This window comes from Romboutsia sp. (assembly GCF_051659545.1).
In the GTDB taxonomy this organism is placed as follows: domain Bacteria; phylum Bacillota; class Clostridia; order Peptostreptococcales; family Peptostreptococcaceae; genus JBOFOR01.
Genome location: NZ_JBOFOR010000234.1, coordinates 1 through 57,671 on the forward strand (window position 1 = coordinate 1; position 57,671 = coordinate 57,671).

The 57,671-nt window shown below is 28.2% G+C and carries 58 protein-coding genes and 1 riboswitch (1 of these 59 running past the window's edge); of the genes, 5 read left to right on the plus strand and 53 right to left on the minus strand.

Features of this window, described 5'->3' with window-relative positions; translation table 11 throughout:
• The 14 genes from nrdF to ACRC03_RS12870 all read right to left on the minus strand — a co-directional run.
• A partial coding sequence (gene nrdF / locus ACRC03_RS12805; protein WP_438652966.1) for a class 1b ribonucleoside-diphosphate reductase subunit beta occupies positions 1-824 on the minus strand: 824 nt, incomplete at its 3' end.
• A 12-nt stretch (positions 825-836) separates the two neighbouring features.
• Positions 837-2,936: a class 1b ribonucleoside-diphosphate reductase subunit alpha gene (gene nrdE, locus ACRC03_RS12810; protein ID WP_438652967.1), complete on the minus strand. Its 2,100-nt coding sequence runs from the start codon at positions 2,934-2,936 to the stop codon at positions 837-839.
• 227 nt (positions 2,937-3,163) lie between these two features.
• Complete coding sequence (locus ACRC03_RS12815) at positions 3,164-4,573, minus strand: vWA domain-containing protein (protein ID WP_438652968.1); 1,410 nt, start codon at positions 4,571-4,573, stop codon at positions 3,164-3,166.
• Between the two features lie 3 nt (positions 4,574-4,576).
• Positions 4,577-5,707, minus strand: a complete 1,131-nt coding sequence (locus ACRC03_RS12820; protein ID WP_438652969.1) for an ATP-binding protein — start codon at positions 5,705-5,707, stop codon at positions 4,577-4,579.
• 12 nt (positions 5,708-5,719) lie between these two features.
• Positions 5,720-6,523, minus strand: a complete 804-nt coding sequence (locus tag ACRC03_RS12825) for a hypothetical protein (protein WP_438652970.1) — start codon at positions 6,521-6,523, stop codon at positions 5,720-5,722.
• A 213-nt stretch (positions 6,524-6,736) separates the two neighbouring features.
• On the minus strand, positions 6,737-7,924 hold the full coding sequence (locus tag ACRC03_RS12830; RefSeq protein ID WP_438652971.1) for a MalY/PatB family protein: 1,188 nt from the start codon (positions 7,922-7,924) through the stop codon (positions 6,737-6,739).
• Positions 7,925-7,928: 4 nt separating this feature from the next.
• A complete protein-coding gene (locus ACRC03_RS12835; RefSeq protein WP_438652972.1) occupies positions 7,929-8,999 on the minus strand; it encodes an aminopeptidase P family protein in 1,071 nt (356 codons plus the stop codon).
• A 12-nt stretch (positions 9,000-9,011) separates the two neighbouring features.
• Entirely contained in the window at positions 9,012-10,343 is a 1,332-nt protein-coding gene (locus ACRC03_RS12840) for a PTS sugar transporter subunit IIC (protein WP_438652973.1), read from the minus strand.
• Positions 10,344-10,387: 44 nt separating this feature from the next.
• Positions 10,388-10,726, minus strand: a complete 339-nt coding sequence (locus ACRC03_RS12845; RefSeq protein WP_438652974.1) for a PTS sugar transporter subunit IIB — start codon at positions 10,724-10,726, stop codon at positions 10,388-10,390.
• A gap of 38 nt (positions 10,727-10,764) precedes the next feature.
• Entirely contained in the window at positions 10,765-11,082 is a 318-nt protein-coding gene (locus ACRC03_RS12850; protein WP_438652975.1) for a PTS lactose/cellobiose transporter subunit IIA, read from the minus strand.
• A gap of 12 nt (positions 11,083-11,094) precedes the next feature.
• Complete coding sequence (gene ypdE, locus ACRC03_RS12855; RefSeq protein ID WP_438652976.1) at positions 11,095-12,138, minus strand: aminopeptidase; 1,044 nt, start codon at positions 12,136-12,138, stop codon at positions 11,095-11,097.
• Between the two features lie 3 nt (positions 12,139-12,141).
• Positions 12,142-14,046, minus strand: coding sequence for a BglG family transcription antiterminator (locus ACRC03_RS12860; RefSeq protein WP_438652977.1), 1,905 nt, complete (start codon positions 14,044-14,046; stop codon positions 12,142-12,144).
• Between the two features lie 362 nt (positions 14,047-14,408).
• Positions 14,409-15,290, minus strand: a complete 882-nt coding sequence (gene gatY, locus ACRC03_RS12865) for a tagatose-bisphosphate aldolase subunit GatY (RefSeq protein ID WP_438652978.1) — start codon at positions 15,288-15,290, stop codon at positions 14,409-14,411.
• Positions 15,291-15,343: 53 nt separating this feature from the next.
• Positions 15,344-16,510 (minus strand): SIS domain-containing protein, encoded by a 1,167-nt coding sequence (locus ACRC03_RS12870; RefSeq protein ID WP_438652979.1) that lies wholly within the window; start codon positions 16,508-16,510, stop codon positions 15,344-15,346.
• A 345-nt stretch (positions 16,511-16,855) separates the two neighbouring features.
• Between ACRC03_RS12870 and ACRC03_RS12875 the strand changes: the two genes are divergently transcribed.
• Entirely contained in the window at positions 16,856-17,773 is a 918-nt protein-coding gene (locus ACRC03_RS12875; RefSeq protein ID WP_438652980.1) for a Gfo/Idh/MocA family protein, read from the plus strand.
• Positions 17,774-17,839: 66 nt separating this feature from the next.
• Here the strand turns inward: ACRC03_RS12875 and pfkB are convergent, their stop codons facing one another.
• The gene (pfkB, locus tag ACRC03_RS12880) at positions 17,840-18,769 is read right to left on the minus strand and encodes a 1-phosphofructokinase (RefSeq protein ID WP_438652981.1); all 930 of its coding nucleotides are present in this window, start codon (positions 18,767-18,769) and stop codon (positions 17,840-17,842) included.
• Positions 18,770-19,034: 265 nt separating this feature from the next.
• Here pfkB and ACRC03_RS12885 point away from each other — a divergent pair, with 265 nt between their 5' ends.
• A complete protein-coding gene (locus ACRC03_RS12885) occupies positions 19,035-19,760 on the plus strand; it encodes a GntR family transcriptional regulator (protein WP_438652982.1) in 726 nt (241 codons plus the stop codon).
• 74 nt (positions 19,761-19,834) lie between these two features.
• Here the strand turns inward: ACRC03_RS12885 and ACRC03_RS12890 are convergent, their stop codons facing one another.
• From ACRC03_RS12890 to ACRC03_RS12990, 21 genes are all read right to left on the minus strand, one after another.
• Positions 19,835-20,665: an ABC transporter substrate-binding protein gene (locus ACRC03_RS12890; protein WP_438652983.1), complete on the minus strand. Its 831-nt coding sequence runs from the start codon at positions 20,663-20,665 to the stop codon at positions 19,835-19,837.
• Between the two features lie 23 nt (positions 20,666-20,688).
• On the minus strand, positions 20,689-21,618 hold the full coding sequence (locus ACRC03_RS12895) for a prenyltransferase (protein WP_438652984.1): 930 nt from the start codon (positions 21,616-21,618) through the stop codon (positions 20,689-20,691).
• Positions 21,618-22,454, minus strand: a complete 837-nt coding sequence (locus ACRC03_RS12900) for a carbohydrate ABC transporter permease (RefSeq protein WP_438652985.1) — start codon at positions 22,452-22,454, stop codon at positions 21,618-21,620. Before ACRC03_RS12900 ends, ACRC03_RS12895 begins: the two co-directional genes overlap by 1 nt.
• The gene (locus tag ACRC03_RS12905) at positions 22,438-23,250 is read right to left on the minus strand and encodes a carbohydrate ABC transporter permease (protein ID WP_438652986.1); all 813 of its coding nucleotides are present in this window, start codon (positions 23,248-23,250) and stop codon (positions 22,438-22,440) included. The genes ACRC03_RS12900 and ACRC03_RS12905 overlap by 17 nt, the downstream gene beginning before the upstream one ends.
• A 61-nt stretch (positions 23,251-23,311) precedes the next feature.
• On the minus strand, positions 23,312-24,583 hold the full coding sequence (locus ACRC03_RS12910; protein ID WP_438652987.1) for an ABC transporter substrate-binding protein: 1,272 nt from the start codon (positions 24,581-24,583) through the stop codon (positions 23,312-23,314).
• Between the two features lie 3 nt (positions 24,584-24,586).
• Positions 24,587-25,681, minus strand: coding sequence for an ABC transporter ATP-binding protein (locus tag ACRC03_RS12915; RefSeq protein ID WP_438652988.1), 1,095 nt, complete (start codon positions 25,679-25,681; stop codon positions 24,587-24,589).
• A gap of 282 nt (positions 25,682-25,963) precedes the next feature.
• Complete coding sequence (locus tag ACRC03_RS12920) at positions 25,964-26,806, minus strand: PTS system mannose/fructose/sorbose family transporter subunit IID (protein ID WP_438652989.1); 843 nt, start codon at positions 26,804-26,806, stop codon at positions 25,964-25,966.
• Positions 26,790-27,548 carry a PTS mannose/fructose/sorbose/N-acetylgalactosamine transporter subunit IIC gene (locus ACRC03_RS12925; protein ID WP_438652990.1) on the minus strand — a complete coding sequence of 253 codons (759 nt, stop codon included), beginning with the start codon at positions 27,546-27,548 and terminating at the stop codon, positions 26,790-26,792. The genes ACRC03_RS12920 and ACRC03_RS12925 overlap by 17 nt, the downstream gene beginning before the upstream one ends.
• A gap of 23 nt (positions 27,549-27,571) precedes the next feature.
• Positions 27,572-28,042, minus strand: a complete 471-nt coding sequence (locus ACRC03_RS12930; protein ID WP_438652991.1) for a PTS sugar transporter subunit IIB — start codon at positions 28,040-28,042, stop codon at positions 27,572-27,574.
• Positions 28,042-28,785, minus strand: a complete 744-nt coding sequence (locus tag ACRC03_RS12935) for a BtpA/SgcQ family protein (protein ID WP_438652992.1) — start codon at positions 28,783-28,785, stop codon at positions 28,042-28,044. Before ACRC03_RS12935 ends, ACRC03_RS12930 begins: the two co-directional genes overlap by 1 nt.
• A gap of 3 nt (positions 28,786-28,788) precedes the next feature.
• Complete coding sequence (locus tag ACRC03_RS12940) at positions 28,789-29,202, minus strand: PTS sugar transporter subunit IIA (RefSeq protein WP_438652993.1); 414 nt, start codon at positions 29,200-29,202, stop codon at positions 28,789-28,791.
• Between the two features lie 24 nt (positions 29,203-29,226).
• Positions 29,227-29,979 carry a GntR family transcriptional regulator gene (locus ACRC03_RS12945; protein WP_438652994.1) on the minus strand — a complete coding sequence of 251 codons (753 nt, stop codon included), beginning with the start codon at positions 29,977-29,979 and terminating at the stop codon, positions 29,227-29,229.
• 201 nt (positions 29,980-30,180) lie between these two features.
• Positions 30,181-31,368, minus strand: a complete 1,188-nt coding sequence (locus ACRC03_RS12950) for a M20 family metallopeptidase (protein WP_438652995.1) — start codon at positions 31,366-31,368, stop codon at positions 30,181-30,183.
• Positions 31,369-31,408: 40 nt separating this feature from the next.
• Positions 31,409-32,827, minus strand: a complete 1,419-nt coding sequence (locus ACRC03_RS12955; protein WP_438652996.1) for a YfcC family protein — start codon at positions 32,825-32,827, stop codon at positions 31,409-31,411.
• 14 nt (positions 32,828-32,841) lie between these two features.
• A complete protein-coding gene (locus ACRC03_RS12960) occupies positions 32,842-33,978 on the minus strand; it encodes an amidohydrolase (RefSeq protein WP_438652997.1) in 1,137 nt (378 codons plus the stop codon).
• 130 nt (positions 33,979-34,108) lie between these two features.
• A riboswitch (Lysine riboswitch) is annotated at positions 34,109-34,283 on the minus strand.
• A 136-nt stretch (positions 34,284-34,419) separates the two neighbouring features.
• Positions 34,420-34,932 carry a CarD family transcriptional regulator gene (locus ACRC03_RS12965; RefSeq protein ID WP_438652998.1) on the minus strand — a complete coding sequence of 171 codons (513 nt, stop codon included), beginning with the start codon at positions 34,930-34,932 and terminating at the stop codon, positions 34,420-34,422.
• A 155-nt stretch (positions 34,933-35,087) separates the two neighbouring features.
• The gene (locus tag ACRC03_RS12970; RefSeq protein WP_438652999.1) at positions 35,088-35,288 is read right to left on the minus strand and encodes a cold-shock protein; all 201 of its coding nucleotides are present in this window, start codon (positions 35,286-35,288) and stop codon (positions 35,088-35,090) included.
• 289 nt (positions 35,289-35,577) lie between these two features.
• The gene (locus tag ACRC03_RS12975) at positions 35,578-36,795 is read right to left on the minus strand and encodes an EAL and HDOD domain-containing protein (RefSeq protein ID WP_438653000.1); all 1,218 of its coding nucleotides are present in this window, start codon (positions 36,793-36,795) and stop codon (positions 35,578-35,580) included.
• 107 nt (positions 36,796-36,902) lie between these two features.
• Positions 36,903-37,343: a threonine/serine exporter family protein gene (locus tag ACRC03_RS12980; protein WP_438653001.1), complete on the minus strand. Its 441-nt coding sequence runs from the start codon at positions 37,341-37,343 to the stop codon at positions 36,903-36,905.
• Entirely contained in the window at positions 37,343-38,107 is a 765-nt protein-coding gene (locus ACRC03_RS12985) for a threonine/serine exporter family protein (protein ID WP_438653002.1), read from the minus strand. Before ACRC03_RS12985 ends, ACRC03_RS12980 begins: the two co-directional genes overlap by 1 nt.
• 201 nt (positions 38,108-38,308) lie before the next feature.
• Positions 38,309-38,680, minus strand: coding sequence for a hypothetical protein (locus ACRC03_RS12990; RefSeq protein ID WP_438653003.1), 372 nt, complete (start codon positions 38,678-38,680; stop codon positions 38,309-38,311).
• Between the two features lie 304 nt (positions 38,681-38,984).
• Between ACRC03_RS12990 and ACRC03_RS12995 the strand changes: the two genes are divergently transcribed.
• Positions 38,985-39,611 (plus strand): hypothetical protein, encoded by a 627-nt coding sequence (locus ACRC03_RS12995; RefSeq protein WP_438653004.1) that lies wholly within the window; start codon positions 38,985-38,987, stop codon positions 39,609-39,611.
• Between the two features lie 69 nt (positions 39,612-39,680).
• Here ACRC03_RS12995 and ACRC03_RS13000 read toward each other — a convergent pair whose 3' ends face one another.
• The 9 genes from ACRC03_RS13000 to ACRC03_RS13040 form a co-directional block, all read right to left on the minus strand.
• Positions 39,681-40,907, minus strand: a complete 1,227-nt coding sequence (locus ACRC03_RS13000; RefSeq protein ID WP_438653005.1) for a sensor histidine kinase — start codon at positions 40,905-40,907, stop codon at positions 39,681-39,683.
• 2 nt (positions 40,908-40,909) lie between these two features.
• Complete coding sequence (locus ACRC03_RS13005; protein ID WP_438653006.1) at positions 40,910-41,602, minus strand: response regulator transcription factor; 693 nt, start codon at positions 41,600-41,602, stop codon at positions 40,910-40,912.
• Positions 41,603-41,622: 20 nt separating this feature from the next.
• A complete protein-coding gene (locus ACRC03_RS13010; protein ID WP_438653007.1) occupies positions 41,623-44,049 on the minus strand; it encodes an ABC transporter permease in 2,427 nt (808 codons plus the stop codon).
• A gap of 21 nt (positions 44,050-44,070) precedes the next feature.
• On the minus strand, positions 44,071-44,754 hold the full coding sequence (locus tag ACRC03_RS13015) for an ABC transporter ATP-binding protein (RefSeq protein ID WP_438653008.1): 684 nt from the start codon (positions 44,752-44,754) through the stop codon (positions 44,071-44,073).
• A 15-nt stretch (positions 44,755-44,769) separates the two neighbouring features.
• Entirely contained in the window at positions 44,770-45,486 is a 717-nt protein-coding gene (locus ACRC03_RS13020) for a lipoprotein BA_5634 family protein (RefSeq protein WP_438653009.1), read from the minus strand.
• 257 nt (positions 45,487-45,743) lie between these two features.
• Positions 45,744-45,983 (minus strand): hypothetical protein, encoded by a 240-nt coding sequence (locus tag ACRC03_RS13025; protein ID WP_438653010.1) that lies wholly within the window; start codon positions 45,981-45,983, stop codon positions 45,744-45,746.
• Between the two features lie 85 nt (positions 45,984-46,068).
• Entirely contained in the window at positions 46,069-46,257 is a 189-nt protein-coding gene (locus ACRC03_RS13030) for a hypothetical protein (protein ID WP_438653011.1), read from the minus strand.
• A gap of 170 nt (positions 46,258-46,427) precedes the next feature.
• The gene (locus tag ACRC03_RS13035; RefSeq protein WP_438653012.1) at positions 46,428-46,838 is read right to left on the minus strand and encodes a peptide deformylase; all 411 of its coding nucleotides are present in this window, start codon (positions 46,836-46,838) and stop codon (positions 46,428-46,430) included.
• A 77-nt stretch (positions 46,839-46,915) separates the two neighbouring features.
• Positions 46,916-47,725 (minus strand): NADH:flavin oxidoreductase, encoded by an 810-nt coding sequence (locus ACRC03_RS13040; protein WP_438653013.1) that lies wholly within the window; start codon positions 47,723-47,725, stop codon positions 46,916-46,918.
• 192 nt (positions 47,726-47,917) lie between these two features.
• On the opposite strand from ACRC03_RS13040, the gene ACRC03_RS13045 reads away from it, so the two are divergent.
• Complete coding sequence (locus tag ACRC03_RS13045; RefSeq protein WP_438653014.1) at positions 47,918-48,235, plus strand: winged helix-turn-helix transcriptional regulator; 318 nt, start codon at positions 47,918-47,920, stop codon at positions 48,233-48,235.
• Positions 48,236-48,281: 46 nt separating this feature from the next.
• On the opposite strand, the gene ACRC03_RS13050 is transcribed toward ACRC03_RS13045, so the two are convergent.
• From ACRC03_RS13050 to ACRC03_RS13085, 8 genes are all read right to left on the minus strand, one after another.
• Positions 48,282-49,721 carry a 6-phospho-beta-glucosidase gene (locus ACRC03_RS13050; RefSeq protein ID WP_438653015.1) on the minus strand — a complete coding sequence of 480 codons (1,440 nt, stop codon included), beginning with the start codon at positions 49,719-49,721 and terminating at the stop codon, positions 48,282-48,284.
• 16 nt (positions 49,722-49,737) lie between these two features.
• A complete protein-coding gene (locus ACRC03_RS13055) occupies positions 49,738-51,666 on the minus strand; it encodes a beta-glucoside-specific PTS transporter subunit IIABC (RefSeq protein ID WP_438653016.1) in 1,929 nt (642 codons plus the stop codon).
• A gap of 135 nt (positions 51,667-51,801) precedes the next feature.
• The gene (gene licT / locus ACRC03_RS13060; RefSeq protein ID WP_438653017.1) at positions 51,802-52,641 is read right to left on the minus strand and encodes a BglG family transcription antiterminator LicT; all 840 of its coding nucleotides are present in this window, start codon (positions 52,639-52,641) and stop codon (positions 51,802-51,804) included.
• Between the two features lie 267 nt (positions 52,642-52,908).
• Positions 52,909-53,292: a hypothetical protein gene (locus tag ACRC03_RS13065; RefSeq protein WP_438653018.1), complete on the minus strand. Its 384-nt coding sequence runs from the start codon at positions 53,290-53,292 to the stop codon at positions 52,909-52,911.
• A 30-nt stretch (positions 53,293-53,322) separates the two neighbouring features.
• A complete protein-coding gene (locus tag ACRC03_RS13070) occupies positions 53,323-54,018 on the minus strand; it encodes an ABC transporter ATP-binding protein (protein ID WP_438653019.1) in 696 nt (231 codons plus the stop codon).
• A 4-nt stretch (positions 54,019-54,022) separates the two neighbouring features.
• Positions 54,023-55,417 carry an ABC transporter permease gene (locus ACRC03_RS13075; RefSeq protein WP_438653020.1) on the minus strand — a complete coding sequence of 465 codons (1,395 nt, stop codon included), beginning with the start codon at positions 55,415-55,417 and terminating at the stop codon, positions 54,023-54,025.
• A 98-nt stretch (positions 55,418-55,515) separates the two neighbouring features.
• Positions 55,516-56,667 (minus strand): sensor histidine kinase, encoded by a 1,152-nt coding sequence (locus tag ACRC03_RS13080; RefSeq protein WP_438653021.1) that lies wholly within the window; start codon positions 56,665-56,667, stop codon positions 55,516-55,518.
• On the minus strand, positions 56,655-57,326 hold the full coding sequence (locus tag ACRC03_RS13085; protein ID WP_438653022.1) for a response regulator transcription factor: 672 nt from the start codon (positions 57,324-57,326) through the stop codon (positions 56,655-56,657). Before ACRC03_RS13085 ends, ACRC03_RS13080 begins: the two co-directional genes overlap by 13 nt.
• A gap of 331 nt (positions 57,327-57,657) precedes the next feature.
• Here ACRC03_RS13085 and ACRC03_RS13090 point away from each other — a divergent pair, with 331 nt between their 5' ends.
• Positions 57,658-57,671, plus strand: partial view of a TDT family transporter gene (locus tag ACRC03_RS13090; RefSeq protein WP_438653023.1) — the start only. Its footprint extends 943 nt past the window's final position; 14 of the gene's 957 nt are visible here — the first part of the coding sequence; the start codon lies at positions 57,658-57,660; its stop codon lies off the right edge, out of view.

Here is a 57,671-nt window from a genome sequence, read left to right on the forward strand (position 1 = left end):
TCAAATCCTAGATTTTCTAATGCACTATTTGCATTGTATTGTAAATAGTTTATAACTTCCTCTTCTAGTCCACTCTCTTTGTATATACATCTAGTATAGTTTATTTCATTTTCCATAAGACTAGCTAAAATCTGGTACATACTATCCTTTAATTTTAATTGTTCTTTTTTATTAAAAGAATTATATATTTCTTGTGCTAAAAGTCCTATATATTTTCCGTGTAAGGATTCATCTCTAAGTATAAGAGATATTATCTCTCCACTTGCTACCATCTTTCCTTGTCCTGCTAAGTATAGAGGATAGAAAAACCCTGAGTAAAATAAAAAGCTTTCTAAAAATACACTAGTAACCATAGATAAATATAAGCTTCTCGTATCTTCAGTATTTTCATACTGAGCTAAAACTAATTCAGCTTTTCTTTGTAAAGTAGGTTCTGTTTCTATCCATTTAAATAATTCATCTATTTCTTCATTTGATAATAGTGTCATAAATATAGAAGAATAACTTTTAGCATGAATTTCTTCCATAGTTCCCATAAAAGATAATACTGCTTTCCTTTGGAAATTATCTGTTAAAGACATCATGGATGGTATTCCTTCATTACCTTGTTTAGTATCTAATAAAGTTAATCCTGCCAATACTTTTTTGTATAGATCTTTTTCTTTCATACCTAATTCATTCCATACCTTAATATCTTTTGAAACTGATATCTCCTCTGGTAGCCAAAATTGTTTTACATTCTGCTCCCAAAATGCCTGTGTAAAATTATCATCTTCTTTATTCCAATTTACAGCCTTGTGTATTTTATCTAATTTAAATGTCATCTCTCCATCCTCCTATACTGAACACACTAAACATTCATTATCTTCTCTTGTAAGTTTTGTTCTCGTGTAATATAAACTCTTTAATCCTTTTTTGTACGCATATATATAAAGCTTGGCTATATCTCTAGTTGTTTTTTCATCCGTTACAAACAGTGTTGTAGATATACCTTGGTCAATATGTTGTTGAACCGTTGCCACTATATCTATAACTTTTCTCATATCCATTCTGTAAGCTGACTGATAATATAACATATTTTCATTAGTTAAAAATGGCATTGGATAAATTGTAGTTGAATCACCATAAGTTCTCACTTCTACTACTTCTGTAATTGGCATTATACTTGAAGTTGCATTTTGAACATAACTAATACTTTGTGTTGGTGCTATTGCAGTTAAGTATGCATTGTATATACCCTTTTCTTTTACTTCATCTAGTAAGCTTGTCCAGTCATCAATTGTAGGTATATAAATTCCATCAAATAAAGCTTTAACTTTATCTAATTTTGGTAAATATGAATTTGTATAATATCTAGAAAGTATGCTACTATCCTTGCATTTTGTATATTCAGATTTTTCAAAGCCTTCAAATGCTTTATTTTTTTCTATTGCTATTTTCATAGATGATTTGATTGCATAGTATCTAATCATAGCAAAAAATACATTACAAAAATCTATAGCTTCTTCTGATGTATATAAAATATCCTCTCTTACTAAATAACCATGTAAATTCATAGCCCCTAGACCTATTGAATGAGATTTTTCATTTCCGTTTTTTACTGTTGGTACTTTTTCAATATCTGTATTATCTGATACAAAAGTCAGCGCTTTAATTGCTGTGTCTACTGTACCTTCAATATCCTTATTATCCATAACATTTGCTATGTTTAGTGAACCTAGGTTGCAACTTATATCTTGTCCCCAATTATTCACACCAGCATAACCTTCTATTTGTGATGGTATTTGGTACTGTAATATTTCACAACATAAGTTTGACATCTTTATATTTCCAATATCTTTTAACATATGTTCTTTGTTGGCTCTATCTATAAATAAAACATAAGGATATCCACTTTCTTGTTGCATTTGTGCTATTTTTGTTAATAACTTTCTTGGATTTATTTCTTTCTTTTTGATGTCTACATCTTGTGCTAACTTAGCATACCACTCATCCATGCTTATTTCATCTAAGTGAACTCCATATTTTTTATATACTGACTGTGGATAAAAAGCATATCCTACTTCATTCTTTTCTGCTATTTCCATAAATTTATCAGGTATTATCGCACCTAATGCTAATGAGGATAATCTTACTTTTTCATCTGCATTTATCTTTTTAGTATCTAAGAAATTTTCAAATTCAGGATGTAAAACAGATAAATATACTGCACCTGCCCCTTGTCTTGCTCCCATTTGATTAAAATAACTAAATGACTGTTCTAACATTTTTGCTACACCAATTACACCACCAGCTACTCCTTCAATACCTTTAATGGCTTCACCTGAGGCTCTAAGTTTAGTTAAATTTAATGCAACTCCTCCACCTATTTTAGATAAGTAGTTTGCGGAAGATACTGCATAAGATATCCCTTCTGTACTATCTTCAACTGACATTAAAAAACAAGATACCATTTCTCCAGCTCTTTCTCTTCCTGCATTTAAAAATGTAGGTGTTGCTGGTTGGAATTCTTGTTTAACTAATTTTTTAGCTAAGTTAAGTGTTAATTCTTCATTTCCATCTCCTAATGCTAATGATACTATTAAAACTTTGTCGTTGTAGGTTTCTAATATTTCTTTTCCGTCATCGCTTTTTAGTGCATAGTTTTGGTAAAACTTATTTGCACTCATATATGATTGAAACTTAAAATCATAGTTCTTTATATCTTCGTATAGTTTCTTTATAAAATCTAAACTGTATTTATCTATTATTTCTTTAGAGTAATATTTATTAACTACTAGATACTCTAATTTTTCTTCTATGCTATTAAATACTCTTAATCTAGGAGTTATGTATTCTTTTATATAACTTTCTAGAGCGAGTTTGTCCTTTTCTAGTTGGTATTTTCCTTCTTTATTTTTTATAATTACTTGATTATTTAGTTCTACCCAATTCATAAGTTCCCACCTTTAGCTTTATAATAAATACTGTATATAGTCCTTTTCATTTTTTTAAATACTATATATTGTATATACACTAATTTATCTAGTTTTAAACTTATTATTAACATAGTATTTTTTTAATCTTAGTAAACCTACATTATTACTTATCTACAGACTAAAGTTTTATAAATAAAAATATACTAACTTGTAAGCTAGTATATTTTTATTCCAATATTAGATTTTTATAAAATTGGTGCTTGGTTGTTCATTGAATATCCATCATCCCTAATATCATTCATGTCTACTATCTCGTCTTTTGCTTTAACCTTACTAAGTTTTTTAACTGCCCCATAAGGTTCTCTTAGCGAAAGTTTGTCTCCTCTTCCAGAAATAACCCATAAGATTTTGTAGCCTCTAGGTACTACTTGCAGTTTATCTTCACCTTTTCCATCAGTAAAATATACTAATAAGTTAGTTTTTTTATTATTAGCGTATTCAAATACTGGAGAAAATTTAGTTCCACCTCTTACATTAGGTCTCTCTTTTATATCTTTTATAGACTTTGCTTTATATACACGCTTGATTTCATTATCACATTCTATAATAGTTATTTCATGATTGTAGTTTTTTACTATATTAAGAACTTCCTTAATAGCTTGTTTGAATTCCTCATCACTAATACTTCCACTTGTATCAATTGCAACAGCTATTTCTGCTTTATGTCCTCTAAGCTCTCCTCTTAAATCTAATCTATTTGGTTGTCTTCTATTTCTTCTCGTTATGGTTTTTTTCTTATTACTTTCAATAGTTCCCATTAGCTTTTTAAGGTATAAATTCCAAGGCAATTCTCCCTTACTATTTTTTAGAGATGAAATTAAAGTTCCCACATAGTCTGGAATTGTTCCTTTTTGAGAAAGCTCGCTAACTTTTTCAGTAAATTCTCTAAGAGTTTTTTCATCTATATCGCTAGAATCTTCCCATATATCATGAGTGTTTTCTGGGTTAAACTTAGTTTCTATATCCTCATTTATATTACTATCATCTTCTTCGCCTTCTTCATCATACTCTTGTAAATCTAGTTCAGTTTGAATCTTTCTTAAATAGTATTCAAACGTTTCATAGTGCTCTAACTTTAAATTATAGTGTGAGTTTACATATTCTAATGTAATTGCATAAGGTGGTAAATAATCTAAATAATTGTTTACTACTATATCCATAGCCATATTTATGGCTAATGTACTATATCTTCCCTTTAATGCTTTTGCTCTTATTAAATGCATAGACAGTACATGAAGAATTTCATGCTTAATTGTACTTTCCATTTGTTTTATATTAAGATTCAAGAATATTAACGGATTAAAATATATAACATACTTTGCTCCTTTAAAATTTACAGAGGTAGGGCTACTTATATCAAATCTAATATCTCTTCCCATTTGGAATAAAAAATAACCATAAAAATTATCTTTATCTTCCATAAGACTTAGATTAACTTTGTCTACAAGTCTAAAAAACTCATTTTTAAAATCTTGCGGTATATCTACCTCAAACTCTTTTCCTTTATGATTTGCTTTTAATGTAGCATAAACATTAACTATTTCTTCCGCCTTCTCAGAAAGGACTCTTACTTGTTTATTAAAATTACCTTCCATGGCTTATCCCCTTATTAAGCTATATGATTCAAAATAAGCCTCTACAAAATCTTCATTTTCTATGGCTATTTTATAAACTTCAGTATAGCTATTTTTAATGTCCTTCATGATTCCAACCATTAAGTCTACTGGATATGCTTTTAAAAACTCTACTAGCCTATTAATATAGTAACTTGACTCATTATCATAGTTTTTAATATTATTCTCTAAGTTTTTTAGTATGTTTATTGCTGATAAATAAAGTCTTGTATGGCTTTCATTTTGTATTTTTTCTATAATTTCTTCATTTAAAGTTTCTTCTATAAAAACATCTTCAAAAGATATTAGTGGACTACAATCACTTTCTACAAAGCTTATAAATTCTTCTGCTATAACCTTTCCTACATTTCCTTTTATAACATTTAAAAACACCGCTCTAGGTATTGAATCCTTTTGTTCTTTATAAATCTTATAGCTTTTTGAAACTCTTTCATAACTTCTCGGAGTAGCCCTTACATCTTCTTCATTTATTTTGTGTAAATACTCTGGGAAAGTAGAAATAAATTCTATAACTTTTTGTTCAATATCCGCTCCCATTGCCCAGTTTAACCACTGTTTATGATCTGGTTCCATATTTAACCACACAAATCTATTTTCTTGGGCTGCATCCATATCTACAACTTGATAATCAAAATCTGAGCCATATTTGCTTGATGGGTTCATAGCAGCTAAAATTTTCACATTCTCATTTAAGCTATATCCGTTAATTTCTCTATTTAATATTAAGTTCATAAGTTCTTGCTGTACTGTATGTTCACAACGGTTTATCTCATCTATAAATAAAAGAATTTGCTTACCTTTTGAGGTTTCTTCATCTATCTCTCTTAGTTTGTTGTGAACTGCATATACCGTAGCTTTCTTTTCTATTTCTTCTCCATTAGATTTACTTCCTATATACGTTTCTATAGTTGGAAGTCCACCTATTTCACCTTCTTTAAGAAGGTTTCCATCTATAACTACTAAGCTCCAGTTTTTATCTTTCGCTAGCTTTTTAGCTAGTGCTGTTTTTCCTATTCCACTTTCTCCAACTACTAAAGGTACTTCACCTGTAGCTAATATTAAGTCAACACTCTTTAATGTATCTATGAAATTCATATTCTCTCTCTCCTACATCATCTTTAGTTTTTCATCTACAGCTATTTTTTTAGCTTTGTTGCTTCCATATTTATATATGAACATTATTTTGTCTATTGGAATGGTCTTACTATTTCTATCTATAATACTGCAGTTAAAAAAATCTCTAACATATTTTTCTTCAACCTCTTCTTTAGAAAGAGATTCTTTTAGTACTTGTTCCAAGTCTTCTTTTGATATTTCTTTTGCTATATATTTAATTGCTAAAATATTTACTTTTAATAGTTCTAGCATTTTATTTTTATCTAAATCATATATAAATCTAATTGCTGCTTCATTATTTTTAATCGCTGCAAGCTCTGCCAAGTGGCTAGGTGTATTTATAAATTTTAGTGCAGTATAATTAATTTTTACAGCTTCTTCTTGAACACTTTCATATGGATTTTTTATATATTTTATTGAGTCATAATTTTGTTTCACTGCTAATAATTGTAAATATTCAGTTGGATTTTTGACATATTGTATTGCCCATCCTGATTTTTCTATTGCTAGTTTTAGTACTTTATCAGTAGGGTTTTTTATATATTCTAGGGTGCTCCACCCTGAATTTACAGCTTTTATCATCATTTCTTCTGTTGGATTATCTACATATTTAATTGCTCTAGTATTATTGTTTACCGCTAACTCTTCCATTTCTCTGGTTGGATTTTTTATATATTCTAATGTTAGTCCATTTTTTTTAATAGCTAACAATTTCATTTCCTCTGTTGGATTATTTACAGTTGATATAATATTAGGATTATTTTTTATCATTTCTAGTATTTTTGTCTCTTCCATAATATCACTTTCTTTCTATTCTTATTATTATTTTGTTGTAATTATAGCTTATTATAATTAATATACTTTTTTTATCAATTTAAACAGCATAATTATACCAACATTAACTTTATACCCATTAATGCTTTATACAGACATAATATGATAAATTTTTTCAATAAAATAAATCCCATGTATATTGATTAAAGTTCAATATACATGGGATTTACATTTTTAACAGCAAATACTTTTATAAGTATTTTTAATTCTACTTAAAGCTTCATTTAATGTTTCTTTAGAACATCCTATATTAAGACGGATGAAACCTTCTCCATCTTGTACAAAATAACTTCCTACTACCATAGTTAAATTTGCAATTTGGAAAAATTCTTTAGATTCTTCTTCATTCTTAAATACATCTCTTACATCTATCCAAGCTAAGAAAGAAGAGTCAGATTTCATAACTTTTGCTTTTGGCATATACTTTTCGAAAAAGTCGTAAACAATTTCAAAATTACTTTCTACGTAATCAGTCATCTCGTCTAACCATTTTTCACTTTCATTATATGCTGCCACAATAGCCGGAATAGCAAATACATTTGGTGAAGTTATTGAGTTACTTTTTAGTTTTTCTAATAAAGTTTCTCTAACTTTAGTATCTCTTATTACTACATATGATGTTTTCAGTCCACCTAAGTTAAATCCTTTATTAGGAGATACGCACATTATACTATTTTTATAGATTTCTGGATGAGCATTCCATAAAGATATAAATGTATTACCTTTAAATACTACATCTCTATGAATTTCATCACTTACTAAAAGTACATTATACTTCAAACATAATTCTGACAATTGATATAGTTCTTCTTTTGTCCATATACGACCAGATGGATTCTGAGGACTACAGAATATAAATACCTTTATATTACCATCCTTCATTTGGTTTTCCATATCTTCAAAGTCAAGGTAGTATCTGTTATTTTCTAGCTTTAATGGGCTACAATATAACTTTCTATTGTTGTTTACTACAGCCTCTGCAAAAGGATCATAAGCAGGTGTATTTATTAATACTCCTTCACCTTCTTTAGTATATGCCTGAACTATATAATGAAGAGTTGAAACCGTACCAAAAGTTAATTTTATCCATTCTTTTTCTATATGAATATCAAATCTTCTTTTGTTCCAATTTATAACAGCTTCATAAAAGTCGTCTCCTATAAAAGTATAACTATAGTCTCCAACTGATGCTCTTTTTGTGATAGCTTCTTTTATAGCTGGCGCACACTCAAAATCAATATCAGCTAAATCCATTGGAATTGCATTTTCATCTAATCCAAATTTTTCTTTAATTACATGGTTGCTCCATTTTCTACAATTACCTTCTTTACGGTTTAATACTTTGTCAAAATTATATTCCATAGTTTTACTCTCCTAATATTATAAAGTCCTTAGATGTCTTATTAAGCGAAACACCTTTTCCATTTATTATGACAATATCGTCCTCTATTCTAACTCCTCCTACATCAGAAATGTAAATGCCTGGCTCACAAGACATTACCATTCCTTCAGTTAGAATATCTTCACTTCTTTGATTAAGTGTTGGTACTTCTCCATCTCCAAGTCCTATTCCATGACCTAGTCCATGGTTGAAATAATCACCAAATCCATTTTTAGCTATAATATCTCTAGCAATTTTATCAATATCACTAGCCTTCATACCTTCTTTTATAGCATCTATTGAAGATTGTTGTGCATTTAAAACTACATCATATATTTCTTGGATAATTTTAGGTGGTTTACCTATAGATATAGTACGAGTCATATCTGATTGATAACCTTGATAAACAACACCAAAATCTATTGTTATAGCTTCATTTTTCTTTAACTTTTTTGTTGTAGGTCTTCCATGTGGCATTGCTCCTCTTTCACCTGATGCTACTATTGGTTCAAATGACATTCCACTTGCTCCCTTTTTAAGTGCATAGTATTGAATTAGAGCTGAAACTTCAAGCTCCGTCATGCCTTCTTTTATCTCAGAAATAACCTCGCTAAATACTTCATCTGTAATCTCGCAGGCTTTTTTGATAAGTTCAATTTCCTCTTTAGATTTTATAGACCTTACTCTTCCTAACTCATTAGTTATTAAAGTAATATCAAAATCTTCCTTATCTAATTGAATATACTCTTGTATACTCATAGCTTGACTCTCTATTGCTAATTTTTTTATATTCAATTCTTTTAATAATTCAATTATGCTTGGCATATAAGAGCCTTGAGGTACAACTAAATTTATAAATCCAGATGTTTTTTTATCTGCTTCATCTGTATACCTACCATCTAGAATTTGATATTTCTCTTCTTTGGTAATAAGTATATAGACACCACTACCTGTCAGTGCTCCTATATATCTTTTATTATTTTTACCTTTGATTAAAAGAGCTTCAACACATCTTTTATCCATTAAATCTATTATTTTTTCTACTCTATTATTCATAATTATAAAATATTAGAAATCTAATTCTAAATCTCCTAATAAGTCTTCTTCTTCTTTAGAGAATATGTTCTTAGCTTCTTGACTTTCTTCTGTTTTTAATTTTGCTTCAGCTTGACGCTCCATTATCTTAAAGAATGGCATGTATAGTGCTACTGTTAATGCTAACTGTACTGCATTTGCTACTATTGAACGCCAGTCTCCATTTGTCAGGAAACCTTCTAAGAATACTCCAACATATGGAGGGTCAAATACTGGTTTAGCTAACCATCCAAGATCCATTAGGAACATTGGTAATGTACCTATTATTGCTCCACCAAATACGAATGGTATGAACATTATTGGGTTTAATATGATTGGTGCACCAAATAATATTGGCTCATTTATTCCGAATAATGATGGGAATAATGATACTTGACCAATCTTTTTGAAACTCTTATTTTTAGATAACATACATGCTATTACACATCCTATTGTTATACCTGCTCCTGTAAATCCGAAGAACGCACTTGATGCTCCTGCTGTATAGAAGTGAGGTATAGGTTGTCCAGCTTGCATTGCAGCTATATTTTCAGCTATAAATGTAACCATTATTGGACGAGTTATAGGACTGAATACAGATGAATGTATACCAAAGAAGAATACAGTACATATACAGAAATTTAATGCTAAAACTGCCCATGGGTTATCCATACTTCCTACTAACGGCTCTAGGAATCTAGTAAGTATTTGTGGTGGTAACTCTCCAAATACATTTAAAGATAAGTAACGTAATGCTATAAATGTACCAGCAACTATTATAGTTGTAGGTATTAATTCAAATGACTTAGATACGAAATCAGGCACACCTTCTGGCATTCTGATAGTAAGATTCTTTCTCTTACATAAGTAATAAAGTTCTACTGCACCGATTGCTGTAAGCATACCTGTAAATAGACCTTTAGCACCTAAGTTTCCAAGTTCTAGCGCACCATCTGGTGTGAAAGTTGAAACTAAGAATAAGAATGCAAAAGTAGATAAAGCCACACATCCTGGAATATATAACTTATAATGATTTCCTAAATTAAAAGCAATACACATACACGCATATAGACCTATTAGCCCTATAGAAAGAGTTACTGGTAAATCTAGTATTTCTGCGTTATTAAGTATAAATTGACTTATAGGATTACTTTCTCCTATCATATTTGGAAGTGCTGGTATTATAGCAAAGAAACTACCTAATATTGTGAAAGGTGTCATGGCTACCATACCTGCTTTTACAGCACTTAGATGACGTTGATTATCAACTTTATGTGCTAATGGTGTGAACACACGATTCATAAATTCTTCAAATTTAGCGAACATTTTTTTCCCCCTATTTTATTGTTATTTTATCCCTTAAATCTTACTTACTTTTGACTAGCTAATTGGTGCTTCTTATATGTTACTAAAGCTAACTTCATAACTGTAGCTCCATCCATTTTTCCATAAACATCTTTATCTATTACTGCAAAAGGCTTGTTTTTAGGCTCTAATATTCCTTTTAAGAAGTCTATCTTGTGAGCTATTTGAGGTCCTACTAAAACTAAATCCCAGTTATCTATTTCACTTTCTATTGAATCTGCTGGTATAGCTGTGAATTGGAATTCCTTTTCATCTAATTTAGCACTTTCCTTAACAACCTTCTTCATATTTTGCATTAACATGTTAGTAGAGAATCCACCAGCACAACATAATAATATTTTCATAATATAATCTCCCCTTATTTTTATTTTATTTCTATTTATTATTTTTCATCATCGAATACTTCTATTAAACTTTCTATTAAATCTTTAGCTAATTGAGATGTCATATAGTGATCTTGTGCATGAACCATTAATAATCCTATTTCTGGACTTTCTTGCTCTTCATCTATATCTCTAGTTATTAAAGACGTTTGAATTTTATGAGCTTGAACATCTATTTTACGAGCCTGCGCTATTGCAGCTCTAGCTTCATCAAATTTCTTTTCCTTTACCATTTTTAATGCCTCAAAAGCTTTAGCTTTGCTTTCGCCAGCAGTTGTTATAAGTTCCATTATTTCCATTTCTGTTGATACCATCATGTGTCTCCTTATTTAAATAAAATTTTTTATTTCTTCATATTTTTCAGAATCAAAATTTAGTATTAATTCTGTATATAACTTAATCATTGATTCAAGATCTAGCGGACTTACTATTGAAAATGCACAATGTCCATATCTAACTGGAAGACAAGTAACTACACTTGGTTTTCCTTCATTTACTTTATGTGCTTCCCCACCGTCAGTTCCTCCTGATTTGAACATATCATGTTGAAGCGGAAGGTTTAATTTATCAGCTGTCTGCTTCACATAGTTTATCATTTTTTTGTTTGGTGCTAGTGTTCTATCAAAATGCATAAGCATCACACCTTTGTCTATTTGCTTTTTGTTAGTATGATCACGCACAAACTCATTTCTGTGACATGCTACATCTATTACAAATACCACATCTGGATTAATTAGTTGTGCTGAAGTTCTTGCACCTCTTATACCAACCTCTTCACTACTAGTTGCTGCAAAGTATACGTTGCTATTTAATTTTTTTCCTTCTAGGTTTTTTAATACTTCTCCCATTACAAAACATCCTAGACGGTCATCAAATGCTTTACCAACCAATCTATTTTGAAGTGTAAATTCTTCAAAATCAGTTGCATATGTAACCATATCTCCAACTTGAATTCCTAAATTGTAAACATCTTCGTCAGTATAAGCTCCTATGTCTGCATATAAATCTTCAGTTGCATCATTCTTATATGTACCATTTATAATAGCCGATATTTTCTTTCCACACTCTGTTGTTATTCTTACTTTTTGTAAATGCTGAGCTAGTGGTTTAACTCCTCCAACTACCATTAAATGAATCATACCATCTTTACTTATGCTCCTTATTATAAAGCCAACTTCATCCATATGAGCACAAATCATTATTTTAGGATCATTTTCATTCGTTTCCTTTGAAAAAATAATACTACCTAAGCCATCACAAACTATATTGTCACTATGGTCTTTTAATTCATCTAGAAGTACTGTTCTGACTTCTCCCTCATTAGATGCTATACCATCTGCTTCTGATAACTTTTTAAGAAACTCTAGATTCATATTTTATCCCCCTAGGCTATTTTTTAACTTATGCATAAATTCTTCATAGGTCTTTGATATTATTAATTCATTGACTATGTCTTCATCTTGCATAACTATATGTAAATACTTACTAATATGTTTATGTAATTCAAGGTTTCCTTTTTTTAATGAAATCATAAATAGAATCTTAGGTTTTCTTTGTTCATATTCAACTTCTGATTTAACTATTGCAACAGAAATTAAGTTTTTGTTTCCTGTCATTTCTATAGGATGTGGAATCGTTATTCCATTCGTATATATGGTATTTAGAAATTTTTCACGTTCCCATACATCGTTAGGATAGCTTAATTCACATGCCCCTTCATCTACAACCTTTTGTGCCATACCTTTAAGAATCTTCTCATACTCTACGTTTTCATTAATGCATTTGAAATGATTTTTATCAAACAAACTATAAAAATATTGTTTGGGATTTGTTGAAATACCAAAATCATCTACAAATTTCACACTTTCTTTTATCTTTAAGTAATCTAAGTCATCTAATATTTCTTTTATTAATATAACTGGAGCATTAACTTCAAAAGACAAATCTGCTATAGAGAAAATTAAATCTGGCTTAAACTCTATTACTTGTTTTTTATCTAATAGTGAAAAGTTTCTTAATTCTGCATTAGAAAATATTTCACTTAATCTTAGCTTTATTAAATAAGCACTACCTCCACCAGATGAACAAACTATAGCTATTTTGTATTTTTGGTTGAAGCTTTTATTTTGATTTTTTTCAAATGGAACTGCTATGTGAGTTGCTATAAATCCTATTTCATCTTGGCTAATTTTTATATCATATTCTTGTTCAAGTACTCTTGATAATTGGATAGCCAAATTGAATATTGTAGGATACTGGTAACTCATTTGATGTGAGAAAGAATTTTTTAGCTTTTGGTCTCTCTTTGCTCTCTCTATTAATGATGCAGTATGCAAATATAATAGTTTAAAAAACTCTTTATCTTCTAAGAACTTACTTTTATATTCTTCATCAACACTTTTGAAAAAATTATATATAATTTCTTGTAATCTGCTTTTTTCTTGATTCTTTATTTCAGATTTATTTTTAGTCTTATTTTTTAATTTTTCTTTTAGGTAATCCTTTTCCTCGTTTGTAATAAAAATTTGAACATCTGTAAAAACTTCTTCAATTATTTCTCCTACTACGGATTCTTTTGTGTAATTTAATTCTTTTATTTCTGGGGCATTTTTATTTTTTCTTAAATTCCATCTTATTTTTAAAAGAATTAGTTTAAGTATTATTTCTTCAAGTTCTGAAATATTAATATCTAACTTATTTTTTACAAGTATGTGTCTTATTTTATTTTGTAATATTTCAATCTTGCGTTCACCAATAAATTCATCATAGTATTCCTTAATTTTTCTATTTGATTTTATTGATATTCTTGCAAGTATTTTTTGCTTTTCTTGAATTGAACCTATTATTTTTATTCCATAATGTGCTCTGCGTTCTAAGCTTAAGCTTGTACTTTCTAGCTTTAAACCTAGCTTATTTAAGTCACTCTTTATTAAAGACCTACTAACTGAGAATTCTTCACTAAGCACTTCTATTGTTGTATATTCATCATTTAATAACAAAATAGCTAGTATTGAATCTAAGCGTTGCTCTGGATTTTCTATTTGTATTGGAGATAAACTTTTAGTATATGTTTCAAATTTTTCCTTATCTTCTATTTTAAGTAGATATCCAAGTTTACTCTTATACTCTATTCTGAATCCATGTTTTTTTTCCCTACCAATTATACTCTTCATATCATTTCTAACTGTTCTAGTAGATACTTCTAATTTTTCTGAAAAGTAATCTAAGCTTAAATAGTAGCAAGTATTTTTTAATTCTTTAAGAATGAGACTTTCTCTCAAAATACTCTCCTCCTTAGCTTTTAAAATATAATATTCTTATATTAAATATTATAACTTAAAATATTTTCCAATAAAAGCCAAGTTTTTTCATTGCATTTGTGAAAAAGTTGCCCTATTAATATATTTTATTCCGATTATTATGTTTCTTTTTATATAAATAACCTCTTTTACATTTTTAATTATAAATTATATTTAAGAGTTATAAAAGTTGAGCTTTTTCACTTTTTGTGTGAAATATTTACCCCAAACTATTTGATTTTTCAATAATTAAATCATACAAACATAAAAGCTACCTCCTTTATAGAGATAGCTTTTCATATTTATCTAATTATTGAGTAAAATATTTTATACCAATATTTATTTTATGCTAATGCATCACAAGCTAAAACTTCTTTAGCTTTACCTTTAGATCCACATACTACAATCTTATCTTTTACAAAATCTTTCACGAATTGTAATCCTGCTGCCCCATATTTTTTAGGATCTATAGTTTCTGGAGCTTCATTTAATACTTTTTTTACTCCATCACTATAAGCTATACGTAATTCTGTAGCATAGTTAACTTTACAGATACCTCTTTTTATTGATTCTATTATTGTTTCTTCTGGAACACCTGATCCTCCATGTAACACAAGTGGTACAGAAACAACTTCACGTATTTCTGATAATCTATCTAAATCAAGCTTTGGTTCTCCATTGTATAATCCGTGTGCAGTACCTATAGCTATAGCTAATGAAGATATTCCTGTTCTTTCTACAAATTCTTTAGCTTCCATTGGATCAGTATATGCACTACCTTCTCCACCATCTAAATCATCTTCTTTTCCACCAACTTTTCCAAGTTCTGCTTCTACTGGTATAAAAGATGGTTTACAAGCATCTACTACTGATTTAGATAAAGATATGTTATCTTCAAAACTTCCATGAGATCCATCTATCATTATTGATGTATATCCAGTTCTTAGAGCTTGCATTGCAAGATCAAAACTTGAACCATGGTCAAGGTGCATTGCTACAGGAACAGACGATCTTTCTGCTGCTACCTTAGCATTTGCTAAATAGTAGTCAAGTCCTGCATACTTAACAGTTGAAGGTGTAGTTTGTAATATAACTGGAGCTTGTAACTCTTCCGCAGCTGCTATAACAGCCATTACCATTTCCATATTTTCTACGTTGAATGCACCTACTGCATAATTACCTTCTTGTGCTTTTTTAAGCATTTCCGTTGTTGTTACTAATGCCATTTATTTTTCCCCCTATTTATATTGATTATATTTTTCCCTAATTTTCATTTATTTTATTGATATTGATGTATTATTACACCTTTTACTACTCTGTTTACTGTTCCTGATGGAGATGGTGTATCAGGAGTATTTCCTACTTTTACTGCTGTGAATAATGATACTGCTTGAGCAAATAGTACATATGGGAATGCAAGATATAAATCTGGTAAATTATTATTCTTAGCATCAAATCCAAATGTTGTTCCTGAGAAGTTATTCTCTTTATCAACAGATATGGCACAAGTTAATTTAGCTATTTTATCTCCATTTATTTCTTCTAAAACGTCTAAGTCATATTTTCTTGTATATTCATCATTTGATACAAATACAAATATCATTGTGTTTTCATTTATGAATGATTTAGGACCATGTCTGAATCCCATTGGTGAATCATATCCAGTTGCAACTTTTCCAGCTGTAAGTTCTAATAACTTAAGCTGTGCTTCTTGAGTTAATCCACAAAGACTTCCTGAACCTAAGTATACAACTCTATCAAAGTCCGGTTCTATTAGTGATTTTATTTCATCTTCACGAGTTATGACATTTTTACCCATTGCTACTATTGACTCTATATATAATTTTTCTGTTTCTTCATCTATGTTGTCAAATATTAACATGGCAGATAACATCATACATGAGAAGCTTCCTGTCATAGCAAAACCTTGATCATTTGATCTTGATGGCATTAATAATAAATAATTATTTTCATCATTTTTAGTCATTTGAGCAAGTTTTCCTTCTGGAGCACAAGTTATAGCTAAGTGATAAAAATTATCTACAATTTGTCTTCCTAAATTAAGAGCCGCTATACTTTCAGGGCTATTTCCACTTCTTGCAAATGAAACTAGTAATGTTGGTACATCTGATTTTAAATAATCATATGGATTAGAAACTATATCTGTAGTAGGTATTGATTCTATAATACATTTTCTTATATCATTTTGCTTCTTAAGGTAAGGTAGTATTGAGTTTCCTACATAAGCTGAAGTTCCAGCACCTGTAAATATAACTCTAAATTGTCCATGCTTATTACCTATATTTTCTATGAACTTATTTATAGATTCTTTATTTTCTTTATATATCTCATAAGCTTCTGACCATAACTCTGGTTGTTGCTTTATTTCTGTTGTTGTTATTATTGCTCCTAAATCTTTTAACTTTTCTTCTTCTAATTTAAACATATTACTTTCCCCCTCCATATTTTTAATTACCATAAATGGTAATGAGGTTATAACCACTTATGGTAAAAATAAAAGAATATATTTCATACTCTAACTATTTTATCTAACTATTTAAATTTACTTTTAAATATAGTTTAATTAATTTATTTGTCTTTATGTTGAAGTGGTAACTACCACTAACCCAAATATAAATTAATTTATTTTCTTTGTCAATACTATTTTTTATTTTTATTATTTCAAATCTCTATATAACCCTGTATTTATTATACCTCTGATTATTTTACATTTTTTTACATCTGAATTATAATCAAATTTATATCTTAAAAATAATAGGGGGAAATTATCATGGAAAATATAAAAATAGGTATGATAGGCCTTGGGTCCATTGCTCAAAAAGTTTATTTACCTGTATTAACAAAATCCGAGAGATTTGAATTTGTAGGAGCTTTTACACCAAATGAGGATAAAAGAAAAAAAATATGCAGTGATTACAGACTTACTCCATTTGACTCTATTGAATCTTTGGCTAAAGAATGTGATGCAATTTTTCTTCATAGTTCTACAGAAACTCACTATGAAATTATAAAATTATTATTAAACTTAGATGTTCATGTTTATGTAGATAAACCACTTGCTTTAACTGTAAAACAAGGTGAAGAACTTATTGAGTTGAGCAAGAATAAAAAATTAAAATTAATGGTTGGATTTAACCGTAGATTCTGTCCTATGTATAAAAAAATCAAAGATAATGCCAATGAAATCGTAGCTATAAATATCTGTAAACATGGGATAAACTCTATAAGAAATGTTGGATTTGATATTACCTTAATAGACGATTATATACATATTATTGATACTGCTTTGTGGTTAGCAGAAGGTAACGTAGATATTGATGGGGAAGATTTATTTTTAGATGACAAAAATAATCTAATTTTTGTAAGCCATAAGCTTAAATGCAAAAGTTTTTCCATAAACACTTCAATGCATAGAGATTCTGGAACCAAGTTAGAAGAAATTGAAATTCTTTCAAAAGGTAAAATTCAAAGAGTTAAGAACCTTAATGTATTAGAAATAGAAGAAGCCGGAAACCTAACTACAACATCAAGTGGTGCATGGGTTAACATATTAAAACAAAAAGGTTTTGAAGATATAATAAATCATTTTATTGATTGTTTAGAATATGACTTAGAGCCAATTGTTAGTGGTGAGGAATGTATTAAAGCTCAGAGATTACTTGAAAAAATTATAAGTTCAGTAAAATAATATTATTTAACTATAAATAGGCTAAAGACTCTCGTCTTTAACCTATTTGCTTGTGTATAAATTTTACTAACTTAACTTTGTTACTTTAACTAAATCTTTGTATTTTTCAACCTCTTCTAGCTTTACAAAACCTGTTTCTATATTAAGAGCATTACTTATTCCACAAGCATTAGAAAGTTTAAGTAAATCTTCTATTTCATAGCCTCTTGAGATACCTACACTAAATCCAGCTATTGTACTATCTCCACTACCTACAGTGTTTACAGCTTCTATCTTTGGTACTTTTGCTTCGTAGACTCCATCTTCATTTAAATAAATCATTCCATCTTTTCCTAAAGATATACATACATTTTGAGCACCCATTTCAAGAAGCTTTTTACCTGCTAATATAACTTCTTCTCTTGATTCTACGTCTATATCTAATAATTGTTTTATTTCATCTGTATTTGGTTTTATTAAATATGGTCTTGATTTTAATGCTACCTTTAAATACTCACCCGATGTATCTAATATAAATTTTACATTATTTTCTCTACATAGATTACCTATTTTTTCATAATAATCTACCGGCATATTTTGACAATAGCTACCTGATGCTACTAGTATTTTAGTATCTTTTATCACTTCTTTTATATCATTTTCAAACTTCTCTAAATCATTATTCTCTATTATTGGTCCTTTCTCCAAAAACTCTGTACTTACCTTATCATCTGCAATTATATTTAAACAATTTCTAGTCTCTTGTTTTATTTCTGTAAATTTATTTTCTATGCCTAGTTTTATAAGTTCTTCTTTTATAAATGCTCCATTAAACCCACCTAAAAAACCCATAGCCAATGGTTCTTCTTTTAGGATTTTACATACCTTAGTTACATTTATACCCTTACCTCCAGCAGTTAAATTCGAAGTTAACACCCTTTGAACTTCACCTATATTTATACTATTCACTTTATACATTCTGTCTATAGACGGATTAAATGTTATTGTTGTAATCATAATTAACTCTCTCCTTACTGATTAATATTTTTACTTTGGCAAATAATAAATTAATATTAAATCTAATATATTAATTTACTTACACTAGTGGTTATTACCACTTCGAATATAATTTATTTTCTTTATTTTGTCAATACTGTATAATTCTAATATAAATTAATAATTCAACATATTAATTTATGCTAGATTTTGTTCGTTGACATAAATTACTATATATTTTATAATTTAACCGTGGTAATAACCACTTAGAGAGGATTAATTTTTTATGATAAATAGAAATGACAAAAGACCAATATACGATCAATTGGTTGAAATTTTAAGAAACAAAATTGAAAATCAAATGGAACCAAATGATAGGATGCTATCAGAGAGAAGAATTTGTGATGAGTATGGAGTAAGTAGAACTACTGTTAGGTTAGCTATGGCTGACTTAGAGCATATGGGCTATATATATAAAAGACATGGAAAAGGAACTTTCGTTTCTGCGCTTAATCAAAATTCACAAAATTTAATGGACAGTTACAGTTTTACAGATCATATGAAGGCACAAGGAAAAAATCCAAGTACAAAAATATTATCATTCGAGATACTAGAAAGTACAAAATATTTTTCTGAAAATCTAGGTATAAAACCTGGAGAAAAAATAATAAAAATAATGCGCCTAAGACTTGCAGATAATCTTCCTATGATGCTTGAAAGAACATATCTTCCTATGAGAGAATTCACAGGATTGACACAAGAAAAAGTTATCCAAAAACCTTTATATGAAATATTTAGAGAAGACTATGGAGCAATTATTAAAGTAGCTGATGAAGAGTTTTCTGCAGGAATAATGTCTCATCGAGAAGCAGAATTATTAGAAGTACCAATAGATTCCGCTTGTTTAAAACTACTTCGTACTACATATAACGATGACAATATAGTTATTGAATTTACTCTAAGTGTTGCTCGAAGCGATAAATTTATCTATAAAATAAGACATGTAAGATAGTCAACTTTAAACAGAATAATTCTACCAATGTATTTATATATCTCAGTTTTAAAAGAGAGAGCAATTACTCTCTCTTAACTAAATATATCTGCTACCAAATTCACAGCCTTGTGTAGTTTTGTTATTTCTTTTTCTCTATACATCCACTCTTGGCATAATTCAAAATCTTCAATTCTAAAATTATCTTGTTTTTCAAATTCAAAAGTAGCCATTCTGCTTGCTAGATTGTCACTATATCCTCCGTACTTAATGCACATCTTAACTTTTTCCTCAGATGATGAAGAGTTAAATACAGTTTGAGCTTCCTCTAATGACTTATGAAAGTCTATAATAGCATCTCTGTTATTTTTGTAAAAGTCTTCATCAAATGACCACATTACTAAGTTTTTATCACTATCTTTACTTTTCCAAATAACGTCTCCACCTTTTTCAATTACATCACTTATAAAAGGCTCTATTGCTACTAAGGCATGTATTTTTCCTTCTTCTAAAGCTTGAAGTCTTTCATATGAATTGCTAAGCCATACAACTTCAGCTCCCGGAAGTATTTCCTTCAAATCATTTTCTAAGTATAATCTAAATAATCCAGCTCTATTTACACCTACTTTTAAATTTTTCATATCCTTAGGATAATTTTTTCCAACTACTTGTATTGTTCTTGTTAGGTTTGATGTTACTACAGCTTTTTTTCCTTTTTCTAGCATATAAAAGAAAAAAGTTATATCTCCAACCATTGCATCTACCTTGCCTTCAAGAAAATCTTTGTTTCCATCAAATACAAACTCTTCATCTATTCTTAGATTAACTTTTATATTATTTTTTTCAAATATACCCATCTTATCTGCTATTATCACAGGCATAGTTAACGGATTTATTTTAGTTAATTTTAAATTTATATTTTTCATTTTATCCTCCCGTTTCGTTACATTTACTTCATTATTAAAGGAATTAAAAACTCTGCTCCCAATAATAAATGAAAACTATTAATTAATAAAAGTGGTCTTGGTCCCCATTCTCTACCCATTTGAGGATATACTTTTTCTATTTTATAATAATCTTTGTACCAACGTACATAACCATAATAGTAAAACACTAACAATCCACTTATAAACATTACTATAGTAATATTCTTAGTTATAAATAAAATAATCCAACAAAGTGTCATAAGCATTGCTTCTGGTATTATGATTTTAATTGAATTTCTAAATCCTATAATATGAGGTAATGTAGTTCTAGTACCCATGTCTTTTTCATAATCTGAAGTATTGTTAGTAGACATTAAAAATACAGTCATTATCATAGCTATTACAGAGTATAAAATTATTGCATAATTAATTGTATTTACTTGAATATAAGCAGATACAAAACAACTTATTGCACCTACAAATATTCCAGATACTAATTCTCCAATAGGATAAACTATATATGGCTTTGGTCCTAAAGAGTAGCATACAGCTGCCAACACACTTAATACTCCGATTATCAATATGTTAATATCTTTAGTAATAAATACTATTGATAATCCACATATACCACTAAGTATTAACATAAATAACATTGCAACTATAGCCTCTATTAATTTTGCATCTCCTCTTACTAAACCCTCACTTCCTAGATGACCAGTGAAAGTATCTTCATTTTCTTCATTCTTTAAAAAAGCTCTTATTTCATTTGCAATATTTGCAACTATATTTAAGCAAAATCCGGTTATAAACATAAGTACTAGTAACCATATATTCAAATTACCATTTAGATAAGCTCCAAATAGTCCACCACTTAAAACTGGTAATCCTGTAGCAAACCCTGTTCTTATTTCCATAACGGTGTATATTCTTTGTAAAAAATTCTTCTTGTTCATTATTTAATACTCCCTGAGGTTATTGATTGATATATATGCTTTTGTAAAAATAAATACAGTATTATCATTGGTATCATACTTATTATAATTGCAGCACTTATCAACTGCCATTCTGTTTTTAATGGGCCCATAAATCTGAATAATGTTGTTGAAATTGTATTTAAATTTTCTCCTGGCATATATAAAAATGGTATGTAAAAATCATTGTATATTGCTATTACTTTCATCATACATACAGTTGCCGTTGCTGGTTTTATTAAAGGAAATATAACTTTCGTGTATATTTGAAAGTAATTTGCTCCTTCTAACATTGCTGCTCTATCTAACTCTATTGGAATTTTTTCAAGCATTTGCAAATATATATACACCATCAATACATCTGCTCCTAAGTACAAAATTATTGGAGCTAATCTTGTATTATAAATTCCCATAGCATCTATTATTTTAAAAGTAGATACTTGAGATACTTCCATTGGAACTATTGATACCAATAAATACATTGCAAGTATTAACTTTTTATATTTGAAATTAAATCTATTTATAATATAAGCTACCATTGAGCCAATTATTATACTACCTATCACTCCAAATAATATTAGTATAAATGTGTTAGTAAAACCTACTAGCATTTTTCCATTTATAAAAGCTATTTTATAGTTTTCAAAGTTTAAAAAATTCTCAGGTGGCATTATTCCTGGAGTATTCATAAACTCGTCATAAGTCTTAAAGGATCCAAAAAATATAGTTAATATAGGAAGTAAAATTACTAGCGACCATAATATTAAACTACCATATTTAAATACCTTTACTAATATTTCTTTAATAATTTTCATCATATTTCTTATACGCTTTCTTTTGAATTAAAGTCATAATTGTAATTATTATACTTACTATAACAGCCATACTAGCTGCAAGACCTATCATTTTCTTTTCAAATGCCGTCTTCATAGTCTGTACTAAAAATGTCGCTGTTCCATTAGACCCATTTGTCATTATCATAGGCACTTCAAATACAGATATAGCTCCAATGGTTAATAGTATAAAGTTTATTTTCAATACAATATGTATGTTTGGTAATATTATATGCCTTACTTTTTGTCCAAAAGATGCACCTTCTATTTCTGCTATCTTGAAATATTCTTTGGGTATAGATTGAATCGCTCCAAAATACATTATAAAACTCATACCTGTATGCCTCCATATTGAAATACTAGACAATGTATAGTTTACAAATCTTGGATTACCTAACCAGTAATGAATATATTCTTGTAGTCCTAATGATGCTAATATATAATCAAATGTACCATTTGGTTCAAAAAATATTCTAAACATCATAGACACTGCAACTCCACTTATAAGTAAAGGAAATACGTATATTGCTTTGAATATGTTTTTCATTCTTGCTTTAAAAGACAAAATTATTGCAAGATATAATGCAATTATAATTTCTATAGCTCCACCTGCAAAATAATATAAACTGTTTATAAATACTTGAAAATACTTAGGGTTTGTAAGTATTTTTATATAGTTATCAAATCCAACAAATTCTTTAACCTCAGATATGCCATTCCAAGATGTAAAACTATAGCTAACTAAAGTAAATATAGGTAATAGTCCAAAGATTAATAACAATAATAACGGAAAAAAAAGAAAGAGAAAAACTATTCTTCTTTCTTTTCTTATCAAATCTTTATTATTCATTATCCTTAACAGCTTGAACCCAATCTGCTTCTAAGCTTTTTATATAATCTTCATATTTTTCATTTTGATTTGGATATAAACCTATATTTATAACTTTTTGTAATGCATCACTTAATCTTGCTACCCCTACTTGATTAGCTACTAACGCATATTTTTCTTCTGTTTCTGTTGTTTCTGTTGGTACCGTTAATATAACATTGTTATTTTTTATTAATTCATTGTTCTCATTTGTTAAATCTGATTTCTTTGGTGTCATCCCACCTAAGTTATCTGCATATTTACTTTCTGCTGATACAAAGAATTCTAAGAATGCTTTTGATGTTTCTATATTAGAACTATTTTTGTTTACTCCTATTACACCAGGTGCTCCAAGTGCTAAACTTGTTTTTCCATCTAATTCAACTGGGAATGGAGCTATATTTATAGTATTTTTATCATTTAAACCTTGTATTACAGGTACATCTTGTGATCCCATCATCATCATTGCTATTTCGCCGTTAGCTAACATTTGTTGTGCCTTAGCTCCATCTAATGTTATTGGATCAGCTTCCGTAAGACCTTTTGAAGTTAAGTTATAGAATATATCCATTACTTCTCTTATTGGTTGTCCTTCTTCAAAAGCAGTTCCTGCCTTTAACATTTCAGATCTATATTGTTCTCCTCCAAATGAAGTTAAAGCTCCGCCCCAAACTGCAGCTCTTTGATAATTAGTATAGAAAGGTACTGCATCAGTCTTTTCCTTTATTTCTTCACATGCTTTTATAAAATCTTCTACTGTTGTTGGCATTTGCTCAATTCCAGCTTCTTTTAATACATTTTCATTATATATTATTCCTAATGAGTTAAGTGCTACTGGTAAACCATATGATACACCATCATAGTCCGCTTCTGTAACGTCTATGTATTCTTTTTCTAATTCTTCTACTTTTCCTAGTGGCTCAAAGTAGTTTGAGTATTCACTTGGATTTCCACTCATACTAAATGGTACTAATAATACATCTCCATAATCCTTCGTATTCATACGAGTTGTTATATATGAGTCATAATCTGCTGATGATTCCCATACTATATCTTCTACTTCTGGATATTTTGCTATAAAGTCTTTTTCCATTTGTGCAAATAATTCATCTGCATCTGTTCTATCTGTTACTACTGTAATAGTACCTCCTATTTTAGAGTCTTTAGCCTCCTCTTTTGGAGTACATCCTACTAATGTTAATGCTAATGTCATTGCTACACTAATTACTTTTAATCTGTTTTTCATATTTTACTCTCCTATGTTTTCTTTTGTGTCTATCTCAAATATAAGTGCCTTCTCTAAATTAAAGCTAATATATATTTGTTGTCCTATTTCATATGATTTTACTTCATATGTTTTTGTTGTAAATTTTATATTTTCACATTCAAGATAAAGCACAGTTTCTCCACCTAAGTATTCTACTTTTTTTATAGTGGATTTAAATATACTAGGTAATTTGTCGTCATATTCATTGATTACTATATGCTCTGGTCTTATTCCAATTATATATTTCTTGTTCTGCTTTAATATAGATAATTTTTCATCAATATTAAGTACTATACCATCTTCTATTTTTATCTTTTCATTTATAATTTCAAATTCAAAAGTATTAATTTGAGGTTTACCTATAAAACTTGCTACAAACAAATTTTTAGGATTTGTGTACACTTCAACCGGAGTGCCTACTTGCTGTATTTCTCCATCATTTAAAATTACTAATCTATCTGCCATAGTCATTGCTTCCACTTGGTCATGAGTTACATATATTGTTGTTGCATTGATTCTTTTATGTAAATTTATTATCTCATTACATGTTGAGTATCTTAGCTTTGCATCTAAGTTTGATAATGGTTCATCCATTAAGAATAATTTCGGTTCTCTTACCATTGCTCGTGCTATTGCTACTCTTTGCCTTTGTCCTCCAGATAGTTGACTTGGTTTTTTATTTAAGTGCTCATCTAGTTCTAATATTTTTGATGCCCATCTTACTTTTTCATCTATTGTAACTTTTTTTTCTTTTCTTATTTTCATCCCAAATGCTATATTTTCATACGCTGTTAGGTGAGGAAGGATAGCATAGTTTTGAAATACCATAGAAACATCTCTATCCTTTGGTAAAACCTGATTTATAACTTTATTCTCTATCTTTATAGTTCCTTCTGTTATATCTTCAAATCCACATATTAATTCTAATAAAGTTGATTTACCACTTCCACTAGGTCCAACTATTACTATAAATTCATCTTTATTTATGGATAAGTTGAATTTATTTAATGTGTTTTTATCGTTATTTTTATATCTTTTTATAATATTTTTAAATTCTATATAACTAATTTGTATCACCTCTTATATAACTAAAAACCTTTTTATCACTAGGTTTTATTATAACAAAAGTTTTTAAAGTCAGATATATAAGTTTTAGATTTAATATAGATTTTTTTTATATATAATTTTATTTAAGTTAATTAAAATCTTTTCTTGATCGCACTAAAGTCTATTGATGTTGCTTGGACTTGTCAGCTTATCCAAAGTTTTTTGATGTAATATAGTTTCCTTAAAATAGTAAAAAGCCTCAAGTATACACTCAAGGCATGATGTCTTAAATTTAATTTGCTATAAAATTTTTTATACTATTCCTAGTGCCGCTAGAATTATAGAAATAACTATAACTGAAATTAATATAGTAGTTGTTTTAATTTTTTTCCCTAGTAGCCAATATATAATTCCAAATATAATTGCTGGAAGCATACATGGCATAATTTGATCAAAATAAGTTTGAATAGGCTCTGCCCACTTTCCACTACCTACAGTAATACTAAGTTCTAATGCTACATTTGATGCAGTCATACCTCCGATTACCATAAGTCCTAACATTGAAGCTGCTTCCATGATTTTTGAAACTATATTAGAACTACTTACATCTTTAAAAAACTGAGTTCCATACTTAAAACCTTTGTCTAAACATATGTAACGTAAGATAAAGTGAGGAATATTTATTATTAAAAGAAATAAAATTGGACCCATTATATTCCCTTGAGAAGATAGCGCTATGCCCACTCCAGCCGCTATAAGTTTTAATGTTCCCCAGAAGAATGAATCTCCAATTCCTGAAACTGGACCCATTAGACTTGACTTAACTGCATTTATACTTTTTTCATCAAATGCTTCATTTTTTGACTTTTCTTCTTCCATAGCTCCAGATATTCCTACTAAAAGGGTACTTATATGAGGAGTAACTGACATAAATTCAAGATGTCTCTTTAAAGCTTGAGATTTTTTTTCTTTATCATCTTTATATAATCTATGAATTATTGGTGCCATCGTATATGCATATGCTAAGTTTTGCATACGTTCATAGTTCCAAGATGAATCTAATGTTAAAGATCTTCTATAACATTTCCAAAAGTCTTTTCTTGTAATTTTACTATCTGGTGAAATTGTATCTAGTTTCTTAGAATTCGTTGTCATCTACTACTACCTCCTTTGTACCTGAAAAATTAACATATATTAAAGCTATTGCCAATCCAAATAATGCAACTCCTGTTACAGTTATCTTTAAATATGCAACCATTACAAATCCTAATAATAAAAATGCTACTATTTTCTTATTAAGCATCATTTTAGCTAACATTGCAAAACCTATTGCTGGTATTATACCTGCTGCAACATCCATTCCATGAATTACATACCCTGGTACAAGTGAAAGGATTTTTTCTATTGCTGGAACTCCTAATGAGAATCCTATTCCAACTATTAATGCCAATATTAATTTATTTCCTATGGCAAATAGTAGTTGCATGCGTTCTACACCTTCAAGGTCTCCCTCTTCTGCATAACGGTCAGCAAGGTGAGCACCCCACGTAAGCACTACTGTCATTAAGAAATTGTCTATAAGCAATACTAAAGTTGCTATAGGAACTGCAAGTACAACTGCTGCAGATACATCTTGACCAGTTAATATTACAAATGCTGTTGCTATAATAGAACCAGATACGAAATCAGGTGGATTACTTGCACCTACTGGGAAAGCCCCCATGAATACTAATTCTAATGTTGCTCCTATTACTATACCTGTATGTAAATCTCCCAATGCCAAACCAACAAGTGGTGCAACAACAATAGGTCTATTGTGCATTGTAGAACCTACAAAACAATGCATATATGCAAAAAATGCAATTAGAGTTATTAAAATAACTTGTGTTATTTCCATTTTTTATTCCCCCCTAAAATATTTTATATTAGTTTCATTACACTTGTAGCATCATCATCTGGAACTAATTGTACGAATACATTTACTCCTTGTGAATCTAATTCTTTAATCATTTTAATATCATTTTCTGATACGTGAACTGCTTTAGATATATTTTTACGATTATCGTCAGATTTTGTTCCCCCAATATTTATAGCACTTATAACTTTAACTTCCTTAGCTAATCTATAAACATCTTCTACAGATTCACAAAGTATTAGTAAATTATATTTATCAGTAACCCCTGAATTAAGTGCTTTTACAGAATCCTCTATGCTTTTTATTACAAGTTTAACGTTAGATGGTTTAGCCATTTTAAGCCCTGCTATTCTTAGCTCATCCTTCAATAATTCATCACTTGCTATTAATATGCAATCTGTATTTAAAAATTTTGTCCATGTAAATGCTACTTGTCCATGTATTAATCTGTGGTCTACCCTTACTAATTTAATCATTATAATTCCTCCCTTATTTTTTTAATTTCATCCATAAATATTTTTACATGATTTGGACTAACTTCTCCAAAATCTTTGAAATTATCTTTAAAATAACTTCCTACGATTACCAAATCTCCTATTTCAAGTTGTTTTCCTACATTTTCTAATGTAACTCCGGCTGCAACTACTAATGGAAAATCACCTAAATTATTACGAAATAATTCTATTTTTTCCATTGATGTTTCTTCACCTGTAGCATTTTGTGTAACTGCTATAGCATCACATCTAGTCATCCCTATTTTTAAATCTTCCTCAATTGTATTTTCTGATAACATTGGTTGATATTTAAAACGTACTCCACCTATTAAATAAGCTGGACATTTCGAGCGATGTAGTTTAAAAAATTCCTCTAATGTAGCTTCATCTCTAGGTTTAACATGACCTACAACAGAGTCAACTTGAACATAATTTGCATTATATTTTGTTGCTAATTCAAATCCCATAGTATCAACATTTAAACAATTTACTCCATACGGTATTGATAAATTGATTTTTGATACATACTCTAGTATTCTTTCTAAGTCATAGTAGTTACCATAGTAATTTTCTAACATTATTCCATCTACACCATTTTCTTCATATATGGAAATTTCTTTTTTTGCTCTCTCAAAAATTTCTTCTGGACTCTCTCCTTTTAAATGTACCATCGCTATAATTGGTTTCTTATTTTTGAAAACTGATAATATTCCCTTTTTCCCCATAAACTAAAATACCTCTTCTTCCTCATTTATTTGTAATATTACATTTTGAATTCCCATTTTAGATTCTTCAACTAATTGCTCAATATCCTCTTTAGTTAATTCTTCTGAAAATCTTGTAAGAAGTTCTAGTACCATATTTAAATTCATCCCTGAAAACAACTTAACATTAGGTAAAATAGTTAACCTTAACATCGCAGTACATACACTTGCACCATATAAGTCTGATAAAATTACATATTCTGTTTCTTTATCTTCCACTATTGCTTCTTCTAGTTTTAAAGCAAAATCTGCTGCACTTTCTCCAGGAGATAAGCTATATGAACTAATACAATTTGATAAGTCTCCTACTATCATTTTTGCAGAATCTAAAAGCCCCTTTGAAAATTCACCATGAGATGCTAATATTATTTTTCTCATATTTATTACCCTCCTAAGTATGAATTATATTTTTGTTGCTACAGCATATTTGTATTTATCACTTCTTATTAGCTGCTCATTATAATATAAAACTTCATTATTTTCTGTATATACTAATTGCCTTACTTTTAGTAATGGCATATTACTAGAACATTTAAGATATTTGGAATATTCTTTGTTTGAATATTTTACTTCAAATATATCTTCTACACGAGTTGGTTGTGTGCTTATATTCTTAGATATAACTTCCATTAAGGAATTGTCTTCCAATTCTTCTTTTAGTAAAAAATTATAATCTATTCTAAAATAATCAACTTCAAAAATAACTGGTATATCATCTATTAATCTAAGTCTTTTTATAAGTATTATCTTATCTTCTTGTTCAATATTTAAAGCTTCAGAAATATATTTATTTGCTTTTTCTATTGATGTAGATATTATCCTAGTACTTGGTTTCGAATTAATTCTATGACAAGAGTTTGTAAAACTATTTCCTGCGCATGTGGCTTCTATTCTTTCTGGAACTGTTACATAAGTCCCCTTCCCACGCTTTTTGCACAGTATATCTTCTTTTACAAGCTCATTAAGTGCGTTTCTTACTGTTATCCGACTCACACTAAACTCTTTACATAAGTCTCCTTCTGATGGAAGTTTATCACCTGGTTTATATCTACCTGATGCTATTTGTTTTCTTAAGTTATCGTATAATTGCTGGTATAAAGGTATAAATGAATTTACCTCTAAATCAATTTCTTTATTTTGCCTTTTTTCATCCATTTTTAGCACCTCCTTATGTATTTTTTATAACATTATATAACAACTTATTTATTACATGTTATAACAAGTTGAAAACGTTGTCAATTTTTTTATTTTATGCTAGATCATAGATTGCTTTTTAAACTAAATAAAGAAAAAAATAAAACACCTAATAATTATTAGATGCCTCATTTGTAAGTTGATATTCCATATTTAATTTATTTAAAATTCAGCTTTTATTTTTTTTAATAGCTCTCTATCTAAATATATTTCTAGTGACGATGTTACCATTGATTTAATTGATTTATGTAATATGTCATAAGCACTTGGTGTATCTAAGTACTTTAAAAATTCTTTATCATGAACATATACCATTGGACTAACATCTAATTTTAATTCAGTGTACATAGTTGGACATACTTGGCTTACATTTCCTATATCTGTTGAACCTGTAGGTCCATCAGCTCCTTCTAAAAAATCTACTATACCTACTTCTTGTAAATTCTTTTTAGTTATGTCTTGTAATGTTTTTACGTTTATTATATTATCAAAAGGATTTTCAAAGTTTTTATAACTTAATTTTGCTCCCGTCATAAGTGATGCACCTTTTGCACAGTTTATAACCTTTTGTGTTACTTCTTCTAAGTATTTTCTTTCAGTTGCCCTTATGTAATACTGACATACTGCTTTTTCTGGTACTATGTTCGCAGCTTGTCCTCCATTAGTTATTATTCCATGTATTCTTACATCACTTTTTACATGTTGACGAAGTGCATTTACTCCTGCAAACATTAAGTTTACTGAATCTAGTGCATTTATTCCTTTATGAGGGTGTGATGCTGCATGTGATGCTACTCCAGTAAACTCAAATTCTATGGAATCCATTGCTAGTGATTTGCAGTTTATATTATTTTCAGATTCTATATGCATTTGAAAGGCTATATCTATATCATTAAATGCACCATTTTCAACTAAGTCATATTTATATCCTATGGTTTCTTCTGCCGGAGTTCCCATAAGCACTATTTTCCCTTTAAAATGTTGTTTCAATTTGCTAAGTACAACACAAGCTCCTAGAGTTGATGCTGCTATCCAATTGTGTCCACATGCATGAGCTACTTCATCATTATTTTGTCCATAACCTGGTAATGCATCATATTCTGATAAAAAGCATATTGTTGGACCTTCATCATCTCCTAATTCTGCTCTAAATGCAGTTTCTATTCCTAAGTAAGGATAAGTTATTTCAAATCCATATTCTTTTATTTTATGTGTAAGATACTCAGATGATATGTATTCTTTACCACCTAATTCGGGATTATTTAATATAAAATCACTTACTTCTTCAAACTCTCTTTTCATTTCATCTTCTATTTTATATGCTAATTGTTTTAGTTGTTGTATTTCCATATTTTCCTCCATTCATATATCTTATCTATGCATTAAATATCTAACAATATCCTATTGTTACCGCTAATGCCATCATTGCAAATTGTAGTACAACCATTATTACAAATAGTGGAGCTATAAATTTATACCATTTATTTATAGGTATTCCCATAAGACCGCACTCAAAGGCTACCACCGTTGGCCAGAACATATTTGAGAATCCATCTCCAAATTGAAATGCAAGTACTGCTATTTGTTTGTTAAGTCCTATAAGTTCTGCAACTGGTGCCATTATTGGCATTGTTATAGTTGCTTGACTTGTTGATCCTGATATAAAGAAGTTAATTATATTTTGTACTCCTAACATTCCGAAAGCTGATACATATGTATTTTTCCCTTCTAACATTGATGATAAGGTATACACTATTGTATCTGTTATTTGAGATTCATTTAATATTTGAAGTACCCCTCTACTAAATCCGCATACTAGTATTCCAAAAACCATAGCTTTTGCTGCTTCTACTAAACTTTCTGCTATTTCTGTAAAGGTAAATCCTCCTACTACACCTGCTACTATCATCATCATTAAAAACCACGCTGCTAGCTCATTTATGTACCAACCAAGCTCCATAGTACCATAAAGTAACATTGCTATTGTTACTAAAAATACTAAGATACATAATTTATTTCTTATAGTTAGTACTTTTTTCTTTAATTCATCTTGTGATGATGTATAGCTTAAATTTACTTCCGTGCCATACAACACTGATTTAGTAGGGTCATTTTTTACTTTTCTTGCGTAGTTAAATGTATATGATATAGATGCACTCATAAACACTATAAAGCATAACACTCTAAATCCCGCACCTGAAAACATTGGAACTCCTGCTATTTCTTGTGCTATACCTACTGTAAAAGGATTTATTATCGCTGCTGAGAATCCAGTTGATACCCCTATAAATACTATAGCTCCACCTACTACTGCATCATATCCTAGCGCAACTGCCATACCTATAAATATTGGTAGTAATCCATAGGCTTCTTCATATAGTCCCATTGTTGCTCCAAGTACTCCAAATGTTAACATACACACAGGTATCAATAGTTCTATTTTATTTCCTAATTTTCTTATCATAGTTCCTAATACTGCATCAAAAGTTCCATTTTTTATCATTATATGAACAAATGAGTAAGCAAATATTATGAAAAATATTATATCTGCAGCACTTACAAATCCATTTTGTATTGCTATAAATACATCAAATATTCCTGGTGGATTTCCTTCTATATATGTAAAAGACCCTGGAACTACTACCATTTTACCACTTACTGGGTCTTCTATTCTTTGAAATTCTCCTGCTGGTATAAAGTTTGCCATTATAGCTACTAATATTAATATTCCTGATAATAATATATAAGTATGTGGCATCTTTTCTGGTATTTTTAATTCAAACTTTTTCTTTTCTTGTTGTGCTATCATTGTTGTCTCCCCCTTTAAATTATTTCATCACCTTCTATTATTACTTTTTCAACTTTTGATTTTATATCTAATGGATGACTATTCCAAACTACTATATCAGCATCCATTCCCTCTTCTAATTTACCTTTTATATTATCTATTCTAAGTATTTTAGCTGGATTTATAGTTATGGCTTTCAGTGCTTCAAATTCATCAAGACCCTCTCTTACTGCCATTGCTGCACACATGTTTAATGATTGTTGTGGTAATACATTGTGGTCTGTTGTTATTGCTGTTAGTATTCCTTTTTCAATCAGTACTTTTACTGTTTTAAAGCTTTTCTTGTTTATTTCTACCTTAGATCTTGAACCAAAAGATGGGCCTACTATTACCGGAAATTTACTTTCTTTTATGTAATCTACTATTAAATGACCTTCTGTACAATGGTCAAGAGTCATATCTATATCAAATTCTTTTGCTATTCTAATTGCGCTACATATATCGTCAGCTCTATGTACATGTGCTTTTAATGGTACTTCTTTATTCAATACTTTAAGTAGTGCTTCTTGGTCTATATCTATGTCAAAGTGTTCCCCTTTGTTTTGAGCTAATTCTTTGTTTGCCTTATAATTTTTAGCTTCTATTAATGCTTTTCTAAGTAAATATGCTATTCCCATTCTAGTCATAGGTGCATTGCCTTTTTTCCCAAACTCAGCCTTTGGATTTTCTCCAAAGGCACATTTTTGCGCAATATATGGATTTAATACCATTTCATCTATTATATTTCCATGCAATTTAATTAAGGCAAATTGTCCTCCAATTACATTTGCACTTCCTGGTCCACTACAAGCTACTGTTACTCCACCATACAATGCTTCCTCAAATGCCTCATCAAATGGATTTATAGCATCAATAGCTCTAACGCCTGATGTTATAGGACTATAACTTTCACATCCATCATCACCTTCACTACCTATTCCTTCTTCCCACATTCCTATATGCGAGTGTGCTTCTATTAGCCCTGGCATAATGTATTTTCCATTTGCATCATAGTAAGCTTCTCCCTCTATGTAAGGTGATATTTCTTTTATTTTTTGATTTTCTATTAATATATCTCGTCTTACAAATCCTTTTTCTTGTAATAAAAATACCTTTCCATTTTTTATTAACATAGTGTCCCCCCTTGAAGTTTTTTAAGTGTTATAACAGAAAAAGCCCTGAGTATACACTCAAGGCTTGATATTTTTTAACTAAAATTTAAACTTTCAAATAATTTTAATTTAAAGATTAGTTATCTATGTCCTTAAATGTAGCTCTCCACAAATTTCTTTGTGACAGTTATGCATATATTCTATGCATACCCAGAATATAACCTCAAAGCGTCAGTTATAATCTTCGGCAATACTTCCTTTCCTAATAAGTCATTGTGCTTACCTCATTACTAGTAATCTTAAGTATTGCAACCTCTACAATTTTTTGTTGTTATTGTTAATAATATATGTTGTTTGTTAATTTTTCAAGTTTTTAAATCTTTTTTTATATATAATTTTATTTTTATGGTTAATTTGAATTGAAATTATATGCTTTTATAACAAAAAATGTATTACCATAAATTATGGTAATACATTTTTATTTATTCTATCTTCAATATACGCCTCTACTTCTTCTTTAGGTATACCTAAAACAATTGAAAATTCATCTTGTAGTAAGTTTCTTGCCATTTTCATAAATTTTTCATCTATTTGACCAAGCTTTTTTCCATTTTTTAGAGAATTAGCTTTTTTATCATTGATGCTTGCTATTACCGTTAGTAAATCTATACACTCATGAGTTTTTAATAAGTTTTTATAGTAATCTTGTAATAATCTTACATTCTTTCCGTCAAATTCAGTTTCTGTTATTAAAGGAATTTGTTCAATTATTTTTTGAATTTCTTCATATGTCATAACCGATCTCATAAATACAGTAGTATCTATTGGTGCAAATACCTTTCCATTGTCATGCATAGGTTTTAATATATAATACTTCTTCTTTTTATTGATTCCAGGGATATCAAGTTCACTTATATCCTCTATCTCACATACACCATCATTACCATAAACAATAAATTCTCCAATTTTGTACATATTTTATATCCCCTATCTTAACTCATATTTTATTATTTGAAAATAGAACTCAACTAATCTTTATGGTGTTAACCATATCTATAATAAAAATCTTTATATTATCTTAGGTATAAAAAAAGACCCTTTTTAGGATCTTTCCAAAACAATCTATATTATTATAATATAGTTATGTTTTCTGCTTGAGGTCCTCTAGCACCTTTAACTATATTAAAGCTTACTTTTTGACCTTCTTCTAATGTCTTGTATCCATCAGTTTGTATAGCTGAGAAATGTGCGAAAACATCATCTCCACCTTCTACTGATATAAATCCAAATCCTTTTTCATTGTTAAACCATTTTACTATTCCGTTAGTCATATAACTTCTCCTATCAAAACCTTCATTAAGATTTTTTCTTCTCATTTTGTATTTCTACAATATTTATTATAGCACATTATTAAATAAATAGATAGATTTATTAATGTATCTGTTTAATATTATTTTTTGTAAACTATCTATATTATCTTAATAAATTTACTGGTAATATTATTTACATTATCAACAATTTATATGCATAATGATAAAAAAATAATAGTATTTTATACTCAATTTCTTTATTAGTTTTCATTGATTTTCATACCTTTTTTAGACTTATAACTTATGTATGTTAGATTTCTTTTATTTTAAGCATATCATCAGCATATTTTAATGACTCTAAGTATATTGAAGAAATAATATCTTTATCCAAATTATAACGTTGATTAAATTCCTCAACTTTATTCCAATTTCTAAGTTCGTACTCTTTTATACATCCTAGTACTTCATATATTATTCCATTTTTATTTATTAATGCAGCCTTAGTATTATCTGACAAGTCTAAAGTATCTAATATCGATATTATGTCTTCTTCTAAAATATTCTCTATCATTGATAATAAACCAACCATATATGTATCTTGTGCCATTTTTCTATATCCTAGTTTCACTATAAGTTTTTCCATAAATATTGCTCTAATTAATGATAATTTAGCAAATTCGTCATTATCTGTGTTCGATGCATCTCTAAGGAAAAAAAGCATTACCCATCTTTTAGTTTCATTCAAACCTAACCATAATAAAGCTTCTTTTATAGAGGTAATTTTACGTCCTCTGTAATATACAGGTGTATTCATTAAAGATAGTAGTTTGTAGGTTAATCCAGCATCTACTTTTATAATATCTGCTAAAGCATTAAAGTTTGGTTCTTCATTAGATATCTCTCTCCAAAGGCGTAAATAAGTAGAAGAGGCTATATTAATGCTAGCTTTCGATATCATTATTGGTTTACTAAAATAATACCCTTGAAACAATTTATATCCATCATTTATAGCATCATTATACTCTTTTTGCGTTTCAATTCTTTCTGCAATAAGTCTTTTGCTATTCATATATTTTTTTGCTATATTTGTACGAATATCTGAATCAAGTAAATTATATTCAACTTTTATAATATCAATATAGGGTAATATTTCATGGTAAGTACCGTCATCTATGAAATCATCTAAAGCAAAAGTGTATTTTTTACTTTTAAGGAATGCTACTCTATCAATTAATACTTGATCTAAAAGAACATTTTCTAAAATTTCAATAATTATTTTTTCAGGATTAAAAAGTAATGGAAGATCCGACATTAATGAATCTTTTGTAAAATTTATAAAACCATACTTTTCATTCGTTAATGAATTAAAATCAAATTCTGATAATACATTATAGGTTAATTCTCGTGTAGCCTTATCATCATCAACACTGGAATAGCAATTTTTTTCGCTATTTCTATACAATAATTCGTACCCAAATAGCGATTTGTCAATATTATAAATAGGCTGTCTTGCTATATAAGTCTTCATAAAAACCTCCATCTTACTAAATGCAAAATGTAAAACATTACATCACTACCAAATAATAACATATTGTTAAGTAAAAATGATATTTTTAGTCATATTTTTACAAAGTATTAATTTTTCTTTAAATTTCTAAATATCTGTACAAAAATAAAAAAACCAACAACTGTGCCCATTGTTATTCCTAAAACACTTAGAAATGTCTCAAACCCCTTCAACTTAAACAACGGCAAATCCATATTTATAGCGGCTGACATTGTATAATAAAAACTACCTCCTGGTAATAATGGAATTATTGAAGGTATTAAAAATATATTTGCAGGGCTTTTAAGCATTCTTGCCATAATTTCAGAATAAATACTCACTATTATCGCAGCAATTAAACTTGATGTGAAGATATTATTTGTTGCTTCGAAGCAAACTAAGTATATTATCCACGAAATCAATCCTCCAATTGCGATTGATGTAATTTTAGACTTTTCTATATTAAAATATATTGCAATTCCAATACTACCAATTACAACCATTATTATTTGTATTAAAACATTTTCCATTATAATATACCTCCCCATGTAGCAATGGCAAGACCAAATCCAGTTGCAATAGTTGCACCAACTAATACAGCTTCTATTACTCTAAAAAGACCTGAGATTATATTTCTATAAAACATATCTTTTACACCATTTATCAATGCCAAACTTGGAATAAATAACATTGCAACCCCTATAATTACTTTATCTATATTATGACCTATTCCAAGTTTAACTAATAGTATAGATATGGAACCCGCTATAAAACTCATAATCATTGTCCAAATTAATTTACTATCATCTTCTACTTTAAAAAATTTATCCATTAAATATACTATGCCACCTACAATTGCCGAAACTATTCCATCTAACCAGCTACCTCCAAAAAAAACTGCAAATGCTCCTGCTGATATAACATAACCTATACAATTGTAATAGCTCATTTTTACAGATGCTATAGCTTTATTTGTCATTTTAGGTATCTCCTCTATTTTAGGAGTTGTATTGCATATATTTCGTGATAATGCATTTAAAGCTTCTAAAGCACCTAGATTATTTGATGTTCTGCCTACCCTTACTGATTGGGTAGAAATAATTCCTTCTTCTGTTTTTATAGTCGAAACTATTAGTGTTGTTATTGCATGTATTTCTACTTTTGATATGTTATAAGCTTTACAAATACGTAAAAATGCATCCTCTACCCTCGATATTTCTGCTCCAAATTGTATCATTAACTTTCCTATATTAAGTACTGCTTCTAAAAATTCTTCACATTGCTTTTTATTCATAAACAATCTCTCCATTAATTAAAGGTTTTCTTATTTCTTTATAGTTCAATATAATCTTATTCAACACAAAAGGATACCTTTTGGTATCCTTTTGATTGTTATATATGATAATGTTTTCTTTATTAATTACATCATATGTTACATTTTATGTCAATAATTATTCTAATAAATAAGTCTATACATTCTTAGATAATCTACTACCTATTTTTTTACTTCATCTGCAACTTCTATTTCATCATTTACAACGTCTATAGTATCTTCAATTATAATTTCTTCTTCTAAATCTTCATGCTCAGTTTTTTTTATTTCATATGATATATAGTTTAGTTTATTTATTATATATCCTATCGCCCATGTAGCTATTGAATAGAACAGATACGGTATAGAAGCTGTTCCAAAATAAGTTATTACACTTTGCAATTCATCAGTTATTACAAGACCTTGTGCTACAAGACTTGATATATATGTATACGAGCTATACATTGTAAATATTGTATAAATACCTAAAAGAATAGATACTCCGTATAATACCAAAACTACTGGATTTTTACTTTTTATATTACCTTTTTTCATGATTAATAGTACTCCTTTTTATTTTTAATTTTCGATAAGTATAAATATGTCTTCTTTCTTACTATCTTCTATTATAGGACAGTATCCTTAATTTAACCTTAATACTTTCAAAATTTAAAATTAAATACTAAAGAAAACTTATGTATTTAACTTTGACTACAGGTTATCCTATTAATAATTATATAATTTAAAATTATTAAATTACAATTTAAATAAAACTTATATCTCAATTATTCACTTTTCCCTTTATTAAATTTACGTAAAGGGGTATATTTAATATAGGATATTTTCAGGAGGAATAAATATGAACTTTATAACAAAAGAAGAATTTGAAAAGAAAAACTTAATATCTCAGTTTTCTGTGATAGATGGAAAACTAACATTAAGTGAAGATTGCGAGTACAAATCAACATTTGAAGTTGGAGATATAGTAACTTATAAAAACGATACTAACAAGCTTGGCGTTGTATCTTTTGTAGAAGATAATGAGTTAAATATATGTTGGGATGATAGTACAGAGACTACATGTTCTTTATCTGAGTTAGTTGTAGTGCCCCCTACTATCGGATTATCATTATTAAAAGATAGTTGTGTCGTAGATTTATGGGAAAATTTATCTAATGGTAAAAGTGATAGCTTTGATTTAAAATGCATTTATTTAGATAATGCTGTAATAAACGAAGTACCTTTTGTAAAAGCTTTTAAAAATACTAATACTATAATAGATAAGAAGTTCAAAAGAAACTTCACACTTTATAGAAAGTTTGGTTCTACTCAAATTTATAGAACTAATTTATATACAATTTGTGATAATAAGGTCGGATTTGATACTTCAAGATATGTATATTATTTATTAGAGAATAATGTAGTTTATTATTTAGGTATTGATTTAAATGATCAAGATTTAGCAGTTTACCTATTTAACAGATAAATCTTTACATTAATAGCCTTATCAAGAATAGAGTTTCTTGATAAGGCTATTATTTTAATTATGTTAATGTTAATACTTCATAAAAGTTATGATAAAACTTGTCCCCTTCCCTACCTCACTTTTTACATCTATATATCCACTGTGAGATTCTATAATAGATTTAGCAACAGAGAGACCTATTCCAACTGAATCTTTCTTGGTTGAGTTTTTAGTTTTATAAAAACGATTGAAAATATTTGCTATATCCCCCTGCTCTATGCCTTGACCATTATCTTCAATAATAACTCTAGAATACACAGAGTTATCATCTACAGAAACCTTAACAATTCCACCTTGTGGTGTATGCTCTATACTATTTTTTATAATATTTCCAAAAGCCTCTTTTATCCAAAATTTATCTTGTAATAAACTACTTTGATTATAATTATTTATTTCTAATTTAACCTTTGAAAAATTAGCCAGCTCTTTGAGACTGGATACAACTTCTTCTATTGTTTCATTTAAACTATATGTTTTTTTATAAAACTCAACTGTATGTACATCTAATTTTGCTAACTTTAATATGTTTTGTATCATTGTATTCATACTATTAAGTTGGATACGATTATCTTCTAAAAATTTAGTTCTTTGTTCTTCGCTTATTTTTCTATTTAGCAATATATCATTATATAAAATCATAGTAGTAGTTTTTGTTTTCAACTGATGGGATATATTTTGTAATAACTCTACTAAATACTGTTTTTCTTTTTGAGTATTACTAATATTATTTTTAATTATTCTTCTAATATTTGAGAATTCTACAGCTAACTTAGAAAAATCGCCTTCTTTATCTTCATTTATTAAATAGGTATAATCCTCATCTAGTATTTTATTCGCTGCTAATATTAGTTTTCTTACCTTTTTGAAAAAGTAAGAAAACTGAGCATAATTTAATATAATTAATAAGCAGGATAAAATAAAACTTAAAATTATTATACCGAAGTTTGAAGTTATATTTTGAAATAAATTATCATTAATAGTACTTGTTATTCCATATTGCTTTAAAGTAAGACGAGCTAATTCTTTATCTTTATCACTTATATTTCCAGTTACTAGTGGTATTAGTTCTTTCTCTATTTCTGGGTTAAGATTTACTGTTTTTGATACTATACTACCAATTATATCAACGTAATCTTGTTTTTGGTTTTGTATATAATTTTGATACATCAATATTTGTAGTATCATAAAAATACTAAGGAGCAAGGTTAGCATTATAGTACTTCTTTTAGCTTCTTCATTGATAAAAATTTTATTCAATATTACTCACTCCTTACCTCCAGATCCCATTTATAGCCTAATCCACGCTTAGTTGTAATATATTTAGGATTCTTAGGATCATCTTCTATTTTTTCTCTTAATCTCTTTATATAAACAGATAAGGTATTTTCGTCAAAATAAATTTCTTCATTGCTTGTAATTTCACCTAGAATATCATCTCTTTTTAAATTTTTATGATGATTTTTCATAAATAATATTAATAATTTATACTCTAATGCCGTTAAGTTTAAAAGTTCTTCTTTTTTATACACATTAGTTGTAGATAGATTAAGAGTTATATCATTGCTAATTAAAATATTCTTTAATTCTTTTGTTTTATTTGAGCGTAATTGTACTTTAATCCTTGCTAGTAGTTCTCTAACCCCAAATGGCTTAGCTAAATAATCATTCGCACCAATTTCTAGCCCTAGAACTATATTAACTTCATCATCTAAAGCGGTTAGAAATATAATCGGTGTACTGCTTTTTTCCCTGACATATTTACAAAAATCATAACCATTTCCATCTGGCAAATTTACATCTAGTAGTATTAAGTCGAATTCTTTCTCATTAAAATACTCTTTTGCTTGTTTTATTGTACAGGCTCTTTTTATATTATATCCTTCATCAGTTAAAGAAAATTCTAAAGCATAGCCTAACGCATCATCATCTTCTACAAATAATATTTTATTCATGAAAATCCTCCTATCTTCTATTAACCTTCTCTGATGGCCTCTATTACATTATCTTTTTCTATTTTTCTCATAGGTATTAAAGTTGATAAGAAACTTATTATTATTGATACAATAATAGTTATAATGCATAATTTTAAAGGTAATTTCCACGGAATTCCTACTATATCTTCTAGAACATCATATATTATATAAGTAAGACCACTTCCAGCTAAAGAACCTATAATTCCACCTACTAAACCATAGAATAATCCTTCGTACATTATCATTTTCTTTAGGTCTTTTTGAGACATACCTATAGATTTTAGTACTGACAATTCTTTTCTTCTTAATGTTATATTCATTGTTATTGTATTTATAATATTTATACTACTTATTAAAGTTATTACCGTCATAAACCCATATACTAGTACTTGAATTAATAAAACACCACTTTTTTCAGTAGCATTAACGTCTACCCAGTCTACCATATTATAATCTTGCTTATCTTCTATCATTTTATGAATTTCTTCATAGTTTTTTAGATGTAGTTCTGAGTCTTTTAAATCAATTGCTATACTTGATATTTCAACATCTTTATTTGTTAAGTTCTTTCTAACTGTATCTGTAGTTATTAAAGATAAAGAATTTCTAGGAACTTCTCTTTCAAATATATTATTTTCAATTATTCCTTTTACCTTTACCTTATGTTCTTTACCATAATCGTCAATTATAACTATTTCATCATTTACTTTATAATTAGTTAATTTTCCTGTGTATCTTTTCTTAGTAGTGTTATCTCTTGCGCTTCCGCTAGATACTAAGATTACACCATTTTGAGAGTTTATATCTTCAATATTAATATCTCCACTTATTAAATGTTTCTTCAAAGCATCTAGTGACACTTTATCGTACACATTGATTCTAGTGTACATAATTTCTTTTAGCATACCATTAAGGTTTTCTATTTCATATATATCTCCAGCTTCTTTAGCCTTCTTATCTTGGCTAATCTGGATATTCCCAGATATTGTTGGATATTTTAAGTAAACTTTATTAACATTATCTACGTTACTAATTTTAGTTATTAAATTGGGGTCTACTTCATTATTATCAGGTTCTAAATTAGTACCAATTTCTAGCTCAATATTTTGATACTCATAGTTTGTACCTCTTAACTTTATTACATCCTGTACCAATGTAGTAAATGTAATAAATAAAGTTGCACTTACTACAACTGATAATATCATTACAGTACATCTTTTAGGGTTACGTCCTATGTTTTTAAGAGCCATTAGGGCTTTAAAATTAAGTATTTTATTAAGTGTTTTATTCTTAATCTTTTTTATAGATTCCTTTTTTATTGCTACCCTACTACTAATAGCAACTAGTGGAGAGATATTTCCTACATATCTAGCTGGTAGGAAACTTGATATATAAACTGCTACTATCGTTATAATAGAACTAGCAACTAGTGTATTTATATCTATACTTACAATTGAAAGAGGTGTATTTTCCTTCATTAATAAATCTAAAACTCCTTGTAATGCATATATTGTTCCTACACTTAAGATTAGACCAATAGGAATTGCCATCATTAATAATATTGTGGCTTCTCTAAATACAATTCCTCTAATTTGTTTTTTAGTTGCTCCTATACTTCTAAGCAATCCGAATTGTTTCATTCTTTCTGCTACATTTATTTGGAAAGAGTTATATATAACTATAATTGTAGCTATTACTACAATAATAGTTACAATTGCTATAAGAGCAACCATAGACCGATTAGAATCTACTTGATATAACCTTACTAAAGAGTAGTTTTCTTCTATGTTATCTTTATCACTCAAAGATTTTAGTGTCTTAATCGTTTGATCAAATTCACCTTTAGGATTTATCTCTACCATTAATTGGCCATCTTTTTTATTTTCATCAAACATAATAGCTCTACTTATCTTGTTACGTTGCATAGACTCGTATGTTTTCAAGAAACCTACAATTTTGTATTCATTTTTATCTATAGTTATTTTATCACCTATTTTTAAATCAGGGTTAATATGTGGCTTAGCCCACTCATCTATACATATCTCATTATTTTTAGTGGGCATGTTACCTTCTTTTAATCCATATTTTAAGATTTCATTAGCTCCACCATCAACATATTGTTCTTGTAAGATAATATCTTTATAGTTTATTTCATTTCCCATAGATACATTTCCGTAATGTATTATATTAGGGTTATTTTTTACTTTGTTTAATATCTCATCGTTATAAGTTTTGTACATTATATGATGTGATGTACCTTGACTTTGTTTAGTTTGTTCAATTTGAGATTGTTGAGTACCCTTCATAAATAGCCCCATTGTAGAAATAAGAGCTAATGACAATATGATACCTATAAGCGTTAGTATTGTACGTTTTTTATTCTGCTTAATATATCTACTACTTAGTGTTTTATAATTTTTTATCAACTATAATCACCTCCTTGTGTCTTAGTTATCTGTTTTCGTATCTTTTATTATTTCACCATCATCTATAGTAATAACTCTGTCTGCCATAGTGGCTATATCTGTATCATGTGTTATTAATATTAAGGTTTGATTAAACTTCTTAGCTGTAAACTTTAAAAGTTCAATAACGTCTCTAGTATTTTTAGAATCTAAGTTACCTGTTGGCTCATCTGCAAGTACTATACTTGGCTTGTTTGCAAGAGCTCGTCCTATTGATACTCTTTGTTGTTGACCTCCTGATAACTCTGATGGTAGATGGTTCCTTCTATCATTAAGATTTAGTATATTTATTATTTCATCCAAATAATTTTTATCTACTTTTTCATTGTCTAATACAACTGGTAATTCAATATTTTCTTCTACATCAAGTACTGGTATTAGGTTGAAGAACTGAAATATAAATCCTATTTTTCTTCTTCTAAAGATTGATAGTTCTTCATCGTTATAATCATATATACTTTTTTCATCTATAACAACTTTTCCACTAGTTGGTCTATCTAGCCCACCAAGTAAGTGAAGTAGTGTACTTTTTCCAGAACCTGATGCTCCTATTATAGCTACGAATTCACCTTCGTTTATTGATAAGTTTATATTTTTTAGTGCTTCAACTTTATTATCGCCTTCACCATAAGTTTTTGTTAGATTTTCAACTCTTAAAATCTCCATAGTATATCTCCTCTATTATTCTACATTTGCATAGTTTATCTCTGTGATTTGTGTATTTATTAATTGCTTGTTAATTTCTTCTTTGTCTTTAGCATTTCTTAGGTCTTTTTTCCCTTTAGCAAATCTAATTAAGCTCATATCTTTTTCTTCATCTTCTATAGATTTGTATGTTTGATCATCTGTTACTATTAATACACCTTGCTCTGATGGATAATATCCTATCCATGAATAACTTCCGTATTCTAATGGTATTTCTTTTCCATTTATCTCTAATTTTTTATCTTCATTGTCATTATTAAAATATAAAGTTTTTTCACTATCGATATTTGGTATGCTTTCAAGCACTATCGTTTCTATACTTCCACTCCCTGGATTTTTTAGTACTCGTAATACTTGGTCTTTTAACATCTTTTTTGCTGTCTCTTTAGTAATTATTAAATTTTTTTCTTCATAAAATAATTCTTTCCCGTCATCTCCCACTTCTACCTTTCCATTTTCATCTAAAAGTTTTCCTGTATTTGTAACTATTTTATATTTATAATCTTTTGTATACTTTGTATTATCTTTATAAACTTCTTTTCCTTTGTTTACACTCTCTGTATTACCACTTATTAAAATAGCATTAAATGGTCTTGGAGCACCTTGTAAGAAGTACTTTAGTCCCTGTTGAATTCCTACTACTAATAATATTATTGCTACTACACTTATTATCAATTTACTTGTTTTTTTCATAAATAAAATCTCCTTTTCCTATTTCTTATATATACTTTACTTTAGATGTAGTTTTTAAACCATGACGTTAGACTTACAATATAAAAAATAATCTTACTAATAAGTAAGATTATTTTTTATATTGTAACTACCTAGTAACATTATTAATATGAAAGTTTCTGCTGTATTGAATCTATTTAAAGTTATACGTATAAAATAAATCCTACATAGAATTAGCATATAAATCTGGCTATTCTATATAGGATTCTATTAGTGATTTAAAAAGTTTTTACTTCTCTTAAAATATTTATATAATTATCTGCAATTGAGTGTATATCTATATCTAGTTCAATTTCATCATATATTTCATACACATTATATGTAATTCTTTCTATGTATTCTTCATCATTCGCTTTTTCAGGTAGTATTGTTTTTATGTAGTTTAGTAAGTTTTGATTTTCTTCTTCACCTTCAACTATAACTTTTAAAATTCTTTCATAACTACTTTGAGCAATCATTTTTATATCCCCCTTAATCCTTATTTATACTTAAATTATGGGGATATAATTGAATTTTAATACCTGTATTTAATAATTAATATTATTATTTTTTATCTAATTTAGTAAGTACTCCATCAATTAATTCTCTCTCTTGTGTATGCTCTTTTCTTTGTTCCGGTGTAATTGATGTATTTACTTGTCTTAAATATTCATTTTCTATTTCTTTACTATAATTTTTTATTGCTTTTTTTATTAAACTTATTTGATCATTGTCTAGTTTTAAAGTTTTCATTGTTATTAATCTCCCTTACATTTTTAATTAGTTTTATAATGTCGGTCTATTAATGTCTATATTTTTAGCTTAATTGAATTTAGCAATTTATCTATATTATTCATTCTTCTTTAGTAGTTGAAATACCTTCTTTTTATCTTATTTAAATTCATTATAAAATTAATATTTTATTAGATTATTATACCTTCAAAATGATCTACTTCATGTTGAATAATTTGCGCTGTAAATCCCGTAAATATTTGTTTATGCTTATTAAAATTTATATCTAGATATTCTACTTCTATAGTTTCATATCTCGTTGTTTTTCTGCAACCTGTTAAAGATAAACAACTTTCTTCCGCTTCATAAGGCTTATCCTTTTTTAGTATAAGTGGATTTACCATAGGAATTATTATATTACCTACACTAAATACCAATATGCGTTTTTTTGCTCCTATCATATTAGCTGCTAGCCCAACACAATGTTCTAAGTTTGATCTTAATGTATCTATTAAATCATTAATCACTTCTACATCCTCTTTTGTTGCTAGTTCTGATTTTTGCTCTAAAAATGATATATCCTTTACAATTGTTCTTATCATTGATATTCCAACCTTTCTATTTTGGTCTTAATTAATATAAGTTTGCATTCTATACACTAAGATTATACTCTAATGAATTATTTTAGTGTATACATATTTGTTTCTAATAGGTCTTCCATAACGTCCAAGTGCCTATTTTTACCTATTAGTATTATAGGTATATCAACCATATTAGCTAATTTTATTGCATAATCCTTGAAGTATGACTCTCTATCTTTAGATACAACAACCTTAGTTCTAGCCGCTCCTAAATTATTATCTACAACTTCTTTCATAGCCTCAAATATTTCAAATATTATCCTACCTCTATTTTCTATACTTCCACCGTATTCATCTTCTCTTTTATTATAATATGGTGATAAGAATTGACTTAATAAGTAGCCATGACCACCATGTATTTCAACTCCATCAAATCCTGATGCTTTTACTCTCGCTATAGCCTTAGCATAAGCCTCCACTAAATATTTTATTTCTTCTTTAGTAATTTCTTTTGCCCACGTTCCAGTAGTTTCATTTTGTATAGTCGATGGTCCCCATATAGTTCTTTCTCCTACATTGAAGTTAGTCATAAATCCACCGTAAACTATTTGCATTATTATATTAGAGCCTAGGCTATGAATTTTATCTGTAAATTCCTTATACTCTGGTATAAAAGAATCATCATATATACCCATCATTCCAGGATTTGGTTGCTCATCTTCCGTAACAAATGCATATCCTGTTATTATAGTTCCTACTCCACCTTTTGCTAGTTCTTCATATATATTAAAAAGTTCTGGTGTCATATGGCCTTTTTCATCTGCTAAATCTTCCCATAATGCACCTCTTATAAATCTATTTTTCATTTCCATGTTTAATAGTTTAGTTTTATCAAATAAAGTTTTCACATTTATACCTCCTACTATTTTGCGATTTCTGATTTAAGTATAATATTTGATGCTTTATTTTGATAGTATGCACTTTTCGGTAAGTGCATTACATCCTTTTTAATATAATACTTACCTAAAAGTTAGTATTATATTAATAGAGAAAATAGCTTAAAATAGATAGTATTATTTAATATATAATGGGTTGATTTTTTGATTATAAAAGATAACAAAAAATATGTATGTAAATTAGATTGGGCCTTTGATATTATACGCGGAAAATGGAAATCTATCATACTTTGCCATTTGCTTGATGGTACTAAGAGATTTTTAGAATTACAAAGAATCACTCACGGAGTTAGTCATAAAGTCCTAAATGAAAAACTAAAAGAACTAGAAGACGATGGATTAATATGTAAGAAAGTTTATGATGAGCTACCTCCTAGAGTAGAATATTACCTTACTGAAAAAGGAAAAGAATATGCTAACATTTTAAAACAAATAGAATTACTTGGAGAAAAATACTTTTAATTATTACTCTAAAACACCCCGTCGTTAAATACGACGGGGTGTAAAATTAATCTAATGCTTCACCATTAATTTTTATTATATTTTTATACCAATAAAAAGACTTTTTCTTGTATCTTTTTAACGTTCCATTTCCTTCATTATCTTTATCTACATATATAAATCCATAACGCTTTTTCATTTCACCAGTAGATGCACTTACTAAATCAATACATCCCCAAGTTGTATATCCAAGCATATCAACACCGTCTATATTGATAGCATCTCTCATTGCTTTTATATGTTCTTTTAGATAATTTATACGATAGTCATCGTTTATATTTCCATTTTCATCAATTGAATCAATTGCTCCTAATCCATTTTCTGCAACAAATAGTGGTTTTTGATAACGATCATATAAACTATTTAATGTAATACGGAATCCTAATGGATCTATTTGCCATCCCCATTCACTTGCTTCTAAATACTGGTTTCTTAATGTTGGAAATACATTTCCTTCAGTTAACTTACTTATCTCTGGGTCTGCACTTGTTAACTGGCTATTATAATAAGATAATGATATAAAATCTACAGTATGTTTCTTAAGTAAATCTTTATCTCCATCTGCCATAACTGGCATAATACCCTTTTGTTCCATTTCCTTTAGAGCATAGTTAGGATAATAACCTCTAGCTTGTACATCTACAAAGAAATATGCTTCTCTGTCACATTTGTAAGCTTTCCAAATATCATTCGGATGACAAGTGTTTGGATAAGTACTACCTGCTGCAATCATACACCCTACTTTATTTTCTGGATCTACTTCATGAGCAATTTTAGTTGCAATAGCACTTGCTACAAGTTCATGATGTATAGCTTGATATTGAGTTTTTTCAAAATTCTCTCCATCTTCTACTAATAAGCCTGCCCCCATAAATGGTAAATGTAAAATCATATTAATTTCATTAAATGTTATCCAGTGTTTTACTAAACCTTTATAGCGTCTAAATATTACATTACATAAATTTTCATAGAAACCTATAAGTTTTCTATTTTTCCATCCCCCATACTCTTTTATAAGGTGAATTGGACAATCAAAATGAGTAATTGTAACTAAAGGCTCTATTCCATGTTTTTTACACTCTTTAAATACTTCTTCATAAAATAGTAATCCTTCTTCATTTGGATGCTCTTCATCACCATTTGGAAAAATACGGCTCCATCCTATACTCATACGATATACTTTAAATCCCATTTCTGCAAATAAAGCTATATCTTCTTTAAATCTATGATACATATCTATTGCTTCTTTAGCTGGATAATAATCCTCATCATTAAAATCTAGCATTTTTTTAGTTCCATCCATTACAGAAAATCTATTTTCTCCATATGGAATAACATCAACATTTGCTAGGCCTCTACCGCCTTCATTGTATCCGCCTTCACATTGGTTAGCAGCTGTAGCTCCTCCCCATAAAAAATCGTTTGGAAATATATTATTATTATTCATAAAATCAACCTCTCTTCTAAGATATAATTGTAATTAAGTCATTACTATTTTTAGATAATCCACTTTCTACAATATCAAAGTATTGTTCTGAATTAGTAACTATTACTGGTGTGATAGTTGAGTATCCTGAATTTTCAATTTCATTTATATCAAATTCTAATAATTTATCTCCTATTTCTACCAAATCCCCTTCTTTCACTTTAGGGCTAAAGTGCTTACCTTGTAAGTTAACCGTATTCATACCTACATGTATTAAAATCTCTACACCACTTTCACTAGTTAATCCAATTGCATGATGTGTTGGGAATAAGATTGTAACCTTCCCCTTTACTGGTGATTTAACTAAACCTTCAGATGGTTTTATCGCCAAACCTTTTCCTAATATCCCTTGTGCAAATGCATCATCTGGAACTTCACTTAGTTTTATTATTTCACCTTCTATTGGTATCTTTACTTCTTCTTTTCCTATAGTCATAGCTATTTCATCTTGATTTTTATCTTTAACTTCTTCAATCTCAATTTTTTTATCTTCTTTTACATCTTCTTTATATAACATCATAGTCATTATAAACGCAACAACCATCGCAATAACTGCACCAATTATCCCAACCATTAAGTTATCTAAACTATTAGTTGCAGGATCTATCATTGCAGGTAATTCAAATATCCCTAATCCACCTATTATGAATTCTTTTAAATCTGAAAATCCTAAATATGCTCCTGCTATACCTGATGCTATACAACTTATTATAAATGGTTTTTTAAGCGGTAAAAGTATACCGTATATTGCAGGTTCTGTAACTCCAAATATACTTGATATAGCCGATGGAATACATAACGCTTTTAACTTTTTATCTTTTGTCTTAATCATTATAGCTACAACAACAGCTGTCGTTGCAAATGTAGCTCCAAAGAAAGGCATCATTACGTTGTCATATCCTATTGTAGATATGTTATTTATATAAACTGGAAGGAATCCCCAGTGTATACCAAATATAACTAATATTTGCCATGAGAATCCAATTATTGCCCCTGCAATTAATGGTGAAAACTCACGAATAGATATTATTGTATTAGTAACCATTGTAGATGAATAAGTAGCTAAAGGTCCTATAAATATAACACCTAATACTAGTGAAAATAATAAAGTTAACATTGGTACAAAGAAAAATTTAAGTAATTCTGGAACTAACTTATCAAATATTTTTTCAAACTTTGCTGCTACAAAACATATAAATATTACAGGCATTACAGTTGATGTATAATCCATTGATACAATCGGAATCCCTAAGAATTCTAAATATACTGGTGATGCAAAACTCGTGCCTTGAAACAGTGTATATAAAGGTTCTAATGTTGATGCTATAGCACTTTGCTGAATAGACGGATAACATATAGTTATTCCTATTAATAAACCAACAAAAGGCTTTAATCCGAATTTTTGAGCTGATGTATAACCTAGGATTATAGGCAGATACATAAATATTGCATCTCCAATTGCATTTAATACAATATAAGTTCCACTATCTGGACTAATCCAACTAAATGCACTAAATAACGCTAAAAATCCTTTTATCATCCCTGCTGCAGTAAGTACAGCTAAAATAGGTTGGAATATTCCTGATATAACATCAATAATTTTATCAAATAATTTTTTATCTTCATTTTCTGTATTTTGCTCTTCAGCTTGAGAAGAAAAATCTGCAATCTTACAAATTTCTTCATAAACTTTAGATACATGGTTACCTATAACTACTTGATATTGACCAGCTGATTTTAAAACTGTAACAACACCATCCATGTTTTTTAACACTTCATCATTTGCTTTTGACTCATCATTTAATTTAAATCTTAATCTAGTTACACAATGATTTAAACTCTTAATATTTGATTTTCCACCAATATTTTCTATTATATCTTTTGCTAATTGTTCATATTTTCTCATTTTAAATTCCTCCATCTCTTCACATCTTTAGTATGAAATCTGAAGGTTTAGCCAACTTAATGTCACTATCCAATATAAAAAATAATAGTTATTTTGATATACCTCCTTTTTAATTTTACATTTTATATAATATAATTAGCTTGTTTTATTCATAATTTTGGCAATATGAATAGTTAAATATAATTTTTCTTCATTAGAAATAATATACTTATACTTCTTATAAATAAACTCGCTAATTTTATTGACACATTTATATGATTCTTGATACTTTGACTTCATAATTTCAAGTAAACTATCATCCTCATCGTCCTCATAAGTTTTTTTAGATATAAGCCTTTGTGCAAAAAACTTTATATGAGTGGTAAACCTATAAAAATAAACTGACTCTTCATCAAACTTTATATTTAAATAATATCTAACGATATTAAGTATCTCTTGCATAACTATTGTAATATCATACATATTTGTTAAGCTTTCATCCATTAAACTGTTGGCAATATGTATTGCTATAAATCCAGCCTCATCTGTTGGTAATTCATAGTTTAATTTTCTCTTGATTATCTTTAATCCTTCTAATCCTACTTCAAATTCATCTTTATAAAATCTCTTTATATCCCAAACTATAGGATTCTTTACATTTATTCCATCTTTAGATCTCTCAACTGCATTGCATATATGATCGCTCAATGAAATTATTAAATTTTCACTTAGCTTTTTTCCTAAATTAAGTTTTGCATATTTAATAATTTCATCTGCCACTTCAATATACTCTATAGGTAAATCCATCATAAGTTCTTTGAACTTATGATTCATACTTTTATCTGATAGCATAAATACCTTATCTACCATATTTTTATCTATTATATCTCCTGGGCGTTTCTTAAAAGCAATTCCTCTACCCATTACTACTTGTTCTTTTTTATTTTCATCTAATATAACGACTACATTGTTATTTAGTATTTTATTAATAATCATAAATATTCCTCCTAAACAAAAAACCTACATACCTCGAGATAATAAATCAATATATATACTTATATATTTTTATTATTTCGAGGTATATAGGTTTAGCTTGTTTATACAATAACTATCCTAATTTGATATCATTTTCTAAATTATATCATAAAAATACATTTCGTGCAAACACTTTCCAAAGTTATGTGATTATACATTTAAATAATTTAATTATGTTAAAAAGGTATTGATTGCTTAATCAATACCTTTTTAACATATTATTATATATTACTTAAAGAAATCATCTATTTCATCTTTATCATCTTCATCTATATTTTCTGATTCTTTATCTATATTTTTAGGTTCTTTATCTAAGTATCTGTTGTTTTCAACATTTATATTTTGGATTTTTATTATATGATTTATCTTTTCTACTATGTATCCTAGTGAAAACAAAGATATAGTATAAAATACAAATGGTGTAACTGTAACTAAATAATAATTAATTACTTCTACAAATTCCTTACTTGGATCAAACCCCTGTGCAACTAGTCCTGATATATAAGTATTTGATTTATATATCATAAATATAGTACATAGAGTCATTAATGTTGCACATGAATATAATATAATTGTAGTTTTTGGCACTTTTTTTATATCTACTGATTTCATAATTCGCTCCTATCAGCTTACTCTTTTTATTTATTTTCCTTTATCAGCTTTTAAACTTTCCTCTTTTATGAATAATAATTTTCCAGATTTTAATCCCCATATTTCATCAAGGTATGTGCACACTTTTTTTGAATGAGTTACAATAATAACACATTTATTATGCTCATGAGCTAATGATACTAATATATTCATTATTTTTTCTTCTGTTTCATTATCTAGGTTACCTGTTGGTTCATCAGCTATTATTATATCTGGATTATGAGCAAGTGCTCTAGCTATACCTATTCTCTGTTGCTCTCCTCCTGATAAATTTAAAATCTTTCTATTTGCTTTTTCAGCATCAATGCCTACATCTTTTAATAAATCATATACATATTTATCATTATCTTTTTGTTTAACGTTGCTTATATTCATAGATAATAATATATTTTCTTTAGCTGTAGCATTTAATAATAAATTATATCCTTGAAATATTACACCTATATCCTTTGCTCTATATAAATCTCTATCTGTATCTGTTAAACTTTTTATATTATACAAAATTTCTCCATCTTTGCATGTATCTAGACCTGATATTAAAGAAAGTAAAGTACTTTTTCCTGCCCCTGATTTTCCTATTATTCCGTATACTTTTCCTTTTTCAAAATCTATATTTACGTTGTTAAAAACATCTTTTTTTGCACCTTCATATCTATAACTTACATCTTTTAAACTTAATAAACTCATATTATTAATTCCTTTCTGTTAGTATTTTTCTTGGTTCATATCTATTTATATATAAAATTCCTATACCAGCAGATACTACTCCTAGCAATAATGCTATTAGCGTAATGCTTAAAATAGCTTCCCCACTTAAAAATACATCTAATTTTTCTAGTGCTGGTGCTGTTGTACTTGGACCAATACCAACCATACCAACCATTGATTGTGATTGCTTTTGAGCATCTATCTGACCTTGTAAAAGCATATTTGAAATTGGTTGTGCTGATATGCTACCAATAGTTAAACCTATACTTAATGAAATAACTATCATAGATAAAGTTTCAAATATTAAACCTAATGCAACTTTACCTTTTTTCATACCCATAGCTCTTAAAACACCTATCTCGTATTTTCTTTCACGAATAGCTAATATAGATATTAAAACTAATACACTACCACCAAAACCTAAAACTAAAGTCATAAATATTTTTGAAATACCTTTTAATCCTTCTACTGGTTTAACAATACTATTATAACTACTTGAATCTACAGATAAGTCAAATAATTCACTTAATCCCATCTTATGTGCTTCTTTATTAAACGCCTCTACTGTATCTGGATCTTTTAAATAATATTTTGCATCCATAGAAACTAAATCTTCACTAGATTTTCCATCATATGCTTTTAAAGTGTCATATGTTGTAATAATCTCATTACTTCTATTTAACATAGGGTGTTTAATTCCTTGATTATCAGATTTTGCACCATCATAATATATACCTGATATAGATAATTGTAATTCTTCAAGATTATCTGGATCTTTAGGATTTTTAATTTTTATATTATCTCCAACTTTTAAATTGTTAAGCTTTGCAAACTGCTCACTTACTATAGCCTCATTATCTTTATTAGGCATTTTTCCTTCTATAATTTTTCTTATTCCATTTTTAAATTCTTTATTTCCTTCACTATTAAGTCCACCTAAAACATTTAAGTTTGGTCTTTTTTTAATAGTTCCTTGACCTCCAATAGCTACTACATTGCTCATATCTATATCATCTGAATCCTCTAGTTGATCTAAAGCTTTTATTTCTTTACTGTATCCACTAAACATTAAGCTAAATATAGTTTCTTTAAGATATTTAGACTTAGAAATTTTTTCTTTAATATCATTAGGTACTCCCGTATTTAATTCATCCATTTTACCTTCATTTATTTTCTCTTGTGTTTTCTCCATGTTTGATTGGATAAAAACTTCAGCACCAAATCTATTTTTATAGTCCTTTATTATCTCATTAGATGTAGTATTAATAATAATAGATATGGCTGTGCACGAAAGTATTGCTGTCATTATAATACCTAACAATGTATTTCGACCTTTATTCCTTATTAAGTTTTTTAATGCATTTTTAAAAATATACATACAAATTCTCCTTTTCTTTAGATTTTAATATAGTCAAATTATAATAAATCAACTGTTAACTGAATGTGAACAGTGTCCCTAAATTTGAAATACATCTATTATTCTTCATATTCAGAAAAGGATAAATAAAAACAAGAACCTTTATTTATTTCACTATCAACTACTATTACTCCATTACACAAATCACATACATGTGATACTAAGCTTAATCCTATTCCGTATCCATCTTTATTTAAATCATTAATTCTATACTTGTCATTAAATATATTTTCTATAAAATTTTTATCCATACCTATGCCGTTATCTTTTACTTCTATAATTACGCTATTATATTTATTTTTTACATACACGCTTATAGTTTTACCTTGTCCATACTTAACTGCATTATCAACTAAATTGCTTACAGCACGATATATCCATCTTTCTTTGCCTAAAATACAAGTACCTTTTTCATCATCAAAATCAAACTCAATATTTTCATATGTTTTTTTGTAGGTATCACAAATACTTGCACATATTAAAGAAACATCTATTTTGGTCATATCATCATCAGTTTTCACATCACTTAGTGTCAATATATCATCTATACTATCAGCAATATTATCTAGCAATTTGATGTATTCCTTATTGTCGTCTATCTCTAAATTGGTTCTTAGTATAGCAATAGCATTTTTCTGTTCATGAGATAAATAAGAATTTAATTTTTTATAATCATCTAAATTTTGTTTGAATTTTTCCTTTATATTTTCATACGCTATTCCAAAAGAGCTACTTACTACATATGGATTAAAATCATCATCCAGTGTATTTAAATTTTTAACAATATTTTCAATTTCTTTATCATGTATTTTGTTTAATACTATCCATAATATTAATGAGGATAATATAAAAACAAAGAAGAATATTAAAATTATGCTTAATATATCTTCAAATCCAGTTTTTAAGTACACTTTACCAATTTCATTTACATCTACTACAATTTTTGATTCTAATATTTGACTATTTATATTCTCGCTATTTTCTTGTTTTATAGTTGTATAATTGCCTTCATACAAAACTTTATATAATAAATCCCTTTTTTCTGGTTTAGTCTCATTAACAATGATAGCTTTAGCATTTTTTATATTTGTTTTATCTTCTACATTGTTGAAAGAACCTTTTATTCTATATAATCCAACTCCTAATACTAATGATAGTATTAGTGAGTATATTATTATGGCTAATCCACTTTTAAAGTTTACTCTACGCATAGATAGTATCCCTTCCCTCTGACATTAACTAAAACTTCTTCTCCATATGCACTATTTAACTTGTTTTTCAATCTTGATATATGTACCCTTAGTACTGATGAAAATGGGTCGAAGTTTTCATCATATACATGCTCTACAATTTCCTCACTGGAAACAACAGCTGGATGCTTGTAGCAGATATACTCTAAAATATCAAATTCCTTAATGGCAAGTATAACTTCTTTACTATCTATATATACAGTACGATTTATAGGATTAAGTTGTAACTTACCAATGTTTATAATTGGATTTGTTCGTCCATGAAATCTTCTTATTACAGCATGTATTCTAGCTCTAACTTCTAATAATTGAAATGGCTTTGTTATATAATCATCTGCACCATTATCTAATCCTATGGCTAAGTCTGATACATCATCTCTTGCTGTTATTATAATTATTGGAGTGTTTACTGATTTTTTTCGCATATATTTTAATACTTCTATTCCATCAATATCTGGAAGATTTAGATCTAAAAGTATAACATCATATTCATTAATACTTGCTTTTTCCTCACCATCTTCTCCAGTGTTAGAAATATCCACTTTAAAATTCATTTGTTCTAATCCTTTTTTCATAGAATTAGCTAATCCTATATTATCTTCTATAACTAGTAATCTCATTTTTAATTCTCCTTACAAATCGGTAAATTAATTTTTTAAATCATTATAGTTTATCATATTTTATGTTTATCCAATGTTAACTACTTGTATAATATAAATTACAAAAAATAAAAACCACATTAATATTTGTTGCTATATCTTTTTGTATTAAATGATAAACCTTTAGGTAATAATATTAGAGATGAAAAAGTGAATTTTTCTATAACTATGAAGAATTAGCTAGTTTAAGAAATTATATAAGAAATAAAATATATAATTTCTTAAACATCGAATTTTGTATTAGGAGAACTAAATTTTATTATTTTTATGTTTTCTCAGGAGGGCTCGCATAATGAAAGTACATAA

What these genes read in the sequence shown, in the direction of transcription:
- nrdE (WP_438652967.1), bottom strand. Translation starts at nt 2,936, where the DNA reads ATGAATTGGGTAGAACTAAATAATCAAGTAATTATAAAAAATAAAGAA.
- ACRC03_RS12815 (WP_438652968.1), bottom strand. Translation starts at nt 4,573, where the DNA reads ATGGAAGGTAATTTTAATAAACAAGTAAGAGTCCTTTCTGAGAAGGCG.
- ACRC03_RS12820 (WP_438652969.1), bottom strand. Translation starts at nt 5,707, where the DNA reads ATGAATTTCATAGATACATTAAAGAGTGTTGACTTAATATTAGCTACA.
- ACRC03_RS12825 (WP_438652970.1), bottom strand. Translation starts at nt 6,523, where the DNA reads ATGGAAGAGACAAAAATACTAGAAATGATAAAAAATAATCCTAATATT.
- ACRC03_RS12830 (WP_438652971.1), bottom strand. Translation starts at nt 7,924, where the DNA reads ATGGAATATAATTTTGACAAAGTATTAAACCGTAAAGAAGGTAATTGT.
- ACRC03_RS12835 (WP_438652972.1), bottom strand. Translation starts at nt 8,999, where the DNA reads ATGAATAATAGAGTAGAAAAAATAATAGATTTAATGGATAAAAGATGT.
- ACRC03_RS12840 (WP_438652973.1), bottom strand. Translation starts at nt 10,343, where the DNA reads ATGTTCGCTAAATTTGAAGAATTTATGAATCGTGTGTTCACACCATTA.
- ACRC03_RS12845 (WP_438652974.1), bottom strand. Translation starts at nt 10,726, where the DNA reads ATGAAAATATTATTATGTTGTGCTGGTGGATTCTCTACTAACATGTTA.
- ACRC03_RS12850 (WP_438652975.1), bottom strand. Translation starts at nt 11,082, where the DNA reads ATGATGGTATCAACAGAAATGGAAATAATGGAACTTATAACAACTGCT.
- ypdE (WP_438652976.1), bottom strand. Translation starts at nt 12,138, where the DNA reads ATGAATCTAGAGTTTCTTAAAAAGTTATCAGAAGCAGATGGTATAGCA.
- gatY (WP_438652978.1), bottom strand. Translation starts at nt 15,290, where the DNA reads ATGGCATTAGTAACAACAACGGAAATGCTTAAAAAAGCACAAGAAGGT.
- ACRC03_RS12870 (WP_438652979.1), bottom strand. Translation starts at nt 16,510, where the DNA reads ATGTTTAAATTAGAAGAAGAAAAGTTAAAAGATTTAGGAGCAATAATA.
- ACRC03_RS12875 (WP_438652980.1), top strand. Translation starts at nt 16,856, where the DNA reads ATGGAAAATATAAAAATAGGTATGATAGGCCTTGGGTCCATTGCTCAA.
- pfkB (WP_438652981.1), bottom strand. Translation starts at nt 18,769, where the DNA reads ATGATTACAACAATAACATTTAATCCGTCTATAGACAGAATGTATAAA.
- ACRC03_RS12885 (WP_438652982.1), top strand. Translation starts at nt 19,035, where the DNA reads ATGATAAATAGAAATGACAAAAGACCAATATACGATCAATTGGTTGAA.
- ACRC03_RS12890 (WP_438652983.1), bottom strand. Translation starts at nt 20,665, where the DNA reads ATGAAAAATATAAATTTAAAATTAACTAAAATAAATCCGTTAACTATG.
- ACRC03_RS12895 (WP_438652984.1), bottom strand. Translation starts at nt 21,618, where the DNA reads ATGAACAAGAAGAATTTTTTACAAAGAATATACACCGTTATGGAAATA.
- ACRC03_RS12900 (WP_438652985.1), bottom strand. Translation starts at nt 22,454, where the DNA reads ATGATGAAAATTATTAAAGAAATATTAGTAAAGGTATTTAAATATGGT.
- ACRC03_RS12910 (WP_438652987.1), bottom strand. Translation starts at nt 24,583, where the DNA reads ATGAAAAACAGATTAAAAGTAATTAGTGTAGCAATGACATTAGCATTA.
- ACRC03_RS12920 (WP_438652989.1), bottom strand. Translation starts at nt 26,806, where the DNA reads ATGACAACGAATTCTAAGAAACTAGATACAATTTCACCAGATAGTAAA.
- ACRC03_RS12925 (WP_438652990.1), bottom strand. Translation starts at nt 27,548, where the DNA reads ATGGAAATAACACAAGTTATTTTAATAACTCTAATTGCATTTTTTGCA.
- ACRC03_RS12930 (WP_438652991.1), bottom strand. Translation starts at nt 28,042, where the DNA reads ATGATTAAATTAGTAAGGGTAGACCACAGATTAATACATGGACAAGTA.
- ACRC03_RS12935 (WP_438652992.1), bottom strand. Translation starts at nt 28,785, where the DNA reads ATGGGGAAAAAGGGAATATTATCAGTTTTCAAAAATAAGAAACCAATT.
- ACRC03_RS12940 (WP_438652993.1), bottom strand. Translation starts at nt 29,202, where the DNA reads ATGAGAAAAATAATATTAGCATCTCATGGTGAATTTTCAAAGGGGCTT.
- ACRC03_RS12945 (WP_438652994.1), bottom strand. Translation starts at nt 29,979, where the DNA reads ATGGATGAAAAAAGGCAAAATAAAGAAATTGATTTAGAGGTAAATTCA.
- ACRC03_RS12950 (WP_438652995.1), bottom strand. Translation starts at nt 31,368, where the DNA reads ATGGAAATACAACAACTAAAACAATTAGCATATAAAATAGAAGATGAA.
- ACRC03_RS12955 (WP_438652996.1), bottom strand. Translation starts at nt 32,827, where the DNA reads ATGATAGCACAACAAGAAAAGAAAAAGTTTGAATTAAAAATACCAGAA.
- ACRC03_RS12960 (WP_438652997.1), bottom strand. Translation starts at nt 33,978, where the DNA reads ATGTTAATAAAAAATGGAAAGGTATTTTTATTACAAGAAAAAGGATTT.
- ACRC03_RS12965 (WP_438652998.1), bottom strand. Translation starts at nt 34,932, where the DNA reads ATGTACAAAATTGGAGAATTTATTGTTTATGGTAATGATGGTGTATGT.
- ACRC03_RS12970 (WP_438652999.1), bottom strand. Translation starts at nt 35,288, where the DNA reads ATGACTAACGGAATAGTAAAATGGTTTAACAATGAAAAAGGATTTGGA.
- ACRC03_RS12975 (WP_438653000.1), bottom strand. Translation starts at nt 36,795, where the DNA reads ATGAAGACTTATATAGCAAGACAGCCTATTTATAATATTGACAAATCG.
- ACRC03_RS12980 (WP_438653001.1), bottom strand. Translation starts at nt 37,343, where the DNA reads ATGGAAAATGTTTTAATACAAATAATAATGGTTGTAATTGGTAGTATT.
- ACRC03_RS12985 (WP_438653002.1), bottom strand. Translation starts at nt 38,107, where the DNA reads ATGAATAAAAAGCAATGTGAAGAATTTTTAGAAGCAGTACTTAATATA.
- ACRC03_RS12990 (WP_438653003.1), bottom strand. Translation starts at nt 38,680, where the DNA reads ATGAAAAAAGGTAATATAAAAAGTAAAAATCCAGTAGTTTTGGTATTA.
- ACRC03_RS12995 (WP_438653004.1), top strand. Translation starts at nt 38,985, where the DNA reads ATGAACTTTATAACAAAAGAAGAATTTGAAAAGAAAAACTTAATATCT.
- ACRC03_RS13005 (WP_438653006.1), bottom strand. Translation starts at nt 41,602, where the DNA reads ATGAATAAAATATTATTTGTAGAAGATGATGATGCGTTAGGCTATGCT.
- ACRC03_RS13015 (WP_438653008.1), bottom strand. Translation starts at nt 44,754, where the DNA reads ATGGAGATTTTAAGAGTTGAAAATCTAACAAAAACTTATGGTGAAGGC.
- ACRC03_RS13020 (WP_438653009.1), bottom strand. Translation starts at nt 45,486, where the DNA reads ATGAAAAAAACAAGTAAATTGATAATAAGTGTAGTAGCAATAATATTA.
- ACRC03_RS13025 (WP_438653010.1), bottom strand. Translation starts at nt 45,983, where the DNA reads ATGATTGCTCAAAGTAGTTATGAAAGAATTTTAAAAGTTATAGTTGAA.
- ACRC03_RS13030 (WP_438653011.1), bottom strand. Translation starts at nt 46,257, where the DNA reads ATGAAAACTTTAAAACTAGACAATGATCAAATAAGTTTAATAAAAAAA.
- ACRC03_RS13035 (WP_438653012.1), bottom strand. Translation starts at nt 46,838, where the DNA reads ATGATAAGAACAATTGTAAAGGATATATCATTTTTAGAGCAAAAATCA.
- ACRC03_RS13050 (WP_438653015.1), bottom strand. Translation starts at nt 49,721, where the DNA reads ATGAATAATAATAATATATTTCCAAACGATTTTTTATGGGGAGGAGCT.
- ACRC03_RS13055 (WP_438653016.1), bottom strand. Translation starts at nt 51,666, where the DNA reads ATGAGAAAATATGAACAATTAGCAAAAGATATAATAGAAAATATTGGT.
- licT (WP_438653017.1), bottom strand. Translation starts at nt 52,641, where the DNA reads ATGATTATTAATAAAATACTAAATAACAATGTAGTCGTTATATTAGAT.
- ACRC03_RS13065 (WP_438653018.1), bottom strand. Translation starts at nt 53,292, where the DNA reads ATGAAATCAGTAGATATAAAAAAAGTGCCAAAAACTACAATTATATTA.
- ACRC03_RS13070 (WP_438653019.1), bottom strand. Translation starts at nt 54,018, where the DNA reads ATGAGTTTATTAAGTTTAAAAGATGTAAGTTATAGATATGAAGGTGCA.
- ACRC03_RS13075 (WP_438653020.1), bottom strand. Translation starts at nt 55,417, where the DNA reads ATGTATATTTTTAAAAATGCATTAAAAAACTTAATAAGGAATAAAGGT.
- ACRC03_RS13080 (WP_438653021.1), bottom strand. Translation starts at nt 56,667, where the DNA reads ATGCGTAGAGTAAACTTTAAAAGTGGATTAGCCATAATAATATACTCA.
- ACRC03_RS13085 (WP_438653022.1), bottom strand. Translation starts at nt 57,326, where the DNA reads ATGAGATTACTAGTTATAGAAGATAATATAGGATTAGCTAATTCTATG.